Origin of the sequence: Lactiplantibacillus pingfangensis (assembly GCF_005404945.1) — a bacterium.
Lineage (GTDB): Bacteria > Bacillota > Bacilli > Lactobacillales > Lactobacillaceae > Lactiplantibacillus > Lactiplantibacillus pingfangensis.
The window spans coordinates 1-56,071 of sequence record NZ_BJDG01000024.1; the positions used below are offsets into that span (position 1 = coordinate 1).

50 protein-coding genes and 1 tRNA gene are annotated in these 56,071 nt (G+C 44.2%); 7 read left to right on the forward strand and 44 right to left on the reverse strand.

Going from position 1 to position 56,071, the window contains the following annotated elements:
* Positions 1-109 precede the first annotated feature (109 nt).
* The 29 genes from lepA to rpsB form a co-directional block, all read right to left on the reverse strand.
* Entirely contained in the window at positions 110-1,948 is a 1,839-nt protein-coding gene (gene lepA, locus FFM74_RS10715) for a translation elongation factor 4 (protein WP_137626626.1), read from the reverse strand.
* A 152-nt stretch (positions 1,949-2,100) separates the two neighbouring features.
* Entirely contained in the window at positions 2,101-3,387 is a 1,287-nt protein-coding gene (dltD, locus tag FFM74_RS10720) for a D-alanyl-lipoteichoic acid biosynthesis protein DltD (protein ID WP_137626627.1), read from the reverse strand.
* Complete coding sequence (dltC, locus tag FFM74_RS10725; protein WP_137626628.1) at positions 3,384-3,626, reverse strand: D-alanine--poly(phosphoribitol) ligase subunit DltC; 243 nt, start codon at positions 3,624-3,626, stop codon at positions 3,384-3,386. The genes dltD and dltC overlap by 4 nt, the downstream gene beginning before the upstream one ends.
* 23 nt (positions 3,627-3,649) lie before the next feature.
* A complete protein-coding gene (dltB, locus tag FFM74_RS10730) occupies positions 3,650-4,864 on the reverse strand; it encodes a D-alanyl-lipoteichoic acid biosynthesis protein DltB (RefSeq protein WP_137626629.1) in 1,215 nt (404 codons plus the stop codon).
* Positions 4,861-6,396: a D-alanine--poly(phosphoribitol) ligase subunit DltA gene (gene dltA / locus FFM74_RS10735; RefSeq protein WP_137626630.1), complete on the reverse strand. Its 1,536-nt coding sequence runs from the start codon at positions 6,394-6,396 to the stop codon at positions 4,861-4,863. Before dltA ends, dltB begins: the two co-directional genes overlap by 4 nt.
* Positions 6,397-6,434: 38 nt before the next feature.
* Positions 6,435-6,584: a teichoic acid D-Ala incorporation-associated protein DltX gene (locus tag FFM74_RS10740; RefSeq protein ID WP_137626631.1), complete on the reverse strand. Its 150-nt coding sequence runs from the start codon at positions 6,582-6,584 to the stop codon at positions 6,435-6,437.
* A 34-nt stretch (positions 6,585-6,618) separates the two neighbouring features.
* Entirely contained in the window at positions 6,619-7,815 is a 1,197-nt protein-coding gene (locus FFM74_RS10745) for a serine hydrolase domain-containing protein (protein WP_223877220.1), read from the reverse strand.
* 411 nt (positions 7,816-8,226) lie between these two features.
* Positions 8,227-9,372 (reverse strand): molecular chaperone DnaJ, encoded by a 1,146-nt coding sequence (gene dnaJ / locus FFM74_RS10750; RefSeq protein ID WP_137626633.1) that lies wholly within the window; start codon positions 9,370-9,372, stop codon positions 8,227-8,229.
* 104 nt (positions 9,373-9,476) lie between these two features.
* Positions 9,477-11,345, reverse strand: a complete 1,869-nt coding sequence (gene dnaK / locus FFM74_RS10755; protein ID WP_137626634.1) for a molecular chaperone DnaK — start codon at positions 11,343-11,345, stop codon at positions 9,477-9,479.
* A 37-nt stretch (positions 11,346-11,382) separates the two neighbouring features.
* Positions 11,383-11,979, reverse strand: coding sequence for a nucleotide exchange factor GrpE (grpE, locus tag FFM74_RS10760; protein WP_137626672.1), 597 nt, complete (start codon positions 11,977-11,979; stop codon positions 11,383-11,385).
* A gap of 11 nt (positions 11,980-11,990) precedes the next feature.
* Positions 11,991-13,034, reverse strand: a complete 1,044-nt coding sequence (gene hrcA / locus FFM74_RS10765; RefSeq protein ID WP_137626635.1) for a heat-inducible transcriptional repressor HrcA — start codon at positions 13,032-13,034, stop codon at positions 11,991-11,993.
* A gap of 168 nt (positions 13,035-13,202) precedes the next feature.
* A complete protein-coding gene (gene budA, locus FFM74_RS10770) occupies positions 13,203-13,913 on the reverse strand; it encodes an acetolactate decarboxylase (protein ID WP_137626636.1) in 711 nt (236 codons plus the stop codon).
* 5 nt (positions 13,914-13,918) lie between these two features.
* Positions 13,919-14,914: a riboflavin biosynthesis protein RibF gene (ribF, locus tag FFM74_RS10775; RefSeq protein ID WP_137626637.1), complete on the reverse strand. Its 996-nt coding sequence runs from the start codon at positions 14,912-14,914 to the stop codon at positions 13,919-13,921.
* A gap of 14 nt (positions 14,915-14,928) precedes the next feature.
* Positions 14,929-15,852, reverse strand: a complete 924-nt coding sequence (gene truB, locus FFM74_RS10780) for a tRNA pseudouridine(55) synthase TruB (protein ID WP_137626638.1) — start codon at positions 15,850-15,852, stop codon at positions 14,929-14,931.
* A 1,131-nt stretch (positions 15,853-16,983) separates the two neighbouring features.
* Positions 16,984-17,337, reverse strand: a complete 354-nt coding sequence (gene rbfA, locus FFM74_RS10785; protein ID WP_137607206.1) for a 30S ribosome-binding factor RbfA — start codon at positions 17,335-17,337, stop codon at positions 16,984-16,986.
* Between the two features lie 25 nt (positions 17,338-17,362).
* Positions 17,363-20,023, reverse strand: a complete 2,661-nt coding sequence (gene infB / locus FFM74_RS10790) for a translation initiation factor IF-2 (RefSeq protein WP_137626639.1) — start codon at positions 20,021-20,023, stop codon at positions 17,363-17,365.
* Positions 20,024-20,036: 13 nt separating this feature from the next.
* A complete protein-coding gene (locus FFM74_RS10795) occupies positions 20,037-20,342 on the reverse strand; it encodes a L7Ae/L30e/S12e/Gadd45 family ribosomal protein (RefSeq protein ID WP_137626640.1) in 306 nt (101 codons plus the stop codon).
* Positions 20,332-20,631 (reverse strand): RNase P modulator RnpM, encoded by a 300-nt coding sequence (gene rnpM / locus FFM74_RS10800; protein WP_137626641.1) that lies wholly within the window; start codon positions 20,629-20,631, stop codon positions 20,332-20,334. The genes FFM74_RS10795 and rnpM overlap by 11 nt, the downstream gene beginning before the upstream one ends.
* A gap of 18 nt (positions 20,632-20,649) precedes the next feature.
* Positions 20,650-21,882 carry a transcription termination factor NusA gene (gene nusA / locus FFM74_RS10805; RefSeq protein ID WP_137626642.1) on the reverse strand — a complete coding sequence of 411 codons (1,233 nt, stop codon included), beginning with the start codon at positions 21,880-21,882 and terminating at the stop codon, positions 20,650-20,652.
* 19 nt (positions 21,883-21,901) lie between these two features.
* Positions 21,902-22,423, reverse strand: coding sequence for a ribosome maturation factor RimP (gene rimP, locus FFM74_RS10810; protein ID WP_171000722.1), 522 nt, complete (start codon positions 22,421-22,423; stop codon positions 21,902-21,904).
* Between the two features lie 91 nt (positions 22,424-22,514).
* Positions 22,515-26,825, reverse strand: a complete 4,311-nt coding sequence (locus FFM74_RS10815; protein WP_137626644.1) for a PolC-type DNA polymerase III — start codon at positions 26,823-26,825, stop codon at positions 22,515-22,517.
* A 170-nt stretch (positions 26,826-26,995) separates the two neighbouring features.
* Entirely contained in the window at positions 26,996-28,705 is a 1,710-nt protein-coding gene (locus FFM74_RS10820; protein ID WP_137626645.1) for a proline--tRNA ligase, read from the reverse strand.
* A gap of 41 nt (positions 28,706-28,746) precedes the next feature.
* Positions 28,747-30,024, reverse strand: a complete 1,278-nt coding sequence (gene rseP / locus FFM74_RS10825) for an RIP metalloprotease RseP (RefSeq protein ID WP_137626646.1) — start codon at positions 30,022-30,024, stop codon at positions 28,747-28,749.
* 39 nt (positions 30,025-30,063) lie between these two features.
* Positions 30,064-30,849, reverse strand: coding sequence for a phosphatidate cytidylyltransferase (locus FFM74_RS10830; RefSeq protein WP_137626647.1), 786 nt, complete (start codon positions 30,847-30,849; stop codon positions 30,064-30,066).
* 17 nt (positions 30,850-30,866) lie between these two features.
* Positions 30,867-31,646, reverse strand: a complete 780-nt coding sequence (locus tag FFM74_RS10835) for an isoprenyl transferase (protein WP_137626648.1) — start codon at positions 31,644-31,646, stop codon at positions 30,867-30,869.
* A 119-nt stretch (positions 31,647-31,765) separates the two neighbouring features.
* Positions 31,766-32,329: a ribosome recycling factor gene (gene frr, locus FFM74_RS10840; protein ID WP_137626649.1), complete on the reverse strand. Its 564-nt coding sequence runs from the start codon at positions 32,327-32,329 to the stop codon at positions 31,766-31,768.
* A gap of 1 nt (position 32,330) precedes the next feature.
* Positions 32,331-33,053, reverse strand: coding sequence for a UMP kinase (gene pyrH / locus FFM74_RS10845; RefSeq protein ID WP_137626650.1), 723 nt, complete (start codon positions 33,051-33,053; stop codon positions 32,331-32,333).
* A 1,083-nt stretch (positions 33,054-34,136) separates the two neighbouring features.
* Positions 34,137-35,015 carry a translation elongation factor Ts gene (gene tsf / locus FFM74_RS10850; protein ID WP_137626651.1) on the reverse strand — a complete coding sequence of 293 codons (879 nt, stop codon included), beginning with the start codon at positions 35,013-35,015 and terminating at the stop codon, positions 34,137-34,139.
* A gap of 103 nt (positions 35,016-35,118) precedes the next feature.
* Positions 35,119-35,925 (reverse strand): 30S ribosomal protein S2, encoded by an 807-nt coding sequence (gene rpsB / locus FFM74_RS10855; RefSeq protein ID WP_137607220.1) that lies wholly within the window; start codon positions 35,923-35,925, stop codon positions 35,119-35,121.
* 223 nt (positions 35,926-36,148) lie between these two features.
* Between rpsB and FFM74_RS10860 the strand changes: the two genes are divergently transcribed.
* Positions 36,149-36,871 carry an HAD family hydrolase gene (locus tag FFM74_RS10860; protein WP_137626652.1) on the forward strand — a complete coding sequence of 241 codons (723 nt, stop codon included), beginning with the start codon at positions 36,149-36,151 and terminating at the stop codon, positions 36,869-36,871.
* A gap of 472 nt (positions 36,872-37,343) precedes the next feature.
* On the opposite strand, the gene FFM74_RS10865 is transcribed toward FFM74_RS10860, so the two are convergent.
* The 5 genes from FFM74_RS10865 to FFM74_RS10885 form a co-directional block, all read right to left on the reverse strand.
* The gene (locus tag FFM74_RS10865; protein WP_137626653.1) at positions 37,344-39,125 is read right to left on the reverse strand and encodes an ABC transporter ATP-binding protein; all 1,782 of its coding nucleotides are present in this window, start codon (positions 39,123-39,125) and stop codon (positions 37,344-37,346) included.
* Complete coding sequence (locus tag FFM74_RS10870) at positions 39,118-40,845, reverse strand: ABC transporter ATP-binding protein (RefSeq protein ID WP_137626654.1); 1,728 nt, start codon at positions 40,843-40,845, stop codon at positions 39,118-39,120. The genes FFM74_RS10865 and FFM74_RS10870 overlap by 8 nt, the downstream gene beginning before the upstream one ends.
* Positions 40,846-41,064: 219 nt before the next feature.
* Complete coding sequence (locus FFM74_RS10875; protein WP_137626655.1) at positions 41,065-42,063, reverse strand: D-2-hydroxyacid dehydrogenase; 999 nt, start codon at positions 42,061-42,063, stop codon at positions 41,065-41,067.
* A gap of 66 nt (positions 42,064-42,129) precedes the next feature.
* Positions 42,130-42,420 (reverse strand): GIY-YIG nuclease family protein, encoded by a 291-nt coding sequence (locus FFM74_RS10880; protein WP_171000723.1) that lies wholly within the window; start codon positions 42,418-42,420, stop codon positions 42,130-42,132.
* Positions 42,410-43,162, reverse strand: coding sequence for a tRNA1(Val) (adenine(37)-N6)-methyltransferase (locus tag FFM74_RS10885; protein WP_137626657.1), 753 nt, complete (start codon positions 43,160-43,162; stop codon positions 42,410-42,412). Before FFM74_RS10885 ends, FFM74_RS10880 begins: the two co-directional genes overlap by 11 nt.
* Positions 43,163-43,272: 110 nt before the next feature.
* Here FFM74_RS10885 and FFM74_RS10890 point away from each other — a divergent pair, with 110 nt between their 5' ends.
* The gene (locus FFM74_RS10890) at positions 43,273-43,908 is read left to right on the forward strand and encodes a lysophospholipid acyltransferase family protein (RefSeq protein WP_137626658.1); all 636 of its coding nucleotides are present in this window, start codon (positions 43,273-43,275) and stop codon (positions 43,906-43,908) included.
* Between the two features lie 20 nt (positions 43,909-43,928).
* On the opposite strand, the gene FFM74_RS10895 is transcribed toward FFM74_RS10890, so the two are convergent.
* Together FFM74_RS10895 and FFM74_RS10900 are read right to left on the reverse strand one after the other, a co-directional pair.
* Positions 43,929-44,165: a YneF family protein gene (locus FFM74_RS10895; RefSeq protein WP_080235722.1), complete on the reverse strand. Its 237-nt coding sequence runs from the start codon at positions 44,163-44,165 to the stop codon at positions 43,929-43,931.
* Between the two features lie 97 nt (positions 44,166-44,262).
* The gene (locus FFM74_RS10900) at positions 44,263-44,526 is read right to left on the reverse strand and encodes a DUF896 domain-containing protein (protein WP_171000724.1); all 264 of its coding nucleotides are present in this window, start codon (positions 44,524-44,526) and stop codon (positions 44,263-44,265) included.
* A gap of 130 nt (positions 44,527-44,656) precedes the next feature.
* On the opposite strand from FFM74_RS10900, the gene lexA reads away from it, so the two are divergent.
* Positions 44,657-45,286 (forward strand): transcriptional repressor LexA, encoded by a 630-nt coding sequence (gene lexA / locus FFM74_RS10905; protein ID WP_137626660.1) that lies wholly within the window; start codon positions 44,657-44,659, stop codon positions 45,284-45,286.
* Between the two features lie 87 nt (positions 45,287-45,373).
* Here lexA and FFM74_RS10910 read toward each other — a convergent pair whose 3' ends face one another.
* Positions 45,374-46,018 carry a DNA alkylation repair protein gene (locus tag FFM74_RS10910; protein ID WP_137626661.1) on the reverse strand — a complete coding sequence of 215 codons (645 nt, stop codon included), beginning with the start codon at positions 46,016-46,018 and terminating at the stop codon, positions 45,374-45,376.
* A gap of 98 nt (positions 46,019-46,116) precedes the next feature.
* On the opposite strand from FFM74_RS10910, the gene FFM74_RS10915 reads away from it, so the two are divergent.
* Positions 46,117-46,734, forward strand: coding sequence for a hypothetical protein (locus FFM74_RS10915; protein WP_137626662.1), 618 nt, complete (start codon positions 46,117-46,119; stop codon positions 46,732-46,734).
* A 46-nt stretch (positions 46,735-46,780) separates the two neighbouring features.
* Here FFM74_RS10915 and FFM74_RS10920 read toward each other — a convergent pair whose 3' ends face one another.
* The 3 genes from FFM74_RS10920 to FFM74_RS10930 all read right to left on the reverse strand — a co-directional run bounded on the left by FFM74_RS10920 (position 46,781) and on the right by FFM74_RS10930 (position 49,284).
* Positions 46,781-47,950, reverse strand: coding sequence for a hydroxymethylglutaryl-CoA synthase (locus tag FFM74_RS10920; RefSeq protein WP_137626663.1), 1,170 nt, complete (start codon positions 47,948-47,950; stop codon positions 46,781-46,783).
* A 37-nt stretch (positions 47,951-47,987) separates the two neighbouring features.
* On the reverse strand, positions 47,988-48,371 hold the full coding sequence (locus tag FFM74_RS10925) for a hypothetical protein (RefSeq protein ID WP_137626664.1): 384 nt from the start codon (positions 48,369-48,371) through the stop codon (positions 47,988-47,990).
* Positions 48,372-48,486: 115 nt separating this feature from the next.
* Positions 48,487-49,284, reverse strand: coding sequence for a hypothetical protein (locus FFM74_RS10930; protein ID WP_137626665.1), 798 nt, complete (start codon positions 49,282-49,284; stop codon positions 48,487-48,489).
* 199 nt (positions 49,285-49,483) lie between these two features.
* On the opposite strand from FFM74_RS10930, the gene FFM74_RS10935 reads away from it, so the two are divergent.
* Both FFM74_RS10935 and FFM74_RS10940 read left to right on the forward strand, forming a co-directional pair.
* On the forward strand, positions 49,484-49,909 hold the full coding sequence (locus FFM74_RS10935; RefSeq protein ID WP_137626666.1) for a PTS glucose transporter subunit IIA: 426 nt from the start codon (positions 49,484-49,486) through the stop codon (positions 49,907-49,909).
* A gap of 164 nt (positions 49,910-50,073) precedes the next feature.
* Positions 50,074-50,161: transfer RNA gene (locus FFM74_RS10940), tRNA-Ser, on the forward strand.
* 928 nt (positions 50,162-51,089) lie between these two features.
* Here the strand turns inward: FFM74_RS10940 and FFM74_RS10945 are convergent.
* The 4 genes from FFM74_RS10945 to FFM74_RS10960 form a co-directional block, all read right to left on the reverse strand.
* Entirely contained in the window at positions 51,090-51,551 is a 462-nt protein-coding gene (locus FFM74_RS10945; protein WP_137626667.1) for a phage tail protein, read from the reverse strand.
* A gap of 110 nt (positions 51,552-51,661) precedes the next feature.
* Positions 51,662-53,416, reverse strand: coding sequence for a thiamine pyrophosphate-dependent enzyme (locus FFM74_RS10950; protein ID WP_137626668.1), 1,755 nt, complete (start codon positions 53,414-53,416; stop codon positions 51,662-51,664).
* 99 nt (positions 53,417-53,515) lie between these two features.
* Complete coding sequence (locus tag FFM74_RS10955; protein WP_137626669.1) at positions 53,516-53,938, reverse strand: Rrf2 family transcriptional regulator; 423 nt, start codon at positions 53,936-53,938, stop codon at positions 53,516-53,518.
* A gap of 98 nt (positions 53,939-54,036) precedes the next feature.
* Positions 54,037-55,263 carry an MFS transporter gene (locus tag FFM74_RS10960; protein WP_137626670.1) on the reverse strand — a complete coding sequence of 409 codons (1,227 nt, stop codon included), beginning with the start codon at positions 55,261-55,263 and terminating at the stop codon, positions 54,037-54,039.
* 115 nt (positions 55,264-55,378) lie between these two features.
* Between FFM74_RS10960 and FFM74_RS10965 the strand changes: the two genes are divergently transcribed.
* Positions 55,379-55,960 (forward strand): winged helix-turn-helix domain-containing protein, encoded by a 582-nt coding sequence (locus FFM74_RS10965; protein WP_137626671.1) that lies wholly within the window; start codon positions 55,379-55,381, stop codon positions 55,958-55,960.
* Positions 55,961-56,071 lie beyond the last annotated feature (111 nt).

Sequence of the window (56,071 nt, forward strand, 5' to 3'; positions counted from 1 at the left end):
TGTACAGAAAGCGCCCAGCCACGGGGCGGCTGGGCGCTAATGATAGCTGATTACCAACAACAGTTGACAAAGAGCCCAAAACAAAAGAGCTCCGCTTACGCGGAACCCCTTATTTAGTCGGCTTTTCTTCCTCGTCGGTTTTCAAAACTGCCATGAAGGCTTCTTGCGGGATTTCAACCCGTCCAACTGCCTTCATACGTTTCTTCCCAACCTTTTGCTTTTCAAGTAACTTCATCCGGCGAGTTCGGTCACCACCATAGAGATGGGCCGTAACATCTTTCCGATAAGCCTTGATGTTCGTCCGTGCAATCACTTTGGCCCCGATTGTCGCTTGAACCGGAATTTCAAAGTTTTGCCGCGGAATGATTGTTTTCAATTTTGACGCAATCTCACGACCACGTGCCGCCGCAAAATCACGATGCGCGATAAAACTCAACGCATCGACCTTGTCACCGTTCAACAAGATGTCAATTTTGACCAAATCACTGGCACGATAGCCATCTAGCTCATAATCCAATGACGCATAACCACGCGTATTCGACTTCAACTTATCAAAGAAATCAAAAATGATTTCTGACAACGGAATATGATAGATGACATTGACACGGTTATTGTCTAAATAAGCCATCGTATCAAATTCGCCCCGCTTACGTTGTGCCAACTCCATCACCGCACCGACATACTCATTTGGCACCATGATTTGCGCTTTAACATATGGTTCACGAATTTCTTTTAGTGAGGATGCTTCTGGCATTTCAGCCGGATTTTCAACATCTTTTTCGGTGCCATCTGTCATCAACACATGATAAGTGACGGACGGTGCCGTGGTAATCAAATCCAAATTGAATTCTCGTTCAAGCCGTTCTTGGATGACATCCATATGCAATAGTCCCAAGAAACCACAACGGAACCCGAAACCTAAAGCTTGTGATGATTCTGCTTCAAACTCCAAAGCGGCATCATTCAGCTTCAGTTTTTCTAACGCCTCACGTAAATCAGTAAACTTGGCATTATCGGTTGGGTAAATCCCGGCATAAACCATTGGATTCATTTCACGATAACCTGCCAAGGCCTTGTCAGCGGGATTAGCGGCATTCGTGACCGTATCACCAACTCGGGTATCTTGAATATCCTTGATACTGGCCGTAATATAGCCAACATCCCCTGCCATCAAATAGTCTCTGGCAATCGGCTTAGGCGAGTTAACACCCACTTCGGTGACGTCATAAGTACTGCCGCTGTTCATCAGCTTGATTTTATCACCAGGGCGCACGATGCCTTCGTGAACCCGCACACTCAAAACCACGCCACGATAATCATCATAGATTGAATCAAAAACTAAGGCTTTTAAGGGTGCGTCCAAATCACCGGTTGGTGCGGGAATTTTATGCACGACTTGTTCCAATAAAGCTTCAATCCCGATCCCAGCCTTGGCAGAGGCTAACACCGCATCAGAAGCGTCAATGCCAATATCGTCTTCAATTTCTTGTCGGACCTTTTCTGGTTCAGCGGACGGCAGATCGATCTTATTAATGACTGGCACAATCTCTAAGTCATCATCAATCGCTAGGTACACGTTAGCCAACGTCTGCGCTTCAACGCCTTGTGCCGCATCAACGACCAGGATGGCCCCTTCACAGGCAGCCAGGCTACGTGAGACCTCATAGGTGAAGTCCACGTGTCCTGGGGTATCAATCAGATGAAAAATATACGTCTCGCCATCTTTGGCCGTATAGTGTAGTTCCACGGCATTTAATTTAATCGTGATCCCGCGTTCGCGTTCCAAATCCATTGAATCCAGCACTTGGTCTTGCATCTCACGTTTCGAAATCGTATCCGTCAATTCAAGAATCCGATCCGCCAACGTTGATTTACCGTGATCAATGTGGGCGACGATTGAAAAATTCCGGATATGTTTTTGCCGATCTTGCATTGTCGCTTTATCCATTTATTTTCCTACTTTCTTACTAATTCCTAGTCCAGACAATTATACCAACTAAGCCGCACAATCACAATTTTTCTGGCAATTGAAAGCCCAAACTGAAACTTTTAGGCAAAAAAATAATCCCAACCAAGAACGGTTAGGATTATTGAAACGGCTTATTGTTGTTCAAAAGCTTTAAGATTTTTTGGATTCAATTGTTGCCAACGCTTCGTATAGAATTCATCATTCATATGATATTGTGGTTTCGTCAATGATTTTTTGCTCAAAAATGGATTGAGTTGTTGATCAACGGCTAACCAACCACGCCAGCCTAAATGAATCGTATCGGTCATAAAGTAATCTTGACCACCATCTTGTGACAAATCAATCACATTATTGAAACCTTGACTCGCTAACTGATAATGAATCTTTTTATCAAATTGCGCAATCATCTTCATTGAGAGGCCGGTATAGTTCGACCATCTTTGATTAATCGGTGGGATGACAAACATCACATCGGTATGATTTTTAGCAAATTGATTTAAGACCAATTGGAAGTCAGAAAATTCAGGTGACTTAGTGTAATCCAGATGCGTTTGCGAGTCTTTCAAATGCTTGTAGTTTCGTCGCAATTGCGTCTTCCAAAAAGTATTACTGATTTCCAAGCTATTAGACGTCGTCTGTTGCTTCCCAATTTGACCAGCCAATTTATCTAAATTAGCGTAGTTATAATTGGCAGGCAATTGTGATTCAGCCTTGTCGACTTTGCCAAGGTTCTTGCCAGAGATCCCAAATTTTGAAAAGAACTCGTCTTCACTGCCAAGCACTCGTGCCTTATAGTTGATATAAGCCCGTTGAGCACTCGTCGGCTTCAAGCCGGCAGCAACTCGCGTTAAGGCATTTGCCAGAACCTTATCAGAAGAACCAGATGGCATTTGTAGCAAGCGCTTAGCGGCGTAACGATCCATTTCGGTGTTTTGTTCGGTTTGCAACCAATCAGTCGTTTGCAAAGGTGAATAGTAGTACGTAAACGCATCTTTACGCGTCCCATTCGGCACAAACCATTGAGGTGAAATTACAAAGACAGCCTTCTTATTAGTTAACTGCTTTTTTACCGACTGCATCACGAAGTATTGGGTCAAAGATTGGGTACCACGCGCCCCCAACAAAAATGGCCGGTAATTACGTTGATACTTATCTGCCAATACCGACGGATGCATTGGATCAAATCGTGACCACTCCGATGAGCCAAAGAACGGCACGTAACCGTCTTCCAAAGCCTGACGTTTAATTAGCCGTCCTTTGAGGACATTCGGTGACAATGATACTGCCGCCTTTTGCTCAGTCGTTTTGGAAACATGATTTAATCCGAAAGAGAATGGTGAGAGCAGTACGGCCAATAATAAGATAGCTGCCAAAATAATTGGCCCGAAAATCTTAAAAAGGCGTTTTGGAACACTCATTGCATGTTCTCGACCTTAGCAACGATTTTAGCTGGTGTGTCCCATTCTGACCGTTCGAATTCTGAGACAGGCACTTCGATCCCTAATTGGTTTTGTAATTCCAATAAAAGTTGAACTGAACCCATTGAATCTAAGATACCTTCATCAAATAAGTTAGTGTCCATGTTACTAGAAACGTCTTCCCCTGTTAAATCTTGTAAAATTGATAATACTGTTGATTGTGTTTCATCCATGATAATAACTTCCCTTTTAAATTATTTTTTTAATGCCGTGGAACAAACCACAGCGTGTTCAAGAATCCTGAGAAAATTAAGAAACTGAAACAAACCACGTTAAACGTTAAGAAGATTGCAAAGTATTCCGTGAACTTGTTGTGCGGAATCTGTGCTTGATGCTTCTTCTTGTAACGTAACCACCAGTCATTGATGACCATCGCGAACCCATGGAATAATCCATAAACGATATAGTACCAAGTTTCGCCATGCCAGAACCCCATGATTAACATGTTAATCACATAAGCCACGTTGGCCGTCGTAATCCGGCTCTTAAACAGCTTGTGTTTCATCATGAAGAAAACTAACCGCATGTAGATGAAATCTCGGAACCAGAACGACAACGTCATATGCCAACGATTCCAGAAGTCTTTGATATTCTTTGACTTGAATGGTTGATTAAAGTTCATTGGTGTTTCGACACCCATCAAGTAACTGACCCCGACGGCAAACAAACTGTAACCTGCGAAGTCAAAGAACAGATCCATACTGTAGGTATACATGACACCCAAGAGTGCCCAGGAAATTCCGTGGGCCTGCATAGCCGCATGTTCAACGGTTGGTAACATCACTGTCCCAAAGATATAAGCCAATAAGAACTTATACAAGAAACCGAGGAAAATGTAGCGTACCCCTTTTTCCATTAAATCCAAATATTTCGCGCGGGTTGGCACACTATCGTAGTCCTTAACGAAACGACGATAACGGTCAATTGGCCCGGAAGAAATCGTTGGAAAGAACAGCAGGAACTGTCCGAATAAGATCGGGTGAAATTCTTTAATCACGCCATCACGGGTTTCCATGATGGTTTGAACCACTTTAAAGGTTAAATAGGAAATCCCCAAGAAACCAATAATGGAACTTGCCCCGTGCGCAACAGCGGGCGTAATTTTAACAACCGCTAATGGAATGATTGCTAAAATGACACTCACCACGAAAACCCAGCCCTTGTTAGCTGAATCCGCGCGCTGACGGTACTTCGAGTACAACCAAACTAAACAAATTTGGTAAATCAAGTAAATAATTAACGCAATCCCAGTCTTCCACTTAGGCCCCCCGAAGGTCAGCAACAGGAAGACAAATGAGATGATTGATTCGTAAATGTGTGAACGGTGGCCGTAAAGTAATCCAATCATTAACGGTAACAGAGCAATGAAAAGTAAGATGAAGTACGTTGGGTTACCGTATGGATCAAATGACATCATTCCGGATTAACCTCTTTCATAATCGACTTGACATCAATTTTGCCGTTCGGCGTTAATGGCAAGCTTTCTTGATAGACGAAACGCTGAGGAATCATATATTCCATCATCATTCCTTGTAAATCTTTTTTGATTGCGGTGGTCAAGGCAAAATCAGTTTCAAACTCATTTGGCTTTGGCACCACGTAGGCAATCATTTGGGTTACTTTATGCTCTTTATTGTACTTCGGTACGGCTACCGCTTGTTTAATATGTTGCTGTTGGCCTAAGAAATGGTCAACTTCTTCTAATTCGATTCGATACCCATGCATTTTGATCTGGAAATCAACCCGACCGCGATAACGGAACAAGCCGTCAGCGTCCATCGTACCAATATCTCCAGAATGATAAGCGCGTTGCCCATCTAGTTCAAAGAATGCTTTGGCTGTTTTTTCAGGATTATTTAAATACCCCTTTGAAACGCTGGGTCCAGCAATAATCAATTCGCCTTCAGTGCCAGTTGGAACGGGTTCACCGGGTTCACCGGTTTCATCAACGACAATCATCTGCGTATCGGCTTTCGCATAACCAATTGGCAAACGATCAAATTTTGCTAAGGCCTCATCGGTGATTTCGATTTGTGTCACTGCCACACACGTTTCCGTTGGCCCATAAGTATTAAAAATACGGGCCGCTGGGAATCGTTGTTTCAAGGTTGCTGCTGTTTTATGCGTCAACTCTTCCCCACAGAATAAGAAGTGGGTCAAGCTTGGCAAGTTTTCAGCATTAAATTTTGGTTCCAGCAAACAAATATCCATGAATGATGGCGTTGACACCCAGACATTGATTGGCAAGGTTGGTAACGCAGCAAATAACTGCTTGAAATCATCCGTAACTGCCTTTGGTAACGCGTAAAGCGTCCCACCAGCCGCAAGGGTTGGATACACATCCATCACTGAAAGGTCAAAGGAATACGGTGGCTGTGAAAGCGCATTAGGCTGCTCTGGCAAGCCGAAGTCATCACTGAGCATCCAGTTGACGTAGCTAAGCAAGTTATCATGACTAATTTGAACACCCTTAGGCTTACCAGTCGTCCCGGAAGTAAAGATAATATAATAATTATCGTCACCACTAACGGCATGATCAACTTGATAGTCCACCGGCGTGGCAAAAATTTCTGCCAATTGATCCGGTGTGATAACTGGTGTCGTCCCAACACCCGTTGGTAATTCTGCCACAGCAATTACGGCAGCTGGTTGGGCGATTTCATTAATCATCGTCAACCGTTCATTCGGTGAATGCGTATCAATCGGAATATAAGCCCGACCAGATTTAACAATCCCTAAGAACGTCGCAATCATTTCAAAAGTTTGGCCACCAAACACAATAATGGGTGCATCTGCCGCCAAATCTAGCGTATCTAAATGTGCTGCTAAGGCATCTGAATACCGTTTTAAGTCAGCATAAGTGTGTGTAACGCCTTGTACATCATAGACGACCTTTTCAGGTTGCGTCCGTGCAAAGTCATCTATTGTTGCAATCATATTTTTGATCATCAGTTATTCCCCCAAAAAGATCGTTATTGCCTTCCCAGCTAGAATTCATTGTAAATAAACTTCGCTTGGTTAATCCCACTGTAGCCATAAAGGTAAACCAGCGCTAGCATGACAGCAAAATAGAACACTGTCAATGAGATAAACTGAACGACTGGACGTCGAAACCAAAGTTTTAATTTTGCAAACATACAGTCACCTCCTAAAAATCAAGTCAAGTTAGGTTTAGTTTAAATTACCCAACATCATTTCTTCATAAATTTTGGCCATTGGTGTTTGAATATTTACAGCTGGCCGCCAATAATTTGACAGCAAGATGACACCACTTTGACCATCATTAGACAGCATCATCGCTGATTCTTGACCATAACCCATACCATGTGAACGTAGCGTTCCGGCATCAACACGGTAAAGACCGCCCGCGTACGGGCTCGTTGCAGTGCGTGTATGCAAAATCTCAACGTTTGACGCACTCATCAGGCGGCCTTCTAGGATCGCCGACTCAGCCTTGAACAAGTCACCAGCACTCATATAAACTTGGCCAGTACCGAGCTCATACGTCATTTGTGACTCAGGTTCACTGGCAACTGGTGTGTAATCGGCATTGACTTGTGTCTTAGTTGCCTGATAACCGATCGTTCCATTTTTGCCATAGCCATCAATCACAAAACCGGTATCATGAAGATCTAACTTCTTAATAATATTCTTTTCAAAGTAGTTTTGATAAGAAATACCACTCTGTTGTCGGATAATTCCAGCTAATAACAAGAAATTGATCGATGAATAGTTAAAGACACCATGTTTCTTAGCGTCATAAGTGGCGTTTGTGACCGCAAAATTAACGACTTGATTCTCAGGTAGCGCCTCTTCTGGTGCCTTCTTCAATTGTAAGCCACTGGACATATCCAGCATCATGCGAATCGTAATATCATCACCATGCGTAATACTTGGATAATATTTCGAAAGCTTGTCAGACAGCTTAACTTTTCCAGCCTGAACGAGTTGCATAATGCCAGCGGCGGTTAACGACTTTTGAATCGACAAGATTTGATACTTTGACCGCGGTCCATTTTTAAGCTTTTTGTCATAGTTCGCGTAGCCAAAGCCCTTTTGATAAATGACTTTTTTGTCTTTAACAACTAACGCCGTCCCAACAAAATTGTCCGCCTCAAGCATCGACGTGATCTGTTCATTGGTTGATTCTGTCTTACTAAATGGATCAGCCTTGATTTTTTCAGCAAGTTGCTTCTTTTTATCAGCCAGACGTTTTGCCTTTTCAGCTGCTTTCAGTTGTTTCACTTGCTTGACCGCTGCTTGTTCTTTTTGTTGGGCAACGGCCACTTGATGTTGCTCGTATTGGCGATAACCGACTCCCGCGCCGATTAGGCCAATTCCTACCAACAACACTAATCCTAGTTTCATTTGTTTCACAATTATCAACTTCCCCGTCAGTCAATTTACCACACAACATCACCGACTAGCGGTACGTTAAGTTCAAGGAATAGTTTACCAAGCGATGCCGTTTATTCGTGGTTTGCACTTGAAAACCATAAAAGTCTGCACGTTCGCACTGCCAAATGACCTATCTGTAACGGTTTTGTAACATTACCGTTGAATTGCCCCCACTGATCTGTTTTGAGCCCATTGGTTCACCTCCTTAATTAAGTCTAGCACCCACAATATTATAGTTATACTATATCGAAACCGAATTTCGAAAAAACGGCTGCCAGGCAGTTCAGTTAATAAACCAAGTCGGTTGCCTTTACGCTGTTAGCCCTGCATTGTCACACAAAAAAAGCACATCCAGTTTCCCGGACATGCTCAAAAATCAAGTTAAACGCCACGAAGTTTATCGAACAAAGAACTCTTACCATTGCCGGCAACGGATTTACCGCTTGCCTTGGCAAAAGTCTTCAACGCTTCTTTTTGGCCCTTATTTAATTTCGTTGGGGTTTGAATTGACACGGTAACCCGCTCGTCACCATTGCCATTGCCACGTAAACGTGGCGCCCCTTTTCCACGTAAGCGGAAAGTTGTTCCCGTCTGAGTACCAGCCGGGATCTTTAATTTCACATCACCATGGACCGTTTTAACGGCAACTTCATCACCCAAGGCCGCTTGAACAAAGTCAATCGGCAACTTGAAGTAAATCGTCGCGCCATCCCGTTCAAACTCATCACTGGGTTCAACCCGGAAAATGATAAACAGATCCCCGTAAGGCCCACCATTAGCACCGGCCTCACCTTGGTTTTGAAGACGCATTTGTTGGCCTTCTTCAACCCCAGCAGGAACCGTGACTTTAATTGAGTGGCTTTGTTCCGTATGACCAGAACCACCACAAGTGGCACACTTCTCTTTGATCTCTTTACCCGTCCCATGACAAACATCACAAACTTGTTGGCTCATCATGCGGCCAAGTGGGGTGTTCGTTTGAACTTGAATATAGCCACTACCATGACATTTTGAACAAGTGACCGGTGATGTTCCAGGTTTAGCCCCGGAACCACCACATGTTTCACAATGTTCCTCACGATTGTAGGTTATATTCGTTTTCTTACCAAAAATGGCATCTTCAAACTTGAGTGTCATTTCATATTGTAAGTCGCGACCTTGTTGCGGTGCGGTTGGATTTGGTCGCCGACCGCCACCACCAGCGCCACCGAAAAATGAACTGAAGATATCTTCAAAGCCACCGCCGCCAAAACCACCAAAGTCTTGACCACCAAAGCCACCGGCACCACCGCCGAAACCTTGTTGTTGGCCACCAGTTGAACCGAATTGATCATATTGCGCCCGTTTTTGCGGATCGCCTAATGTTTCGTAGGCTTCGTTGACCGCCTTAAACTTGTCTTCGGCACCAGGTTCATGGTTCAAATCGGGATGGTACTTTTTTGAGAGCTTACGATAAGCTTTTTTTATGTCATCCTGACTGGCATCTTTTGCAACACCCAGAACCTCATATAAATCTTGTTCTGCCATTGTAACCTCCTAATGATCCTTGATAAAGTCTCATTAATACTAGCATAGTTGACACAAAAAGCCAAAGCCGCGCGGCCTTGGCTTTTTGATCTAACCGATAATTTTTACTTCTTATCCTTATCTTTATCTAAGTCTTCGAAGTCGCCATCAACGGTGTTGTCATCGCCTTTAGCGTCACCCTTATCGGCACCTGCAGCAGCACCATCCGCGCCCTTAGCAGCATCTTGTGCTTCTTGCGTTTGTTGATAGAGTTTAACTGACAAGTCTTGGACGATCTTGTTCAAGTCATCCTTCTTGGCTTTCATTTCTTCAACGTTGTTGTCATCTTGTGCTTTCTTCAAAGCATCGCGGGCATCTTGGGCCTTCTTGACTTCTTCGTCAGAAACTTTACCTTTAAGTTCCTTGAGCGTCTTGTCCGTCGTAAAGATCAATTGGTCGACTTCATTCTTCAAATCAACTTCTTCTTTACGCTTCTTATCAGCATCTTCGTTTTCTTTGGCTTCCTTGACCATTTGATCAATTTCTTCGTCAGAAAGACCCGATGAACTCTTGATGGTAATTTTTTGTTCTTTGTTCGTGCCCATATCCTTCGCAGAAACGTTCACGATCCCATTTTTATCAATATCAAATTTAACTTCGATTTGAGGAACCCCACGTGGGGCAGCTGGAATATCATTCAGTTGGAAACGACCCAACGTCTTATTATCAGCGGCCATTGGACGTTCACCTTGCAAGACATGAATGTCAACGGCTGGTTGATTATCAGCAGCAGTTGAGAAGACTTGTGACTTGCTAGTTGGGATCGTGGTATTACGATCGATCAACTTAGTGAAGACACCACCCATGGTTTCAATCCCAAGTGATAATGGCGTGACATCCAAGAGGACAACGTCTTTAACATCACCAGTGATGACCCCACCTTGAACAGCGGCACCTAAAGCAACGGCTTCATCTGGGTTGATTGAATGGTTAGATTCCTTGCCAGTCCACTTTTCAACTGATTCTTGAACGGCTGGAATCCGAGTTGAGCCACCATTTAAGATGACAACATCCAAGTCAGAAGCTTGTAAGTTAGCATCCTTCAAGGCATTTTCAACTGGAATCCGAGTCTTTTCAACTAAGTCAGCCGTTAATTCGTTAAACTTGGCACGTGTCAAGCTTTGTTCCAAATGTAATGGGCCACTTGCGCCAGCAGAAATAAATGGCAAACTGATATTGGCTTCAGAAACACCTGAAAGGTCCTTCTTAGCCTTTTCAGCAGCATCCTTTAACCGTTGTAATGCCATCTTGTCTTGTGACAAGTCGACACCATTGTCAGCCTTGAAGCCGGCAACCAACCAGTCAATGATCTTTTGATCAAAGTCATCACCACCAAGGTGCGTATCACCATTAGTTGATAAGACTTCAAACACACCATCGCCTAATTCCAAGATGGAAACATCAAAAGTCCCACCACCAAGGTCATAAACTAAGATTTTTTCATCTTTGTCAGTTTTATCAAGACCATAAGCTAAGGCAGCGGCAGTTGGTTCGTTGATAATCCGTTCGATGTCCAAACCAGCAATCTTACCAGCGTCTTTAGTCGCTTGACGTTGCGCGTCATTAAAGTAAGCAGGCACGGTAACAACTGCTTTTTCAACCTTATCACCCAAGTAGTCTTCAGCAAAACCCTTGATATATTGTAAAATCATCGCTGAAATTTGTTGTGGGGTGTAGTCTTTGCCTTCAATGTTTACCTTATAGCCAGCTTCACCCATGTGACGCTTGATTGAAGCAACCGTGTTAGGGTTGGTGATTGCTTGCCGCTTGGCAACTTCACCAACTTGGGTTTCGCCATCTTTAAAAGCCACAACTGAAGGAACCGTCCGGCCACCTTCTGGAGTGGTAATAATCTTTGGTTCGCTACCTTCGAGTACGGCAACTGCAGAGTTAGTCGTCCCGAGGTCAATTCCGATAATTTTATTACTTGCCATAAATTAACAAACCTCTTTTAAATTTATTTTTAATTAATTATTGAGCCACAACGACCATTGCTGGACGTAGGGTTCGATCTTTAAATAGATACCCTTTTTGCAAGACTTGCACCACAGTTTCGGCTGGATGATCCTTGTCAGCAGGAACCGTTTGAACGGCCTGGTGAATATTTGGATCAAACCGTTCACCGTCAGCTGGCACCTCGACCACATGATGCTTTTTCAAGGCTTCTTGCAAATGACCATGAACCATTTCGACACCCTTCTTCAACTGACCAGCAGTTTCATCGGTGGCGTCTGCAGCTAGAGCGCGTTCCAAGTTATCTAACACTGGCAACACGTCTTTAGCCAACGCCTGACCATCATACTTGATGATTGACGCTTGTTCCTTCTTGAAGCGATTTTGCATGTTGACTAATTCGGCTTGCGCCCGCAACAATTGGTCATCTTTATCAGCCAATTGTTTAGTCAAATCAGCAAGTTGGGCCTCACGAGGATCAACTTTTGGTTGTGCCGATTGTGCTTTTTCGGTTGTCTCAGTTGCTACTGAATCAGCGGCGCCTGCTTCAACTTGACTCGTGGCACTTTCGGCTGAGTCGGTCGCACTAGTTGGTTTTTTTGCCAATGATTTCATCTCCCTGTCCGTCACTCGTCAAAGTACCGGTAATAATCTAACAATTTGCGGGCCAGTTCACGTTGAAACGCACCCATGAGCCCAATCATCCGCGAATACGGCATCGCCGTTGGCCCGAGCAACGCGATAATGCCTTGCCCGTGCTGATCGACGTCATACGTCGCAGTGATCAAACTGTAGTCTTTCAATAAATCGTTGGTGATTTCATTACCAATCCGCACTTGAATATGCTGACCGGGAGTACCAATCACATTTGCCAAGTTATCCGTTTGATCAAGTAATGAATACAATGATCGCATTTCTTTCGGATCTTGTAGGCTAGTATAATTGAATAAATTCAACTTACCACCGACGTAGAACCGTTCAGAAGCTGCCTTGGACAATACACTGCCAAAAATTGCTAAGAAGCCATCTGGATTTTGCAAATAATGCGCCAACTTCAATGGAATTTCTTTTTGCAATTTTGCCAGCACGTCTTGTAACGGCAGACCGATCAATTGATCATCAATGAAACGGACGACCGGTTCTAGTTCGTCACCAGAAAGATCGTTTGGAATTGTAAAGGTTTGATTCTCAACATCACCGTTATTCGTCACCAGAATTGCCATCACTTGATGATTGCCAAGTGGCACTAGACGAAAACCGCTGAGCCGACTATCTTTCAATTCCGGCCGCAACGTAAACGTGGTATAACTTGTCAATTGAGATAAGATATCCGCTGATTGCGCCACGATCTCATCGATTTTATGAAACTCACCACCCAACGAATGTTGAATGACCTTCAAGTCCCGATTATCCACCTTTTCAGGGGTTAAAATATGATCAACATAATAACGATAACCCTTAATTGATGGAATCCGACCCGAAGATAAATGCGTTTTGACGATTAATCCCAAATCCTCAAGTCGCGCCATTTCATTACGAATGGTTGCGGAGCTGACCTTCATCGGTAACTCCTGCACTAACGATTTGGACCCAACTGGGGTACCGCCTTCGGTATAGTCACGGACAATGGCCTTCAAAATTAGGCTTTGTCGTTCAGTTAACGTGATCATCACCTCTTTTTAGCACTTAACTTAATGGAGTGCTAACACAAGTACTAATATAACAACCCCCAACCTTAAAGTCAAGGAAAGACAAAGTATTTTAGCAAAATAATTGGTCGAGTGCTAAAAAGGAGCTATGACATCAGTCATGGCTCCTTTAGTCACACGCTTATCGTGCTAGCGTTCGGCCTTATTAATGGCCGAATCAATCGTGTCATTATCAAATTTTTCTGCTAAGTAATCCCCATTTTCAATTGGGAGATGCACTTGGAAATCGGCAAACTTTTGAAGACTTAATTTGGCTTGATCAATTTCAAAACCCAATAGATGTCCTCCCAATTGATGATCTGCGCTCAAAAAGTGCAGATGGAACCCACCAACCGTCGCGCCTTGGAACAAATGTGGTGCAAAGTACCCAATAATAGTTCCTTTAACATTAGTCCCCTCAAACTCTGGCTGAGTCGCCGTGGCATCAACGAGGGTTTTATATGGCTTCGTCTGATGTGGTGCGACGCGGGTTTTGACCTGTTTAAACATGCCATCCACCCGAACGGCTGCAAACACGTTTGCCAGTTGATACTCGTCAGCCACCTGAGTTTGAAAATCAGTCATTTTTAACTGATGGACCTCAGCGGTTTGCTGTGGCGCTTCAAAGTGCACGGACGCGAAGGGTAACGTTTCAGTTGGGGCAATTTCACGAATCTGACCATCTTCACGGGCCTGATAAGCATGCCCTTCTAAAATAATCACTTCGCCATTGAGCCCATCTAAGGTACCGATACCAGTATCACCGTGTTTTAATAAGTCACCGGCCGTAATCGTCCCATCATATAACCCAGGAACTAGCAGGCCTAAGGTGCCGTGTTGAAAAATCTGATTTGTTGCCATTACAGTTAATCCTCCTTATCGGCCAGCCAAGCTGACCACAACCGAGGTCGTGCCCGAAACGCATGGCGCTCATAATAATCGCGTGTCACCTGTTCATCTTGTTGCAACTGGGCCACAAGTTCGTCAGCACCGGCGAACTTAATTTCGCCACGCATGCGATGTCCCCAACGAATCGTTAAATTTTGACCATAAATATCGCCAGTAAAATCTAACAAATAGATTTCAACCGTAATCGGCCGATCATCCCCAAAAGTGATGTTACGGCCAACTGAGGCCATGCCAAGCACCCACTGATCTCGGACGTGCACCATGACCGCATAAGTCCCAATTCCAGGGACCCGCTCATTGTTGTCATGTGCGACGTTAGCCGTTGGAAAGCCGAGCGTTCGCCCACGTGCTTCACCATGAACCACCGTTCCGGCGGTTTCATACTGATAGCCAAGCAACTCATTAGCTTCGTCAATCAGACCTGCATCCAAAGCGGTCCGAATTCGCGTTGAGCTAATCTTTTCAGTGCCATCAATGGCTTTTGGCACTTCAATAATGTCAAATCGCTGCTGCGCGTAGTCGCTGAGCCGTTGCATGTTGGCGGTGGTTGCTGGGCCATAAGTATAATCAAATCCAGCGACAACGGTCGTCGCATGTAGCCCAACAACCAATTGATCCACGAACAGTTGTGGTGGCATGGCCCCCACAGCCGCATCAAAATGTAAAATGTACAAAATATCGACACCCAGTTCCGCCATCAACGTTTCTTTCTGCGCCACGGTCGTCAAGTAACGGACATGATCGGGAGCCGCATGTTGAAAAACAACGGAAGGATGTTGGTCAAACGTCATTGCTGCTAACTTGGTGCCATTCGCCTGGGCGTTTTCACGCGCAGCTGCAATAACACGTTGATGTCCGCGATGAACGCCGTCAAAAAATCCCAGTGCCAATGTAATCGCACCTGCGGGAATTTGACGCGCAAAATCGGGATAAGTTAAATTAATCACCTGCATGTTACAAAAACTCCTTAATCAACTGAAAACATTTTTAACGGCTTGTACCGTTGCGAGTCAGTCCGATAACTATATAAACATTTTATGCGGTCTTGATAGGTGAATGCAACTATCGTGTTCGCATCCGGATTAGGTTGTTGGCCTTCTTCCGGCAATAACCAGGCCCCATTTTTCACATGCGACCATAGCTCATCGGTTAAGGCCACTTGTGGATAGGCGGTCAGCGCCATTTCAATGGGTGCCAGTAGCTCTGCTTCGGTCCCCGCCGTCACTGCCGCTTCAATCTGTTCGAAGGTCACCGTTTCATCGAGCGTAAAGCCCCCACTCTTTAACCGGGTCAGATCACTCATTACGGCAGGTACCCCGAGCTGCTTACCCACATCGACGGCCAGTGTTCTGACGTAAGTGCCCTTACTGCAAGCCACCGTAAAGTAAATCGTCTGGGTTTGTTGTTCGGCATTGTACGTGGTAACCTGTCGCTGTTCAAAGCGCTCAATCGTAATCTGGCGCTTAGGCCGTTCAACTGTCTCACCATGCCGCGCATAGTCGTATAGCCGCCGACCATTAACCTTAACCGCGGAAAACATCGGCGGAATTTGCGTAATTTCACCAGTCATCGCGGCTAGCGCCTGATCAATCTCACTCGAACTAAATGGTTTGGTAATTGGCTCGCGTGCAATTTCATCGCCATCCAGATCTTCCGTTGTGGTGGCAAATCCCAGTGTAATACTGCCTTGATACTGCTTGCCAGAAGCAACCAAAAATTGCACGACTTTGGTTGCATCGCCAAGACAGATTGGTAACACGCCATCAACACTTGGGTCAAGTGTCCCTGAATGTCCCACTTTGCGGGTATGATATAATTTTCTAATTTTTGCCACACAGTCAAAACTCGTCAGTCCGCGTGGCTTATATAATGGTAAAATTCCGTTTGGCATAAATCTTACTCCTTAAAATTAACTTTTTTCAGTATACCACAACCGACTAAAACGATTACAGTGTCTCTTAGGTATCAAGATTTTCTCTAAATTCATTCCAGATAGGTCATTCATTCTAATTTTCCGCTTACTAATTGATTAGTGACTAGCGGTTAATTCCCGCCTACCGGGGGCTTCGTTTGGGGCTGGAACGCCATGAACCATTTTTGAGCCAAAAAGCGGTCTCAAAAGCTGGTTTTTGACTAACCGCGGACACCCTCCCCGCGCTAAGTCAAGCGCCACGGCTGAGCCCCAAACAAAGCCCCCTCACGGCTAGAGATGTGTATTATTTTAAAGTTACCAGTTGCCTAAAGAAACTATTCAGATGGCCACCTGTCGAACTAGTGGCCGCATCAACGTAGATCCGTCCAGAAGTAGTACTTGAGTGGTTACTTTTAACTTCTTTTAGAACAACTCAAATTTCTGGCGGTAAAGATTTGATTAGCATCAGAGGTGAAGGTTGAAAGAACAAATGAGCTCGTAACCACTCTCATACAAGCAACAGGCACTCTCAAATTAGTGAAGGCCCGCTCCGGCAGGCAGAAATCGCTGTGCTATGGTGGGACAATCGCAGCCATAGTGCGGGGCTGCAACTTCGACACAGCACAACGATTATCTCCGCTAAATCCTAACCTAAAAACAGTCAAATTAGCTGGAAGTCGCCGCTGATCCCATCGGTCGTGACTGTGGCGTTAGGTCGGCATATTTCTTGCCGGCGTTACGCTACGGACGGTCCGGGACACTTGCGATTTATGCAAGGGTTCCGGGCGAGGGCCAAGACGTTCCTCAGGCTTGAACCGGTCCCACGACCGCATGTTATCAGTGGCGACTGGAAGCGGAACTATCAACTAATTTCCATGCCCTAATCATTCACATGGCAATAGTTATTAGCAAGTTTGATTTTTCAACCGTTAGATCAGAGTAATAAACTTTAATCAAACGCCGACAACAATTGTCATTCAAGATTCGATTACTTCATTATACGATATGACTACCGGCTAATAACTAATCACTTGAACATTATATTTTTTCGAAAAAAAAGACCGTTCCGAGAATGATTTCCTCGAAACGGTCGTTACCAAAACTAGCGAACTAGTCTTGGCGTTTTAAATTGTTGATCAACTGATCAATTCGACTGCCATATTGAACAGAAGTATCCCGTTCAAAAGTAAGTTCAGGCGTCTTATAAATACTGAGACGTGATCCTAATTCACTACGAATCAGGCCTTTGGCTTTTTCAAGCCCTTTAGCCGTCTTCTCACCATCAGAAGCCTTATCTGATAAAATGCTGTAGAAAATTGTGGCTTGTTGCAAGTCACCCGTTACCGTCACACCGGTAATAGTTAAGCCGGCAACTCGTGGATCACGAACACGTTTCAAAAGAATGTCGTCGACTTCTTTTTGAATCTCTTGTTCAAGCCGACCAACCCGATAATGTTGTGCCATCTAGTGCACCTCCTTGAGGGATTGTTTATTCAATCGGAACTTCTTTCATGATATAAGCTTCAATGACATCATTAACCCGAATATCATTGTAGTCTTCAATCCGAAGTCCTAATTCAAAGCCTTGCTTGACTTCTTTGACGTCATCTTTAAAACGACGTAAACTAGCTAATTTACCGTCATAAATGACGACGCTATCACGAATGACCCGCACACCGGAATCACGATGAATGACCCCATCGGTAACCATCCCGCCACCAATCGTCCCAATCTTAGAAACCTTATAGATTTCACGGATTTCGGCTTGACCAGTGATCTTTTCCTCGTACTTAGGTTCAAGCATCCCTTTCATCGCGCTTTCGATTTCATCGATCGCGTTATAGATAACTTGATGTAAGCGAATGTCAACATCGTCAGTATCAGCTTGTGATTTTGCTTGTGGCGTTGGCCGCACATTGAATCCGATAATGATTGCGTTACTTGCTTCTGCTAAGGCGACATCACTTTCGTTAATGGCCCCAACAGCCGTATGGATAATATTAACCCGCACGCCTTCAACTTCAATCTTCTTCAAACTACCTGCCAAGGCTTCAACTGAACCTTGTACATCAGCCTTAATAATGACGTCAACTTCTTTGATTTCACCTTGCTTCATTGAATCAAACAAGTTGTCCAAAGTGACATGGTTCGTTTGTTTACGTTCGTCCATCAAGGCTTGCTTAGCACGTTCTTCGCCGGCTTCACGCGCAGTCTTCTCATCATCAAAGACCACGAAACGATCCCCAGCTTCAGGCACATCACTCAAACCAGTAATTTCGATTGGTGTTGACGGAATAGCTTCTTTAATCCGGCGACCATTATCATTCGTCATGGTCCGTACACGACCATAGGTATTCCCAACGACGATTGGGTCCCCAATATGCATCGTCCCTTGTTGAACTAATAACGTTGCCGTCGAACCCTTACCACGATCCAAACTAGCTTCCAAAACGGAGCCAGCTGCATTTTGGTCAGGATTAGCTTTCAATTCAAGCACTTCGGCCTGTAACAAGATCATGTCCAATAATTCATCCAAATTCTTACCGAATTTCGCTGAAATTTGAACAAAAATCGTGTCGCCACCCCAGTCTTCGGAAATCAACCCATATTCGGTTAATTGTTCCATGACGTGGTTCGGGTTAGCACCTGGCTTATCAATCTTGTTAACAGCAACGATAATTGGCACTTTCGCCGCTTTGGCATGGTTAATTGCTTCAATGGTTTGTGGCATGACCCCATCGTCAGCAGCGACCACTAAAACGGTAATATCGGTAATATCAGCACCACGAGCCCGCATTTCGGTAAAGGCCGCATGTCCTGGCGTATCCAAGAACGTAATTGACTTACCATTATGTTGCACTTGATAGGCCCCGATTGCTTGGGTGATCCCACCAGCTTCGCCGGCCGTCACGTGGGTATGCCGTAACTTATCCAAAAGCGTGGTCTTACCATGATCGACGTGTCCCATAACCGTCACGACTGGGGCACGAGTCACTGCATTTTCCATGTTTTGGTTCTCTTCGTCAAAGAACTTGTCCAAGTCAGTCACATCGACTTCAACCTTTTCTTCGGCGTTAATTCCGTAGTCAGCAGCTAAAACTTCAATCGTGTCTTTATCCAAGGATTGGTTTTGGTTAACCGCCACACCAAGCATAAACAACTTCTTGATGATTTCAGCTGGTTCACGATGCAAGATTTTACCCAAATCTTGCGCATTCATACCAACCGTATAGACTAAGGTTTCTGGTAACGGCCGATCTTTCCGAACGGAAACTGGCTTGTTCGTCACTTGCCGAATTCGTTGGTTCTTACGATTTTGCTTCTTGTTATTGCGACGACGGTTATTGTTGTTACCACCACGATAACGACCACCACCGCCATTGTTATTCAAGCTGCCGCCAAAACGACCGCTACCGTTACGACTGCTGTTATTGCTACCAGTGCTACTATTGCTGCTCCGGTTGGTCGAGTTAGTCGACCGATTTTGTGACCCATTCGACCGGTTTTGGCCATTACCATTACTAGTCCGGCTTTGGCTGTTGTTCGACCGGTTTTGTGAACCAGTTGACCGATTAGCGCCGCCAGTCGTCCGTGATCCGTTGCTATTGTTTGAACGGGTCGTATTATTGCTACGGTTAGCCGTCGAATTAGTCGACCGATTTTGGCTACTATTCCGATTTTGACCGTTAGCTGACCGATTGGCACTGTTAGTGCGGCTGCCGTTGCTACTATTTGAACGCGTGCCATTGTTTGATGATGGCCGTGAACTCGTTGACCGCGCGCTACTGTTGTTCGAACGCGTCCCGTTACTGCTGTTACTGTTGTTCCGACTTTGGCTATGATTGTTATTATTATTTCGATTATTATTCAAAGAATCACCACTCTGTAAATGACGCGAGTTGGATTGCTGCTGATTCGCAGTTCGTGTCACCTTTTTAGCTTCTGGTTTCGAAGCCTGACCGGTAGCCCCGGTCGTTTGAGATTTAGGATTGGTCACAACGGCGCCGCCAGTTAATTGACGGGCTTCGTTGTCACCGAGTGTCGACATATGATTTTTGACGGAGAATCCCAATTGTTGTGCTTTTGCAATCAACTGTTTACTTGGAATATTTAGCTCCTTCGCTAATTCATAAATTCGCTTTTTCCCCATATCTTCACCCTCCTTACTTTGTCATGATTGAAACCATTTTCTTGGCAAAACCAGCATCAGTTATGGCAATCACCGTACGTGGATTACCATTAGCTGCGGTCAGTTCTGCGCGCGTTAAGGTATCAATCACTGGTACATCATAAGATTGGGCCTTATCATGAAATTTTTTGGCTGTCGTGGGACCAGCGTCACTTGCAATAAAAACAAGTTTGGCTGATTGGTTACGAATTGCCGTTAACGTTAAGTTCTCACCAGCAATTTGTTGTTTGGCACGCCGTGAAAGGCCCAGTAAGTTTAAACAAGCTTGTTTAGGCGTCATCACCGAATAATTCCTTTCGGGCTTGTTGGTGATCAACGTAAGCCACTAGCTCGTCGTAGAAAGCCGCATCCACTTTAACCCCAAAAGCTTTATCAAAAGTTTTTTTGGCTTTAGCTTGTTCGGCAACTGCAACGTCTAAGGCAATGTAAGCCCCGCGACCCGGCTTTTTACCGGTTGGGTCAACGGAAACTTCATCTTGCTTGTTTTTAACGACACGTACGAGTTCTTTCTTGGGATGCATTTCACCCGTTACAATATCTTTGCGTAACGGCACTTTTCTTTTTTTCAAGGCCCAGACCTCCTCTAATTATTCAGCATCACTCGCGGATGGGTCACTATCATCAGCCGAAGCCAAGGTCGCTTCAGTTGATTCTTCATCACTAGTTGATGCTGGTTCAGCTGCAACGGCACTATCCGCAGTCAGATCGTCCGCTGCATCCTCAGTTTCAGTCTCCGGAGCAGTTTCAGCGGCGGCGACATCCGTGGGGTTCTCATCCATTATATCAGATGCTTCGGTTTCAGATTTAATATCAATCTTAAATCCAGTTAATTTTGCAGCTAAACGGGCGTTTTGGCCACGCTTACCGATGGCTAATGATAATTGGTAATCAGGCACAACGACCGTACAGCCACGTTCATTTTCAGGATCAAAAATGACATCCAAAACTTCGGCAGGATTTAAGGCATTCGCGATAAATACCGCGGTATCATCCGTCCATTCCACAATATCCATGTTTTCGCCGTGTAATTCATTGACGATCGTTTGCACCCGTTGTCCTTTAGGCCCAACACAGGTCCCGACTGGATCAACGTTCGGATTGTTTGAACGGACCGCAACTTTCGCCCGGTCGCCCGCTTCACGTGCGATTGACACAATTTCAACAATGCCATCGAAGATTTCAGGCACTTCTTGTTCAAACAAGCGCTTCAATAAGTCTGGCGCTGTCCGTGAAACAAAGACTTGTGGGCCCTTTGTGGCATTTTCAACTTTTGACACATAAACTTTAATTTTGTCATGAATGCGATAAGTTTCACCAGGTAATTGATCAGAACGACCCATCACGGCTTCGACTTTACCTAAACTGACGTAAACAAAGCGATTATCTTGGCGTTCAACTTCACCAGTCACGATTTCATTCTCGTATTGGCTATATTCGTCAAAGATGATCCCACGTTCAGCTTCACGTACCCGTTGCATGATGACTTGCTTAGCAGTCTGAGCAGCAATCCGGCCAAAGTTTTTTGGCGTGACTTCAAAACGAATATCGTCACCAATTTCGTAAGCGCGGTTGATTTCGAGTGCATCTTGTAAACTAACTTCCAAGCGTGAGTCAAAGACATCTTCAACGACTTCCTTAACGGCATAAACGTGAATATTGCCCTTAACTTGATCAAAGTCAACTTCAACATTTTGTGCTTGGCCGTAATTACGCTTATAAGCAGAAACCAAAGCTGCTTCTAAGGCATCAATCACAACTTCTTTTTTGATTCCTTTTTCTGATTCTAGGGTGTCTAACGCCCCTAATAATTCCTTACTCATGTGTACACTCCTTTACTAACTAAAACTTCACTGCCAACCGTGCTTGAGAAATCATTTCACGATCAATTGTCACAGTTTTGTGTCGCGTTTTATCTAAGTAATTAATAGTCAATGTCTCGGGGGTCACAGCGGCTAAATCGCCATCAAACGCCTTTTTACCATCAACTTTTTGATACAAGCCGACATGGATGTACTTCCCAATGGCATTTTGATAATCGGCTTCTTTTTTAAGTGGCCGTTCCGCACCAGGCGAAGACACCTCCAAAAAATAGGCTTGTGGAATTGGATCAGGATCCATACTATCCAATTTTTCACTTAATTCATCACTGACCATGGCACATTCTTCAATATTAATGCCCCCTGGCTTGTCGATATAGAGTCGTAAATACCAACTCTGACCCTCACGGACAAATTCAAGATCAACTAATTCAAACTGGTGGGTCGCCACAATGGCTTGTGCCAACGGCTGAATGGTCTCAACAACATTATTGCTCACGTTTGCGCCTCCTATCCAGATTAGTCCAATAAAAAGAGTGAGCATCGCTGCTCACTCGTTAACGAGTTTTAAATTACACTCATATATTATCATAATAATGCGTAATCCGCAACACTAAGCGACTTTCACGCGGTTTTTAGAATAAAGAAAGTTGATTCTCATCAGGTAAGCCCTTCAAAATTCCATATTGGCTCATAAAATCAATTAATTTTTGTGAAACCTTACCGCGTTTTGACAAATCTTCCTTCGATAAGAATTTTTTGTCAGCACGAGCCGCCACAATCTGTTTGGCCACACCTAAGCCCAAACTCGGAATCGACCGGAATGGCGCAATTAAGGTATCCCCCTCAATCAACCAGTCCGACGCATCTGATTTATACAAGTCGACCATTTGAAATTTAAAGCCACGTTCCAACATCTCATTCGCCAATTCCAAGACCGTTAGCAAGTTCTTCTCACCAACTTTAGCATCATTGCCTAAATCCTGAATTTTTTTCATGGATGCCTTAACCGATTCTTTGCCTTGTGACATGGCCACGAGGTCAAAATCATCAGCACGGACTGAAAAATAGGCGGCGTAATAAATCAATGGGAAATAGACTTTGAAATAAGCCACGCGCAGTGCCATTAAGATATACGCTGCCGCATGGGCCCGCGGGAACATATACTTAATTTTCAAGCAAGACTCAATGTACCAATCCGGCACGTCAGCATCTTTCATCGCCTGTTGCCAGTCGTCTGGAATTCCACGGCCTTTACGAACGTGTTCCATAATCTGAAACGACATATCCGATTCCATGCCATAGTGAATCAAGTCGGTCATGATGTTATCACGACAACCAATAACTTCCGCCAGCGTGACCGTCCCATCTTTGATCAACTCTTCGGCATTGCCTAACCACACATCCGTCCCGTGAGACAAGCCAGAAATTTGCAGTAATTCGTTAAACGTCGACGGATGGGTTTCTTCCAACATACCACGGACAAATCGCGTCCCAAATTCGGGAATCCCGAGGGTTCCAGTTTTTGAAAAGATTTGATCTTCAGTCACACCTAGGACTTCTGGGCTCGAAAAGATTTTCATGACGTTCGGATCAACCGGTGGAATACTTTCCGGTTTAATTCCCGAGAGATCTTGTAGCATCCGGATCATGGTCGGATCATCATGTCCCAGAATATCAATTTTCAAAATATTATCATGGATCGAATGGAAATCAAAATGGGTCGTTTGCCAAGCCGCCGTCTGATCATCCGCTGGATATTGCACCGGCGTAAAGTCATAGATGTCCATGTAATCTGGCACAACAATGATCCCAGCCGGATGTTGTCCCGTCGATCGTTTGACCCCGGTAATGCCTTTCGCTAACCGGTCAATCTCGGCAGTTCGCAAATTTTGCTCGGTGGTGCGTTCATAACCTTTGGCATAACCATAACCCGTTTTATCGGCAACGGTCCCAATCGTTCCGGCACGATAAACGTTCTTTTCACCGAACAACACTTTGGTGTAATTATGGGCAATTGGTTGATAGTCTCCCGAAAAGTTCAAATCAATATCGGGAACTTTATTCCCATAAAATCCAAGGAAAGTTTCGAAAGGAATATTCTGACCATCACGTACCATGTTCGTCCCACATTCAGGACAATCTTTGGGTGGCAAATCATAGCCTGAACCGTATTCATTGTTCGTGTAAAAGTGCGAATATTGGCAATTTGGACAACGATAATGGGCCGGCATCGGGTTAACTTCGGTAATCCCAGAAAGGGTCGCCACGAGACTAGACCCAACCGAACCACGTGACCCAACCAAATAACCATCCTTATTACTCTTGAAAACTAATCGTTGGGCAATCAGATAAATAACCGAGAACCCATTGCCGATAATACTCTTCAATTCCTTATCGACACGCTTCTGCACGATTTCTGGCAACGGGTCGCCATACCAAGCATGTGCCCGGTCCATCGTTAGTTTCTTAATTTCGGCCTCGGCGCCTTTCATTCGCGGCGTGTATAGCTTGTCCTTAACCGGTCGAACCACTTCAAATTGATTGGCAATTTGTTGAGAAGCCGTCACCACGACGCGCTGCGCCAACTCGTCACCTAAGAAATGAAACGCCGCCAACATTTCATCGGTCGTCCGAAAATGAACATCTGGAAACTCGGTACGATTAGCGGTTCTTGGCTGCGAGCGAACTAAGACGGTTCGATAGATTTTATCTTCTGGATTCAAGTAGTGGACATCACCAGTGGCGACGACTGGAATATTTAAGTCATCACCTAAAGTAACCATATTTTTGAGAATATCTTCAAGGCGGGCGTTATCGGCAATTAATCCTGATGCAACCAGTGGTGAATACGCCGGTTTGGGCTGAATTTCAAGAAAATCATAGTAACTGGCCTTTTTTCGGGCCTCCACTTGGCCTTTTTGCATCATCGCCGTAAAGACTTCACCATTTGCACAAGCCGAGCCAACGAGAATGCCATCACGATATTTATTCAATAAACTACGCGGAACGCGCGGCTTTTCATAAAAGTAATCGACATTTGAAGCTGAAATAATCCGGAAGAGATTCTTCAGGCCAGCCTGAGTTTGCGCATAAAGCGTCGCATGGAACGGTCGACTATGGCGGTAGGCATTATTCTCATTCATATGATTATTTAGTTGATCATGGAACTGAACCCCGTAGCGTTCTTCGGCGTCTTTTAAGAAAATATGATTCAGGTGACCGGTTGATTCCGCATCATAGATGGCTCGATGATGATGTTCCAAGGACACGTTGAACCGTTTTGCCAACGTATTTAACGTAAAACGTTTCAGGTCAGGATATAACCAATGTGCCAAAGTTAAGGTATCAATAATGGGATTTTCAATCGGTGGCATCCCATGACGAGCATAGCCAGTATTCATGAACCCAATATCGAAGGTAACATTATGCCCAACAACGATGGCATCCCCACAAAATTCACGGAAGAGCTTGAAAACTTCTTCTTCAGATTTTGAGCCGCGAACCATTTCATCCGTGATACTCGTCAAGTTAGTCGTCGTCTCTGACAAATGAAAGCCCGGGTCGATGAACTCTTCAAACTGTTCCGTCACGTTACCTTTGAACATTTTGACGGCCGACAGTTCAATGACTTTGTCATAAATGGCGGACAAACCAGTCGTTTCAGTATCAAAGATCACATAGGTTGATTCTTTCAAATCTTCGTGAGCATCATTAAACGCAATCGGCTCGCCATCGTCGACCATGTTTGCTTCGACACCATAGATCACTTTGATCTTGTTTTTTTGACCAGCGGCAAACGCTTCTGGAAAGGCTTGAGCCCCAGAATGATCCGTAATGGCAATCGCTGGTTGGCCCCACTTGGCAGCTTGGGCGACAAAATCAGAAACCGTATTCGTCGCATCCATGGCACTCATATTCGAATGCAAATGAAGTTCAACCCGCTTTTGATCTGCCGGCGCGGTATCTTGGCGCGACGCATGTGAGATCTCATTAATATCATAAGCATTAATCGTTAAATCTCGCATAAAACTGTCTTCTTGCACAGAACCGCGCGCGCGGACCCACATCCCTTGCTTCAATGCCGCAAATTGAGCCTCATCATCGCTGTTCCGTGAGAACTTTTTAATGACCATCGACGAACTGTAATCGGTGATTTTAAGAATCAATAATTGTCGTTGTGAACGCAAGGTGCGGACTTCCATATCGAAGACGTACCCTTCCACGATCACCGAGCGTTCTTCTTCGGTAATTTGAACCAGTTGCTTGGCTGGCTCTTGCGAATTAATCTGCTTACCTAATTGAACTGGCCCATCAATTGGTGCGGGTGAGTCCGACTGTTTAGCCCGTTTTTCATTCGCCTTTTTAATGGCTGCTTCTGCTTTTTTCGCCAACGCTTGATCGGATTTGGCTTTTTGCGCATGAAACGCCTTGATTTTTTCTTGCGAGGCGGTTTCATCAATCAACGTATGCACGGAAAACTTTGGAAAACCTAATTGTCGATAGGTTTCCTCAATTGGTCCTAACGCCTGATTGGTCAAAAAGTTTTGAATCACCTCATTTTCAGCCAACAAAATGACCCGATGATCTTCATAAGACGGGACATTACTATTACAGAGTGATTGGACCAGTGGCGAAGAAATCCCACTGTTTTGCACAATCCACTCCCAATAATCAGCCAGTGCGCGCGGATTGACCTCGCTGTCGTCAGTCGTAATCTGTAGGCTGATGCCAGCAATTTCATGAAAAGCAAGTTGTAGCTTATTATTGAAAGTCATGAATTGTGAAAATGGTAAAACGTGTTGAAAATGTAAATGGAACTCCCAAACTTTCGAGGCTTGATGAACGGTCAGCTTTTCGATGGTCGCCGCTTGAAAGGGCTCATCCATCGGCATCTCAATTTGCTCAAGCAGTTTCTCAAACATTTCCTGCTGATTTAAGCTCACGCGTGTTCCTCCTTTTGTTCTTTAAAACCAAACTAAAATCACCTAGTTTCTTGGTTGCCGAAACTAGGTGATTTTCTGCATACACAATGAGTTAAGTGTACGCATTTTTAGATTAACTTGCAACGTTCAAGTCGCTCAGTTGAGTTTTGATAAAATTAGCTTAACGGTGACTAGTCGATATTTTTCAACAAGACAGCCAAGTTATTGGCCACTTCTTCTTGCTTCACTTCGAGCGTTTCGCCCGTTTTCCGCAACTTAATTTCGACGATGCCGTCACTGGCTTTCTTACCAATGGTAATCCGTGCTGGAATTCCCATCAAATCAGAATCAGCAAATTTAACCCCAGGACGTTCCTTACGATCGTCATAGAGAACTTTATAGCCAGCTGCTTCCAACGTGGCTTCAATTTGATCCGCAACCGCAACTTGTTCGGCTTTCTTAGGATTAACCGGAATGACATGGACATCAAATGGGGCGATATCCTTAGGCCAAACGAGGCCATCATCATCGGCGCGCTGTTCAGCAATCGCTGATAACAACCGTGAAACCCCAATCCCATAGCAACCCATAATGACCGGAATATTACGCCCATTTTGGTCCAAGACTTCGGCATGTAAGTCTTTCGAGTAACGAGTCCCTAATTTGAAGATGTGGCCAATTTCGATCCCCTTGGTGAATTTCAAGACGCCAGCACCATCTGGTGATAATTCACCTTCTTGCGCAAATCGAATATCCACATAGTCAGCGGCGTGGAAGTCACGTTCAGGATTAACGTTAGTAAAGTGATGGCCATCTTCATTGGCACCAACGGTAATGTTTGCCATGTCTTTAACGTAAACATCGGCGACGATTTTAACGTCATCACTGACATTCACGGGACCGAGTGACCCAAAATGTGCGCCCAAATAGTGTTGTGCTTGTTCAGGTGTCGCCATTTCCAAGAAGTCGGCGCCTAAGTAATTCTTCAACTTAATATCGTTGACTTCATGATCACCGCGAACTAGCGCCATCACGGGTTCATCATCCGCCATAAATAAAATACTCTTGACGAGTTGATCGGGACCAACTTTTAAGAATTCAGCTAACTCATCAATGGTCCCAACACCTGGCGTGGCAATCTTTTCAAGGTCTTTAAGCGAAGCATGTGATTTCTTTGGCACGTACAAACTCCGGGCCATTTCAAGGTTAGCCGCATAGTCGCTAGCATCGGAATACACGATTGTATCTTCACCAACTGGTGCAATCGCAGAGTATTCACGGGAATCTTTACCACCCATGGCACCACCATCACCGATGATTGAGCGGAATTTCAGCCCACAACGATCGAAGATATTTTGATAAGCTTGCGCCATATCTTGGAACGTCTCATCCAACGAGCCTTCGTCGGCATGGAAAGAGTAAGCATCCTTCATGATGAATTCACGACCACGTAATAACCCATAACGGGGGCGATCTTCATCGCGATACTTCGCTTGGATTTGATACAACGTTAATGGCAATTTTTTGTATGATTTAACTTCGTCACGAATAATTGACGTAAACGTTTCTTCATGGGTCGGGCCTAAAATGAATTCGCGTTCATGCCGATTCTTCAGCTTGAACAATTCTGGGCCGTAAGTATCATAACGTCCGGTCGCTTTCCAAAGTTCAGCTGGAATTACTGCTGGCACCAGCATTTCGGCGGCATCAATTTTGGCCATTTCATCACGGATGATGGCTTCAATGTTTTGTAATACCCGATATGCGAGTGGCAAGTAGGCGTACATCCCCGCAGAAATCTGCCGAATATAGCCAGCCCGTAACATCATTTGATGGCTAAGCGCTTCAGCATCATTTGGGACTTCTTTCAATGTTGGAATTAACAATTTTGATTGTTTCATCTAAAAATCTTCTCCTTAATTGTTCCAGTTTAAACTCGCCCTTAAAAGAAATATCGTTGAATATCATTCCAAGTGACTAATACCATCAACAGCATCAACAGGCCAAAACCAATTAAGGTGATGACACTTTCAGTTTCGACGCGGAGTGGCTTACCCCGAATACCTTCAACAACATTTAATAACAGCTTACCCCCATCCAAGGCTGGAATGGGTAATAAGTTAACAATTCCTAAGTTAATTGACAAGACTGCCAATAAATAAATCACTTGCCGTAGTCCTGATTTAGCTGCCTGTGAGGTGGTTGCAAAAATTGCGACCGGTCCGCCCAGATCATTCAAACTAAATCCGTGGGTCACCATTCGGCCTAACACTTGGAATATTTGTTTGGTGATATTCCAAGATCCGGTAAAGCCATAGGTGAGTTTCGCGCCCAGGCTAGTATCCGTAGTCGTGGCCCAGCGAACCCCAATCTGACCAATTTTATTACCTGAGACCGTTTTAGCTGCCGGCTTGACCGTCAGCTTGCGTGTCTGCGTGCCCTGTTTGACGGTTAAATTAACCCGCTTATTCGGGCTATCTTGTATCAATAACGAGATCGACTGCGCACTCGTATTTTTTTTGCCATTAACGGCAATGATTTCATCGCCAGCCTTGATGCCAGCTTGACGAGCCACAGAATTAGCAGTCGTCGACTGCACCTTAGTTGTTACCGAGGTGACCCCGCCTTGCATGAACGCTAAAATGGCAAAGGTAATAATTGCCAAAATGAAGTTATTCATTGGACCCGCAAAGTTAGTCAACATGCGTTGCCAGAGCTTGGCCGATTGAAATTGAACATCAACCGGCGCAATTTGGACTTCGGTCCCATCACTTTCAATAATGGTGGCGTCGTGCTGAACTTGATAATGCTTTAAGACAGTTTCGTCGCCATTTTCATAACCCTCAATCCAAAGTTCCTTTTCCAAGTCAGTCCCAGTAACTGATAACGGAATTCCATTAAAAAGGGTCGTTTTCTTGCTGGCATTAATTGACTGGACTAATCCATCCGCACCAATTTGCAAACTGACCGGGGTCCCAGGCTTGAGTTCTTCATCCTCATCATCGGCGACACCCGCCATCCGCACATAGCCACCAATGGGTAAGAATCGTAAGGTATAGGTGGTCGCGTTGCGGCGAAATGCCACCGCTTTTGGGCCCATCCCGACGGAAAATTCCCGGACGAGGATTCCGGACCGTTTCGCAAAATAAAAATGCCCGAATTCGTGAACGATGACTAAAATACCAAAAACGATAATGAACGTAATTATAGTAACTATCAAATCAACGTTCCTTTCTCCCAGGTTTGAAGGTTATCGTGCTTAAAATAACCCAAATAAGTGTGCAATTGGGAACACGAGCAACATACTGTCAAAGCGGTCCAAAATCCCGCCATGACCCGGTAAAATCTTGCCAGAATCTTTCACACCATAATACCGCTTTAAGGCCGATTCAACTAAATCACCAAATTGACCCACAACCGATAAAATGATCGTAATTAACAACATACTGAACCAATTTTGATAGCCAACTTGGAACCAAAGGGCAAAGGCGGTCGCAATAATTACTCCGATCAAGCTACCACCAATGCAGCCTTCCCAAGTCTTATTTGGACTAATAGGTGTCACTTTATGACGGCCTAGTTTACGGCCAACCATATAAGCGCCACTGTCCGTTGCCCAAACAATGAACATTAAGTACAACAACATTTCAACGTTGATGCCCCGGGCAGCCGTAAAGTAATTAAAGCCCATCCCAATGTAGAAGATCCCCAGTGTTAAAACCCCAGCATCATCAAAAGAAAACCGATTCCGTGACCACACCGTGTGTAATAACATCAGAATGATCAAGAAGTACACGACATAACCTTTGTTTAACTGATCGGGCAAGCCGTTAAACCACTTGTTAGGTGCAATTTGGACCATGACTGCTAACATGCTGACAATCGCTTCAAACGAAATGAGCAATTTTTTCCGCATGATCAGCAGTTCGCTCATGGCAATGGCCCCTAGTAACATGGCCACAATGTCCAGCGTTACCCCACCAATGAATATCACTGGGATAAATAAAATCAGCGCCACAACCGCTGTGATGACCCGTTGTCTCATAGTAAAAACTCCTCTTATTATTTTTTAGCCGATAGGCCGCCAAAACGGCGATCTCGACTCTGAAAGGCTGCAATACAAGCTTGTAACGTCGTCGCTGTAAAATCAGGCCATTTAACATCCGTAAATTCTAACTCACTATACGCGATTTGCCAAAGCAAAAAATTCGACAGCCGTTCCTCGCCACTAGTCCGAATCAGGAGATCCGGGTCATGGTAAGGGGCTAAGGGCGCCGTCATCAGGGCTTCATCAACCGTCTGATCGTCGATCTCATCAACTGCTAATTCGCCAGCAGCCACTTGTCGCGCGATTTTCTGAATCCCGGTCACCATTTCTGCTCGTGACCCATAATTTAAGGCAAAATTTAACACCATGCCATCACAATCTTTAGTATCGGCAATCGCGTCTTTAACCGCCTTCTGGGTACTTGCAGGCAATTTATCGGTATAACCCATCACTGAGACCCGAACATTGTTTTTGATGAGATCTGGCACAAACGTTTCAAAAAAGTTCACCGGAAGCTGCATTAAGTAATTGACCTCGTCAGTTGGTCGCTTCCAGTTTTCCGTTGAAAACGCGTAGAGTGTCAAGACTTTAACGCCCAGATTACTCGCGGCAATGGTCACTTTCTTAACCGTGTTCATGCCTTCTTTATGACCCGCAACTCGTGGTAAATGGCGTGCCTTGGCCCAGCGCCCATTGCCATCCATGATAATGGCAACATGCGCAGGAATCCGTTTTGGATCTAATTTTAATTCAGTTGTTTCAACTGGATCTTTCTTATTTAAAAAAGCGAACAAGTTGCACCTCCAAAAATAGCTTAACCAAGCCCTATTTTACCAAAAAAACCAACATTAAACTATTCGTCAACAAAAAAAGGCTTGAATTTCTTCAAGCCTTAACAAATCTTGGTGCCAGCTTAGCCTTCAAGAATTTCTTTTTCTTTATCAGCAACGATGGCATCGACTGATTTACCTGCTTCGTTAGTAATCTTTTGTGCCTGATCTTCTAAATCGTGCAATTGATCGTCGGTAAAACTACCGGACTTGTTGCCCTTCTTTAACTCGTCCATCGCATCACGCCGGGCATTCCGAACGGCAACTTTAGCCCGTTCACCCTCGGCCTTGACATCTTTGGCGAGTTCCTTACGCCGTTCTTCGGTTAATTGTGGAATCACTAACCGAATTGCTGAGCCGTCATTTGCAGGACTGATACCCAAATCAGACGCCAAGATTGCTTTTTCGATTTCTTTTAAAGCACTCTTATCAAATGGTGTCACCATCAAGACCCGTGGTTCCGGAATCGTAATTGACGCCATCTGGTTCAATGGCGTTTGGGTGCCATAATAGTCCGCTGAAATCCGATTCAATAATGACGCGTTTGCTCGACCAGCACGAATATTACCTAATTCGCGTTGTAACGCGCTTTCTGCCTTTTTCATTTTTGCTTGTGCATCTTTTAAAATTGGTTCTGTAACAGCCATGTTATTTCCCCCTGACTGTTGTCCCGATGTGTTCACCGGCGACAACTTTGCGAATATTACCTGGTTCATTCAAGTTAAAGACAACCACTGGAATATCATTATCCATTGATAATGAGCTCGCAGTCGTATCCATCACTTGTAGGCCTTTATTGATAATATCAAGATGAGTCAATGTATCGAATTTAACCGCGGTCGCATCCTTGTTAGGATCGGCTGAGTAGACACCATCAACACCGTTTTTAGCCATCAGAATGGCATCAGCGTTAATTTCAGCAGCCCGTAAGGCCGCCGTCGTATCGGTTGAAAAGTATGGACTACCCGTCCCACCAGCAAAGATCACAATCCGACGTTTTTCCAGATGGCGCATGGCCTTCCGACGAATGTAAGGTTCAGCAATTTGGCGCATTTCAATCGACGTCTGAACGCGAGTTGGCACACCAATTGATTCCAAATTATCTTGGAGTGCCAAGGCGTTCATAATGGTCGCTAACATGCCGATATAATCGGCTTGCGCACGTTCCATACCCATTTGGGCACCGGCTTCACCACGCCACATATTACCGCCACCAACGACAATTGCAATTTGGACACCCATCTCATAAACATCCTTGAGTTCCTCTGCGACCGTTTTAATTACGGGCGGGTTAATCCCAAAACCTTTTTTCCCAGCTAGGGCTTCGCCACTCAACTTTAGGATCACACGCTTATATTTTACTTCCGACATCGTTTCGTCCTCCTCGAGATTATCTGTAACCATTCTACCATATTATCAATAACCATTATACAAAAGCCTTAATTCCGCAAGTATCAAGTTTTTCTCGGCTTTCTTTGAAATCATTGTTGGGTGGCTCGATTCCCGCCTACCGGGGGCTTCGTTTGGGGCTGGAACGCCATGAACCATTTTTGAGCCAAAAGGCGGTCTCAAAAGCTGGTTTTTGACTAAGCGCGGATAAATCACCGCGCTAAGTCAAACGCCACGGCTGAGCCCCAAACGAAGCCCCCTCACGGCTAGAGACGTGGAATATTTTAGTACCAACCAAAAATCTTGATCAACTGCCGACTGAACTAATCAGCAGTTAAAAGTAATCATCCTCAATAGACCAGTCACCATTCGCAACGCTAGAGCACCTATCAGTTATTGATACAACCGCAAATCTTGATGGGCTAGTGATATTGTAATAGCCAGATTGCTTAACTCCTCAAAGTTTAGCGTACAAAATGAGTCATGAACAAGATCATATCAGCAATTGTCGCTCCCAAACTAAATTCGTTGTGCACTGCAAGACAGCTCCAGCCATAGGGCGTTCTAGGGCTTCGATTAAAAGGCGATTGAATCGTCCTGTAAGATGATTAGGCAGCTATAGTCTACTAACTTTCTAACTGTCTCCACTAAGCTTAATAACTGAAGGTTGGGACTGATAACATCGGTCGTGTCGGTGGCGTTACATCGGCTGTTTTTGCCGACGTTACACCACGGACGGTTCGGGACACTTGCGCATTTGGCAAGGGTTCCGGGCGAGGCCCAAGACGTGCTTGGCTTGGGCCGGTCCCACGACCGCATGTTATCAGTCCCAACCGGAAGTGAAAGCTGTAATAAAGTTGTTTGATCCTTTAGCTTTTCACGCCATTTTATATGTGCTAACTCAATTAGAAACGAAGGGACTTCAATCTCAACCAATCTCCCTACCGAGAAAAATTTCACACTAACCTTAATTCCGACGACAAATCACATTTTTTCGCAAAAAAAGGGATCACCACAAAACGATGTTTGTCGCAATCCCCCTGATTAACTTTCAAAAAAATGTGTCTATTTTTTGATTTGGCTCATGATTTCGTCAACAAAATTACCAGTTTGCTTTTCGATACCTTCGCCGACTTCGAAACGAACAAAGGTATTAACCTTGCCGCCCTTTGATTCAACGTAATGTGAAACCGTTTGGTCAGAATCCTTAACGAATTCTTGATCGTCTAAACTGATTTCAGCTAACCATTTGTTTAAACGGCCTTCAACCATCTTTTCAACGATTTTTTCAGGCTTGCCTTCGTTTAAGGCTTCCTTAACTAAAACATCTTTTTCATGTGCTAATGTTTCAGCAGGCACTTGGTCGCGTGAGACATATTCTGGATTGATCGCAGCCACGTGCATGGCAACATCTTTAGCAGTTGCTTCATCAGCACCGTCTAAGACAACCAAGGCACCGATTTGGCCACCATTATGGATGTAGGCACCAAAGTTTTGATCAGCTTGCTTTTCGATGACCTTAAAACGACGTAAGCCAACTTTTTCACCAGTAACTTGAGTCGTTTCAATAATATCATCATTGATAGTACCCTTTTCAGTCTTCAAAGCTAAGGCAGCTTCAAGGTCTTTAGGTGCTTCCAATGCGATTTGATCAGAGATCTTTGCAATCAAATCTTTGAATGGGTCACTTGACGCAACGAAGTCAGTTTCAGAGTTAACTTCAACGATTGCAGCGTGATCACCATGAATCGCAACGGCAGCCATTCCTTCAGCAGCTACACGGCCACTCTTCTTTTCGGCTTTAGCAACGCCCTTTTCACGCAAAACGTCAACAGCCTTGGCCATATCGCCTTCTGCTTCAACTAATGCCTTTTTAGCATCCATCATGCCAACGCCAGTTTTGTCACGTAATTCTTTAACTTGTGCTGCAGAAATCTTTGCCATAGTGTGTCTCTCCTTTGAATCCAGTTGATTTTTTTTATAAAAGGCTGCCCACAAAATCAGGCCGATGAGGTCCGCGATTTTTTAGACAGCCTAATTATTTCAATTATTTATTGTCAGACTTCTTGTCATTGTCGCCTTCAACGGCTTCAACGATATCTTCTAAAGAGTCAGCAGACTTCTTAGCGTCTTTGTTACCCTTGAATGAGTCTTCTGTAACGTCTTCATCTTCACCTTGACGGCCTTCAATGACAGCGTCAGCCATCTTAGAAGTAATCAAACGAACGGCACGAATAGCGTCATCGTTTGAAGGGATGATAACATCAATGTCATCAGGATCAGTGTTAGTATCAACCATTGCGACGATCGGAATGTTCAACTTTTGAGCTTCCTTAACCGCGATTTGTTCCTTACGAGGGTCAACAATGAACACAACGTCTGGAATCCGAGGCATGTCTTCGATACCGCCCAAGAACTTTTCAAGCTTTGCCCGTTGTTTCATTAACAATGAAACTTCCTTCTTAGGCAAACGGTCGAAAGTACCGTCTTCTTCCATCTTCTTCAAATCTTTAAGACGTTTGATCCGAGTTTGGATGGTGTTCCAGTTAGTCAAAGTCCCACCTAACCAACGATGGTTAACGTAGTATTGACCAGCACGTGTTGCTTCTTCTTCGATTGAGTCTTGAGCTTGTTTCTTAGTCCCAACGAACAAGATAACACCATCATCAGCCGCAGCGTCCTTAACGAAGTTGTAAGCTGAATCGATCATCTTAACCGTCTTTTGTAAGTCAATGATGTAGATTCCGTTACGTTCCGTAAAGATGTATGGTTTCATCTTTGGATTCCAACGACGAGTTTGGTGACCGAAATGGACACCGGCTTCAAGCAATTGTTTCATAGAAATAACAGCCATAATAAATGTGCCTCCAAAAAATTTGTTTTATTCCTCCTTGTTGCTCAACTGTCACTGGAACTCTCCCGAGCACAACCAGCGACATCCCAACAAGTGTGAATTGGTTTTAACACCGAAAATTAGTATACCGAAGATTGGCTTCGCTTGCAAGAATTTTCATCAGGAATTTGTGAATTTCATAAAGTATGTTACGATACTATCCTGCATAGGAGGCTCAATAAAAATGATTAAAGCCATTATTTTTGATCTAGACGATACGCTCTATGATCAAAAATCACCGTTCAGTGCGGCCTTAACGCAAAAAACACAGTTGCGTTTTTCCCCGGCTGAATTGGCTGAACTTTTTAACCGTTTCCGTGATTTTACTGATCGGACTTTTCATCAAGTTACGGCTAAAGAATTAACTTTGGAAGGGTGGCAAACTGCCCGACTGCGGTATACTTTGACAGATTTAGTGCCGGAAACCATTACCACGGATTGGGCCATTCAATTTGAAATTGCCTACCAAAAAGCCTTGTCAAAAATTGACTTATTTGCGGGTCTTGCACCGGCACTTGAGCAACTGAGCCACTGTTTCCAAATTGGCATTATCACTAACGGCCCGGCTAAAATTCAGCGACAAAAATTACATCAGCTTCAAATTGAACGTTACGTTCATCCCGACAATATTTTTATTTCGGATGAGTTGGATCTCGCCAAGCCCGATCCTTCAATTTTCACGACTTGGGCGCACCAAGTTGGCATTCGCGCTAATCAGGCTGCCTACGTAGGTGACAACGCTCTCTTAGACATGACCAGCGCAAAACATGCCGGTTGGCAAACGTTTTGGTTTAACCATCGGCGGCAATCACAAGTGCAACCCGCCGTCATTCCAGACCAAATTATCGAAACACCAGCGGAACTGAGTGACTTGTTAATGGCCCTAGTTCAAGCTGCGGCGGTTTGATTTCGATCACCAACAGTGACTTCAGAGTCGCGCGACAAAGCTTTATCTCATATAATTAGTCAGATAAAGGTTGAAAGGCAGTAATTGCTAGCAATTACTGCCATGTCAACGATTAGGGTATAAAGATTAGTTGACATGGCAGCTTCCAGCTAATTTAATTGTTTTTTAGGTTTAGCGTAGGCAGACAGAATCGTTGTGCTGTGTCGGTAAGATTGGTCGGCGTTTTTGGCCGCCTAATCTTGCAGGGCGATTTAAAGACGTGGGTTATCGGCTTTGAATCGAAGTTCCAGACCGCTTTTTGGCTGGGACTGTCCCACCATAGCACAACGATTCTGACTGACGGAGCGCTTACCACGATAGTGATTTTCGTCCTTCAATCTTTAGCTAGTCAGAACAAAATAGACGTTGACAACTCGGATTTACCGTTGTCAGCGTCTATTTTGTTGCACAAACTTTAGGGACTTAGCACGCCCTATTCAAAGACCATTTGATTCCGATAAAGTTCCGCATAAAAACCATTTTCGGCCAGTAATGCCTCGTGGTTACCCTGTTCAATGATGGCCCCATCTTTCAAGACCACGATTTTATCCGCATTCAAAATTGTTTTCAACCGATGCGCGATAACGAAACTCGTTCGGCCTTGAATCACATTGTCCATGGCCGCCTGGATTTTCGCTTCAGTCACTGTATCGACATTCGAGGTTGCTTCGTCCAAAATCAACAATCGTGGATTGGTTAAGATTGTCCGCGCAATCGACATCAACTGTTTTTGACCGGCGGAAAAGACGCTCTGTTCATCCGAAACGCGTGTCGCATACTGGTCTGGTAAACTTTCAATAAAGTCATGAATATTGGCTTGCTTTGCCGCGTCAATGACCCGTGCCATGCTGGCAGTTGGTTCACCATAGCGAATATTATCTGCAATCGTCCCAGTAAACAATTGCGGCTCTTGCAACACAATCCCGACGTTTTGCCGGAGTGCCTTCAAGTCAAACGTCCGGATATCCGTCCCATCAAAAGTAATCTGACCACTATCGACATCATAAAACCGGTTTAACAAATTCATCACCGTGGTTTTTCCAGAACCGGTTGGCCCCACCAACGCAACCATTTCACCACGTTGTACTTTGATTGTCACCCCATGCAAGATTTCCTTACCTGGGGCATAGCTAAACCGAACATTATCAATCATCAACTCATGATGAATCCCATCGGGCTGACCGCCCTCGGTTGGGTTAATTTCATCTGGCTGATCACGAACCTCATCAATCCGACGCGCGCCCGTAATCGCTAATTGAATCATACTGTATAAACTCGTTAACGACATAATTGGTTGATAGTATTGCTGGGCGTAATTGACGAACACGACGACTAGTGCCAGCGCAGCCCCTTTTGATAGACTGCCATTTAAAGCCAGCCAGGACCCAAAGAAAATTACGATTGCCGTATTGAGTAACGACATACCTTGCATTAGCGGATTCAAAATACCTGACCAAATTTGACCAGTCAAGGCAGATTTGCGGACTTGATTATTATAATTCCTAAAACCACGTAGCGAATCGTGCTGTAGGCCGTTGGTAATCAACACTTTTTGTCCGGTAATCTGTTCATTAATGTAGCCATTTAGCTGCCCGATATCATCTTGTTGCTGATTGACAGCAGTCCCAGCCTTACGCATGACTAATGCCGCGATAATTAAGGCAATTGGCGTTGACGCCATCGTGACCCAAGCCATCGTCGCATTTTGATTAAACATCACAATCAGTAAGCCGATAAATTGTGCAACTGCTAATAAAACCTCTAATAACGCCTGATTCATCGCATTAAAAATATTATCTAAGTCAGACGTAAAACGTGCTAAAATGTCGCCATCGCTATGCGTGTCAAAATATTTCACTTGCATCCGTTGCATCTTCCGAAACAAACCCACGCGCATCGTCCCGGTGGAATACGCAGTCACACGTGCCAAAATCAAACTGGCACCAAAAATCGTTACCGCATCACCAACATACAACAAGATATAAACGATCAGCGTCTGATTAAAACTGCCTAAACTAGCCTGAGCACGAGTCGCCGGATTCGTCCACTGACCTAGATAAGTGGTCAATTCTTCAACCGCTCGACCTAAATATGTCGGCGCAATAACGATACACCAAGTTGAGAAGGCAATTAGCAGACTGCTTAGTATAAAGCCACGCCAATATTTCTTTAAATAGTGCCAATAATACTTGCCAGCGTTACGTAAATCAGTCATTTTCCCCCTCCTCACGTGCTTTTTGCGTTTGATAAATTGCTTGATAAATCGCATTAGTTTGTAACAACTCACGATGCGTCCCCGTGCCACTAAGACGACCATCGTCCAATACTAAAATTTGATCCGCACGAATAATTGACGCAATTTTTTCAGCAATCACAACGGTCGTCGTTGACGTCAAATCACGATCCATCGCCTCTTGGACTAATTTTTCGGAACGCGCATCTAGCGCCGAAGTGGCATCATCCAAGATCAAAATTTCAGGATTGGCAATCACCCCACGTGTAATGGCTAGCCGTTGTTTTTGTCCACCCGAGAAGTTTTGCGAGCGTTCCTCAACAGGTGCATCATAAGTTTGCGGTAAGCGTTCAATAAATTCTGACGCTTGGGCCACGTTAGCTGCCCACTGCATATGATTAAGCTGTGCATCTGGACGGACTTGTTTTAAATTCGCTGAGATGGTTCCCGAAAACAACGTCGATCGTTGTAAAACATAAGCCACAGTTGATCGCAAGGCCTTTTCCGGAATTTCACGGACATCAACGCCACCAATTTTAATTTGGCCACTATCTGGGTCATATAATCGGGCAATCAGCTGAGCTAATGTCGTCTTGCCAGAGCCAGTGGCCCCAACAATCCCGAGCATCGACCCGGCAGCAATCTGAAAACTGACATCTTTCAAAGTTGGTTGCGAATCACCCGGATAGGTGAAACTCACGTGCTCGAAGCTGATGTCACCAGTTAGTGGTTTGTCATCGTCGCTCGTCACATAAGTCATGCTTGGCTTAGTTGCAAGTACTTCGTCAATCCGACCAATCGAAATAAAGGCCCGTGAAGCGAATGTCATTAAAAAGCCACCATTAATCACGGCATATAAAATTTGCATTAAATATGAAATAAAACTCGTAATCGCGGCCAAGTAACTCGGATGAGTCGTAATATTTTGACCGACTAAATAAACGGCCACCCCGACGGCCAGATTCGCCGTTAAGAAAAAGATTGGCATCAAAATTGAAAACCAATAGCCGATTTTGGCCGTAACCGTGGTCAATTGATCGGAAGCCGCTGAGAATTTGTTAATTTCGTTTGTTTCTTGAACGAACGATTTTACCACGCGAATTCCCATTAAGTTTTCCCGCGTGACGGTATTGACGTTTTCAATATCTTGCTGGGTTTCAGCAAAATAAGTTGTCATGTGACGTACAGCGATCCAAGTCGCCAATAAGATAATCGCCATCATGACAATAATGACCCACCATTGCTCTGGCATCGTCACAATCGCCAACACAAAGGCGCCAATAAATAGTAACGGAATTCGCGTAATTTGCTGGAATCCGGCCATCACAATTTGTTGCACTTGATTGATATCATTGGTCATTCGCACAACCAAGTTCGAAGCCGAAAACTTTTCGACATCCGCGTAGGCAAACGACTGAATTTTAGCGTACAAGTCCAACCGCAAATCGGTGGCCACCCCTAAAGCGACTCGCGCGGAATAAACCGTATTAATAATGCCGCCGGCGATACCTAACGCTGCTAATCCTAGCAGTAATAAGCCTTCCCGAAAAACCGTCTGCTGGTCGTTTTTGATAATGGCAGTCATCACAACTTGTAGTAGCCGCGGTTGCCATAGCGTGGCAAACACCAATACAATGACTGACAACATCGCCACCGTAACATCTACGTGATACCGTTTAAAATATGGCATCAACACTTTCATTCTACATTCCTCCCCGAACTCAACTGATCTAAGCGTACCTGAAATTAAGCCGTTCTACAAATAATAACTAATTTTTTAGAATAAATAATATTATAATAAATCACAATCATTGGTGCTCTCAGTCTGAACGCGCGTAAACTTGTTCATTTGCCCCATTTTTGGACAAAAAAAAAGCACGTAAATCCGAAGATTTGCGTGCTTTTAACTCGGTCAAAGAAATTAGTCAAACTTAACTTGCGTATCAGCTTTACCAGTTTCGATGAATTGTTTGTTGTTGTCCATTGAGATGTGCACCATGTTGTGAACGGCTGGTTCAGTGTAGAAAGCCGTATGTGGTGTAATCAAAACATTGTCGCGGTTGAACAAGTTCATGAAGACCTTGTCATCAATCGTTTGACCTTCAAGATCCTTGTTAAAGATCTTAGTTTCGTATTCATAAGTGTCAAGAGCAGCACCGGCAACTTTGCCGCTGTCTAAAGCCTTGATCAAGTCTTCTGAATCAATGAGTGTCCCACGGGCAAAGTTCAAGATGTAAGCGCCATCCTTCATCTTGCTGAAGGCATCAGCATTTAACATGTGATAGTTGTCCTTCAATGCAGGAACATGCAAGGTAATAACGTCTGATTGGGCGAATAATTCGTCCAATGTATCAACGTACATGCCTTCTTTTTCAAGTTCTGCGTTACGGTAAACATCGTAACCAATAACTTTGGCACCGAAACCTTTGAAGATATCGATAGCAGCACGACCAATACGGCCAGTACCAACAACACCAACAGTCATCGTGTTTAATTCTTTAGCGATGTTTGGTGCCCAACGGAAGTCTTGTTTAGCCAACTTCTTGTTGAACATTGGGGTTTGACGTAACAATTGCATCAATTGGGTTACTGATAATTCAGCAATCGCATTTGGTGAGTATGCAGGTACGTTAGAAATCTTTAAATCGCGTTCCTTAACAGTTGGGACGTCAACATTGTCGACACCAACGTTACGAAGTGAGATATTCTTGACACCTTCATCAGCCAACTTGTTCAAAACAGCAGCGGTGTAATCCTTTTGTTGGTATACATCGGCACCGTCAAAACCTTTAGCCAATTCGGCAGTTTTTTCGTCAAGTAGTTCTGAAACTAACTTAACTTCAACATCGGGATGTTCTTCCATCCATGTCTTAAAGAATGGACGTTCGTCATCACGTACAGCATAAGCAATAATTTTCATTACAAAAATTCCTCCTATATATTGATACATTAAATATTATAACAGTAAATGTCAGAAAAAGAATGACTATTTATGAAAACTTTGCGAAACTTTCACACCGTGAGCAGCTAAATACTGTAATTTCGCACTTCTAGGTTGATGTTTAAACGCATATTCTGCTTTCAGTGCGGCAGATTTAGTCGTAAATGTTTCATGGTAAATCATTTTTAACGGGCGGCGCTTTGGTGGCCGCGTGTATTTAGCCCCCTTGCCGGCATTATGAGTGGCCAACCGTCGGGCCAAATCATCCGTAAAACCACCATACAACGTTTGATCTGCGCACAGGAGCACATAAAAATAATAGGGTTTAGTTGCCATAAAGTAGTTGGTGCACCTCTTCCCCATAGTCGCCATCCGCTTGATACACGATGACTGGCGGTAAAATCCGCACACCATTGGGACGGCCAGATTTAATCATCTCAATTAAGACCATATTGGCCTCGCGGTCAGCTTTTGGATGGACAAAGCGCAGTCGTTTAGGCGCCAACTGATGGTCACGCATCGTCGCAAATAGATCATCTAACCGTTCTGGTCGATGCACGAAATACGCTTTCCCAGTCGTTTTCAGCAAATTGCTCGTGACGGTCATAATTTGGTCTAGATTGGCAGAAATTTCATGGCGCGCAATGGCTAAATGCGGGTTGGGGTTCTTTTTACTCGTCGGTTGATCTTTGAAATACGGCGGATTGCAAAGCACCGTATCAATTGAATCCTTCTGAATCGTTTTGGTTACCATTAACAAGTCTTCATTTAAGACAGTCATGCGATCCGTCAAGTCGTTTAACAAAACACTTCTTGCCGCCATATCTGCCAGACGGGGTTGCAGCTCGACTTCAGTAATCTGACCACGCGTTTTCGAACTGACAAGCAGTCCGACCGCGCCGGTGCCCGCACACAAGTCCACAATTTTCGTTTTCGCAGCAACTGGGACTTGGGCAAAATCGCCCAGCAGCACAGCATCTAAGGAAAACGAAAAGACTGTTGGGCTTTGAATAATTTGGATCGTTTGACTATATAATTGGTCGATACGTTCATCGCCCTTCAACAGTACGGTTGTCATCTGCTCCCTACTTTCATTAAACCTCATTGTCAGCTTAACATAATTTACTTGCAGAAATCGCAAAATTTCGTCATACTATTGGCAATCAGTATTTCGAAAGGAAGTTTGCGATGTTTTATTCTTTTATGCGCGGACTCGTCAGGGTTATCGTCGCGATTATTAACGGCAATACCCACTATCAAGGCCGTGAAAAATTACCAGAGGGCGGCTATGTGCTAGTCGGCCCTCATCGCACTTGGTTTGACCCCTTGCTGTATGCTTTAGCGGGCAGCCCAATGCAGTTTAGCTTTATGGCCAAAGAAGAATTATTTAAAAATCCAATTTTGCGCTATATCCTAGTTCATGCCAACGCCTTTCCAGTGGATCGGAAACATCCGGGACCATCTGCCATTAAGACGCCCGTTAAATTTTTGCGTAAGGGCAACCTTTCGCTCATCATGTTCCCTTCTGGCACACGGCATTCGCAAGAATTAAAAGGTGGTGCCACCGTCATTGCTAAAATGGCTGGTGTGCCACTCGTTCCGACCGTCTATCAAGGTCCGTTAACCTTTAAGCGGCTCTTTAGTCGCAAACGGGTCACGGTACGGTTTGGCGAGCCAATCTATATCGACCGCAAACTAAAGCTTGATGAAGCTGGACAAAAAAAGATTGAAACCCAAATGCTGACCGCATTTGATGAACTTGATCAACAAATTGATCCTAACTTTCATTATATTGACCCAGCCGAAAAAAAACACGCCAACTAAGGCGTGTTTTTTTGTTATCATTACTTGCTGTCGTTTTTAGATGCAGCTTTCATTGAATTTAACATTTGATGCAATTTCTTTTCGGATGGGCGTTGACCCATTTGCATCATCATGCTGCGCAACATTTCTTCACTAATTGGTGGATTTTGTTTCAAGTAGTTTTGCATGTAGTGCCGAGCACCAAAGAAACCACCGGTCAGCCCGACTAAAACGCCGATAACGACAATTAAGATCCAAATACCAGTAGACACAGTCATTCCCCTCCCTTTTTATAGACTTCATTAAACTAGTCTACACAAATTAACCCTAAAAGAAAAGGAAAATTTGTCATTTGACAAATCTTCCTTGTAAGCGCTAATCATCACGCAGCCCACGGTCACGCTGAACTTGCCGAACCTTCTCAGGCGTAACTTCCTTACCATCTTTATCATATACTTGTAACATTTCGACTTGTTGCCGGAAACCGGCCCGAAATTCTTTTAAGTATTTTTGACGCAATTCTTTGCGTTCGAGTTCTTCTAACTCGGTGAGTCCTTCTTCTTTGGCTTTGTGCGCCAATTCATTAATTCGACTCAATAATTCTTTTGAAATCAAACTAGTCACTCCTTTCAAAAGCATAACTAGAATACTCGATTTTTGACCTTAAATCAATTAAAAGTATTTGTCAACCGAACATTTGTTTGAAAGCGTGAAAAAGCTATGCTACAATGATTTTAACAACTAAAGAAAATTAAAATGAGGTGCCAAGATGAGTAAAACATCTGAAAGTAAACAAATGGCCGTTCTACGTTTCATTTATGAACGTGTCAATGAAAAAGGTTACCCGCCAACCGTCCGTGAGATTGGTGAGGCCGTTGACTTATCTTCGACCTCAACCGTCCACGGTCACATTGCCCGGCTCGAGAAAAAAGGGCTCATTCAAAAAGACCCGACTAAGCCACGGGCAATCGAAGTGACGGCGGCTGGCTACGAGGTCTTGGGCGTCGAAACGACGCCACATCAAATCCCAATTCTTGGGACCGTTGCGGCCGGCCAACCAATTCTTGCCGTCCAAGAAGCCACCGACTATTTCCCAATTCCAAAAGACTTAGAAACTTTTGGCGGTGACTTATTCATGCTAACCATTCGTGGCGAGAGTATGATTAACATTGGCATTTTAAACGGCGATCAAGTGATTGTTCGGCGTCAAAGTGCCGCCGACAATGGTGACATTATCATTGCCATGACCGACGAGAACGAAGCAACTTGCAAACGATTCTTCAAGGAAGCAGACCATTATCGTCTACAACCTGAAAATGACACGATGGCACCCATTATCTTGACTAGCGTTTCTGTCCTAGGTAAAGTTGTTGGGCTCTATCGCGACATGTTATATTAACCAAAAATTCAAACCGGGTAATTCTCGGCCTGGCGACTTCCACATGATTGGTACAGCCAATTTTGTTTTGGGGTCGTTTTTTTCAGACTAATTTTCTTTTAGCGCTTTGCGGCCTTCACGTTCAGCAAGTGTCGATAATTGATGACTCGACATGAATGCCTGTACCCACAAGGGATTAGTTTTACTATAATCTCGTAAGGCCCAATTAATCGCCTTTTGAATAAAGAATTCTGAATCCGTCTGTGAGTTTTCAATGGCCTCCGTTAAAAAGGCTTGGTTTGTCACACCTTTTAAACCTAGTTGTAAGGTGATGCCGACGCGTCGCGACCACATCTCGTCGGTCTGAATAAAGTCCCTGCCGCGGGTGTTTACTGCCGCATTGGCAACCAGATAGGTGCTCATGACTTTGCGCCAAGCGTCAACACTATCCCACCAAGCCTTAACTGGAATCTGGCGCTCACACCAGTCAAATAATTCCGGCGTAAAACGTTTCACATTCACCAAGGCCAAGTCAATGGCCACATACTGATATTCACGCGCCGGTTGCTCATAATAAAAACTCAACCAATCTTGCAACACTGGTAAAGTCAGTGTTCGACTCGTCTTAATCACTGGTTTGGTGCGTTCACGCCGTTCTGTCGCCCTGACGCCTAAAAAACTAAATTGATTGCGCATATATGCCGCCATCGCCGCTTGATTCTCCGGATGGCTCGGTAAAAATAATTCTGCCAAATTGCTAAACTCCTTTCGGTCCACTGAATTTAACTCTCATCAGGCAGGCTGTCAATGGTATAATAGTGACACTAATTTAAATTCCGGGGGTTGGTTACATGTTATTCTTAGCCATCATTGGCTTACTTGTTTTTTTATTGGCCTTTTTCTCAGTCCTGTCCGCGCGTCAAAGTGGTGGCGGTTGGAAGTTTTTAGCCACGGTCGCGGTCTTGAGCGCGGCCTTGACGATTTTTGCCATTATTAAACTACCGTACTGGCCATACAATCAGAGCCACACTGCCAAAACAACGGCGACATCAAGCTCTGCTACCAGTAGCTCGAACACCACTGCCAAAATTGGGTCATCTGAAGTGGTCTTTAATGAAGCTAACCAGAAGAAGGCTGCGGCAACGACTCAGCTCAAAGAAGATAGTATTTTGAAGCAATTAAAGGCTAACTACAAGTCGATGGGATCCGTTACTTTGGATCGCAAGACCAAAACCTTTACAGTAACGCCCACGAATGCCAAATATATCAAATCTTTAAAAACAGTGAAACAATATCCAAGCAAGAACCAAAAAGCCATCACCACGATTACACAAAATTATGAATCATTATCAACTTCAATCAAAAAACATCTTGGAAAAAATTATACGGTTCAGTTATTACAACCGGACACCAATAATCCCCTACTAAGTGTTAAAGATGGCGAAGTTGTTACTAACAACTTCAAATAAAAAATGCGTTGTCAACCCACTTTAAGCGTGGCTGACAACGCATTTTTTAGTGTTGCCGATCCAGATATTGACGTTGTTCTTGCTGTTGTCCAGTCAAGACAAAACGATGGGGATCATCACCGAGCGCAATCGTCTGATCTGAGGCGGTCAAAGCCAGTTGGGCGTTAAACAGTGCCTCATATTCTGAGACACTCACCCGACGTCGACGTGCAAGGCGTTGTGGCAAGGCTGAATCCAAACCACGCTGGTAATTTTCCTGCAGACGACCGGTATAAAATTCTCCCTCTGCACCGGAACCATAACTGAAAAGACCAATGAGATCATCAGCTGCTAAAGTCGGATCAGTGAGCAATAATGACAATAGACTGAGATACAACGAGCCAGTGTACAAGTTGCCGACTTCGCGATTCAAGTGCCGCGCCGCCTCAAAGTGAGCTAACAACGCTCGCTGTTGTGCTTCTGTCGCCAATGGTAAGACGCTCCGCAATGCCTTTAAGCCCATTTTTGTATAGGGCAAATGGAACGTCAACGCCTTAAAATCAGCAAGCGTTTTTTGCTGTTCAGCCAAGTAAGTTTTGAAGACATCCTGAAAATAATCAATATAAATATTGGACGAGTATTTGCCGTCAACTAATGCGGTTGTGTGATAAAGTGGCCGCCAAAAATCCATCACATCTTGACTCAGTAAAACGGAATCATCCGCTAATGCCAAGACTTGTGGTGCAGCACTAATTAACATCGCGACCGCTCCACCACCTTGTGTCGGCTCACCTGGCGTGTGCAACCCATAACGTGCGATATCAGTGCCAATCACTAAGGCTTTTTTATCGGGATGGCCGCTGACGTGATCTTGCGCCAACTTGACGCCGGCTGTCGCCGCATAACAAGCTTCCTTCATTTCAATGGTGCGGACACGGCGCTGCAAACCAAGCAATTTTGCCACATAAATTGCCGCGGCCTTAGAATTATCAACACCTGATTCCGTGGCCACGATGAGCAAATCAATGGCTTCAATATCAGCGGCGGTTAGCATTGGTGCAGCGGCATTTGCCGCTAGCGTGACGGCATCTTGACTCGGTGGAATCACGGCCATTTTTGACTGACCGATTCCAATCAAGTATTTGTCTGGTGCTTCGTTGCGTGCCAGCGCTAAATCTGCCATGTCTACATATAAGTGTGAACTCGCAAAATGTAGCTTATCTATTCCAACTTTCAACTTATTTCCTCCAATTTGAGTCAACCAATGATTTTTATTAATGCACCCGACCTAAGTAGTGAAAATCCGGGTCAGTACCGATTTTGTAGCAGGCAAATGACTTCGCAAGTTCATTGTGAAACGTGACTAAAATCGCCGGCGTCGCCCAAGTGGAAGCTGCCCAAAACACTGTATCGTCAAATTCTCGATAATCATTGGGATAACGGTAATAGCCCCACTTGTCATCCCAGATGGTGCCATGGGTATTGAGCCAATCTTCAGCCAAGCCCGCCTGGACGACCGCAATCACGTCTTGGTTATCCCGAATCAATTGTGCCATTTTATCCCAATCCAGCTGCCACTCGTGCCGGTTGGGGCGCTTAATATGGGTTCCCATCGGCGTGTGCTGCAAATCAATTGGTTTCAGATCAATGAAATCCACCTGAATCACCTCTTACACTTCTATGTCTAAGTTTACTTAACTCCGAGACATTCAGCAAGTTACTGACCCAAAATAAAAAGTAATCAGGATGGGCTGATTACTTGCTATTTTGGATCTAAAGTTTAATTACTGAAGCTGTCTGCTGATCAATGGGTGCTGGCGTTACGACTTGCCAAGCTTCATTATCAGCAGTACTATCGTCGTCAGTTGACTGATCGTCATCTTGAGTATCGGTATCTTGATCATCTTGACTGTCGGTATCTTGGTCATCGGTTGTATCTTCGTTACTATCAGTGTCTTCATCATCTGTATCTTCATCGTCACTATTAGTGTCTTCGTCGTTAGTATCATCATCATTCGAATAGGAGTCAGGTTTCGCCAAGGCTTTAGCTGTCAACGCAGCTACTAAACTAACGTCATCTTGGCTATGAACAAATTGATCAATTAAATCCGACTTATTCAAGGTCACATTGTGAAAAGTACTCCATGCGCCCTCTCCAGATGATGGCGCAACGGTCACTGTCGTAGCAGTAGTTGAAATCAATTTACACTCAGAATCAGCCGTACCCTGCTCAATTTCTCCGTTTGTTAATTCAAAATATGGTGACGCATTTGCATCTGAAATGGCGTAATGCCATTCCTTCAAATAAGCTAATACATACCAATCGTTATCCGTAAGCTGACTCGCAAATGAACTACCACCATTGGACGACGCAGCTGTCGCATGACTTGCACTAGTCCGACTAGTGCTGGTCGCCTTTTTTGAAGCCAAGCGCTTATGTTTCTTCGGACTCACCTTAGTCGCTTGCGACTGATGACTACTAGATGTATTTGAAGACTGTCTCCCACTTCCACAGCCAACTAACATCACTGCCAATGAGGATAAGACGATCCCAATCAAAAATTTTTTCAACTAAATCCCTCCAAAAATAATAACTTCTTTCTTATATTACAATATTAATTATATTAATAAAATAGGTTTATGTAACCATGGTCATGATTGACTATTGTGACACAATCAATCGACTACAAAAAATGAGCGCGGAGGCTTGACCTGAGACGCGTTTCATAAGTTATAGTTACCGTGAAAGTTAATTAAGGAGGTTTTTCAAATGAGTTTATTCAACCATTTTTCAGCCATCAATCGCTTATCTTCACCTGTTCAAGGACAATCAGTTAGTCTCGACACAGTTGGCGATGCCAGAAATATTCCGGGTCAAATTAGATTAGCCGTTCAACCAAATAACACTGCCATCTACGCACCATTGAACGGTGAAGTGACCGCTATGACAAATCACCACATTGTAATGACCGCGATTTCCGGTAAACGTTATTGGTTGACACTTCAAACCGCAACCGCTGAAATGCCCGGCACCTTTGACTGGCAAATTCGCGTTGGTGACACAATTTCACCTTTAACCCTTTTGGGAACACTGAATTCGCTCAGTCAAACCTCATTGGTTATTTGCAGCCAACTTGGCGTCACGACATCAGAAAGTACGTCTAAACGCCGTCGTTTGAGTGCCATTTTTAGCTAACAGAGACTGCTTGCCTGTTGCACGAACGACTTAATATCCAGGTCGTGTTTATGTTGACAGCTATTTGACTCCAGCTACCAGCTTTTCACCAGTAGTCGTCTGACCATTTTTGAATAATTATTTGTTCTTGTGAGAAATTATGCTATACTATTCAGGTACCATTTGGAGAGTTGGCAGAGTGGTAATGCACCGGACTCGAAATCCGGCGAACCGGCTAATACCGGCGCGCAGGTTCAAATCCTGTACTCTCCTTAAATTCATGTTAATTATCTTTTCAGAACGTCGCTAATCGTTGATTTAACGGCGTTTTTATTTATTTTAAAACGCTCTTGAACGCTCTAAAACGATTTATTGGTGCACTCAGGATAAAAATTCATTCACTTTGACCAATTTTTAAACACAATCACCTAGGCGGGCAAGTACATATATTATAGTTTTAAGAACATATATCATAAATACGAATTTTTTTAATTTTATACCCGGCTGTGCACACGCTTTACGGTATTATAATAAATGAGAGAAACTGAGGTAGTGGAGTACGAGGCACTGGCCCTAGACATAAACAAAAAAGTCCTCAAGATTTAGGCCTAACTAGCTTAAACTTCATCATTACACTGATAAGCATAGCTTGGTCAAACTGGGCCTATCAAGAACACTAGTTAAGGACAAGACTGAATTACTTCACGTACTGCCGTAATATCAAGTCACCTATTCAAATACAATTGGAGGTAATCTGATGAGTACTAAAAAAGCATTAAATATCGCCGCTACCACCATGTATCTTATCGCAGCAATCTTATTATTAAAACATTTCTTAACGAAGTAACTAGCATCGCTAAATGCATTAACTTAAATGATCCAGACATTATGAGATCGAAGGTTACTGCATATTGCTGGAGTAAAAACACCTGGCTGCGTACGGTCAACTCTCCATAGCAACCCAGATAAATTTCTAGGTCTGTCCATTCAACCACCAGTTGCTGCTAACCTGTGGCGGCGTGGAAACTGTAACTGAACATGCACAAATTAGCGTATTACCGACTGAATAGCAAAAAAAATTTCCAGACATGACTATCAAGCCATTTTGGAAATTTTTTTAATCCATAAAACATTCTTTTCAGATAGCACCAAACTAAGTCACATTTTGACAGCTATTTTATCGTCAGCACAACCCGCTTACCTAATACGTCCCCTTGATCACAAAAAACGACCCACGAATCGTCCCCGCGAGCTTCGATCGTTGATGAGCAAATTTAAACTTACCTTCAAATTCAGCGGGAATTGCCATCCCATCACTCAATTTAAAACCAACGGCTCGCTTGCCGCCATCTTCCAGGCTATATAGCACATTAACGGCCAGACCATTTTCATAAAAGACATAGGCCCACTTAGTACCTTCAACAACAAATTCGGTTACTTCTAACGGTTTGTAGCCGAAATGCATGTCACGTTCTGCCAAAATCGTTTCAATCCACTGCAACGTTTCAGGCGCTTCACTGGCGGGAACTGTGACAAATTCATGTTTGAATTTATTCCAAAAATACCGCGCTTCATTTGCACGTAACCCTGCCAATGCGGGTGCGACTGGTGAACTTTCAAGTCCAACTGTTGAGACAGTTTTAAAATCTACTTTATAAGCCAAAATTAACATCATCCTTCACTATTAATAATCAGAATTATACGCCCAATTTGTTAATTAAGTTATTGATTGCAACTAAAAAGGCCCTCACAAGTGAAGGCCCCTTGGACAACTTAATCTTTAACTTGCTTCAATAACGTTGAAAAAGCTGGTTGGGTCGCTTCATCAACCGCGTATTGTTGACGATACCCAGCAATCATTTTGGCGTCAAAACTATCAGGATCAACCGGCACAAAACTCGTGTCAATTGGATCAACATTTTTGATTTTAGCATCTAAGATGATTGGCTTGGTATTACCATTTGCTTGCAACGTCGCAATCTTGTCCATAGCAACTTTTAATTCTACTAAGTTAGTTACCTTGAAGCCAATAGCACCCATATTTTCGGCCATTCCAGCCCAGTCAGCACCTACGAGATCAATCCCATAGGGTGCCTGACCCGCAACAATTTTTTCATGCCCGATGTATCCTAGCGCCTTATTTTCTAAGACAACATTCACTACCGGCAACTGATACTTCACTTCGGTCAAAATATCTGGCATGACCATCCCAAAGCCACCATCACCAGAAATGCTCCAGACTTGCTTGTCAGGATAGCTCAATTTGGCCGCCAACCCGGCTGGCATCCCGAAGCCCATCGTGCCATACCAAGCAGACATTGCAAAGCGTTGGGCGTGATTGAACGGTAATTGCCGAATCGCCCATTCAGTATTGTTACCGACATCAAGGCCAAAGACTGCATCGTCCGTTGCAGCAGCCTTAATGGCCGCCATCACACCTTCAGCAGCTAAACCATCGTGATCATCGGCGGCGAGCTTTGCCAACCACGTATCCCAGTTCGCCTTGTCCTGTTTAGCCGCTTTGACAAAGGCTGTCTCTTGACGAGTGACCCCGGTGTCGGCTAAGCGCGTCAAAAATTCGTTTGCATCCGCCAACACTGTTGTATCAGCATCGCGTTGCTTACCTAAATCTGCCAAATTGTTATTAACTTGAATAAACTTGATATTGCCCGGTAAGTAACGTGCAAATGGATAGTTGGTTCCAACAAAAAGCACTAAATCAGCCGCTTGTGACACTTCAAATGCTGCCTTAGTCCCAAGCCGACCACGTGACCCCATAAACAAAGGGTGATCCGTTGGCATCGTGCCAGTCGCTGGCGCCGTACTCAAAGTTGGTAAATTAAATTGTTCCGCAACTTTGATTACCGCGGCCTTAGCCCGTCTTGCCCCTTGACCAACCCACAAAATTGGGTGCTTAGCCGCTTTTAATTGCTGCGCGACGTCTGTGACTGCAGCGTCATCCAAGCGTGGCTTTTGTGAGACGGCAGCCAAGGCACGCGTCTTAAAACCTTCAAACTCAATTTCTTGCCCAGAAAGATCATCTGGCAAAATAACGACCGAGACTGACCGACTCGCATAGGCAGAACGAATCGCTTCATCAACGACATATGGAATTTGGGCCGCATTAGTCACCTGCTTATGAAATTCAGCCACATCCGCAAAAACGGGATCTTGGTTCATTTCTTGGAAAAAGTTTGTATTCATAATTTCCGTTGCCGATTGACCGACTAACGCCAAAACTGGGACGTGATCCATTTTTGCATCATACAAACCATTCAATAAATGGACCGCACCAGGACCAGCAGAACCAAAACTAACCCCAATTTTACCAGTTAACTTGGCATCCGCTGCGGCTGCCAAAGCGCCCACCTCTTCGTGACGCACTTGAATGTATTTAAGGTTAGCACGTTCTTGGTATAACCCATCGACCGTATTATTAATGGAATCGGCAGTAATGCCGTAAAGGTGATCAATGTCCCAATCTTCTAAAACCTTGGCCAACGCATGGCCTGCTGTCATTTTTGTCATATGTAGCGCTCCTCACATTTACTAGTTGTGCTTGTTTTAAGCACAGCCAAAGCATAAAACAATCACTGATAGCTGTCAACAAATCAGTATCAGTGATTATTAATTTTGTTGCTGGGTGATGACATCATTCATCACATCTTGCAGCGTAATCCGCGCCATTCGACCTTCTGCACTGCTTTGAATTTCACGATAGTAATTGGCCATGACCTTGGGCATCACACTGCCAACAGGACACTCGGTTGAAGTATCATGATCTACCGTCAATAATGCACGCCGCGTACTGACCGCTAGAAAAATGTCTCTTAAGCTAATATCCATCGGCTTGCAAGCAAGTTGTGGCCGCGCAATGCCGCGTGTCGACTGTAACAATCCTGCTTGCCGTAATTTTCCCATTAACCGTCGTACCGTCGTCGGATCAGTTTTCAAGCTGCTGGCGATTCGGTCACTTTTAAGATTTTCTGCTGGATGCAATGCGATATAAGCCATAATGTGGGTCGCATCGCTTAACTGCGTATTTGCCATCTACACTCACGCCTCCTTTAGCCTTGCTGTTGTGTTTTATAATATCACAACTATGCAGAAACCCACAGTAACTCGCTCGGCAGACACCGGTCATTAAATTACGCACTTAACTTCGTCCTAGCCGGTAAAAACAAGCAGGCAGCAGCTAAAGCTAGCAGTCCTAGCGATAAACCATAGGCCACTGGACCAGAGACGACATTATAAACCAATACGATACCCATGCTGCCAGCCGGAATGGAAATGGTCGTTAATGAACTAAGCACGCCCGTAACACTGCCAAGTTGTTGCGGGTCTGCCACCTGCATCAGATTAGCATAAAGCTTAGGATTCATCTGGCCCATGCCAAAACCGGCAATCGCCATGCCACCAATAATGACCCAATAGTTTTGCCAAGTCAGCAAATTGACATAAATACCACTCAACACTCCCAACGTGAGCAATTCCACCGTCCGAAAGGTTAACCGTTTAAACCAGCCCGTATGTAATAGATTGCCAAGAATCGTCCCTGTCACAAATACGGTATTTAGAACCAGCACACTCAGGCTAAATGATAAGGGCAACCGATGACCCATATGGAGCAAAAACAAGTTTAAGATCGCATCGATACTTGCACCCACCGCATTCATCAATAAAATACTCATGAGTAATCCAACCACATTGACCCCCGCACTTAATTCAAAAACCTGTTTGGCTTGCGCAACTAGCCTTTTAAACGATTGGTGACCAGCGGGTTGAATTGTGACTGCCAATGACCGATAACCACTCAGTAAAACTAATCCCGCTAATAAGAAAGTCAGCGCATTAACCAACCCTGTAAGCTGATAATCATGGGTCATCGTTAGTAAAGTCACACCAAATGCCTGACCAACCATTTGCATCAACGTCGTGACTCCTTGATTAAAGCCCGTGGCTTGTTCCCGCAAATTGCTTGTCACTTTTGCTTGGATCATCGGCATTCGCAAACTATTGCTAAAAAGGCCCAACACGTCCGAACTAATATTAAGCAAAATAATCATCGTAAAAACCATCAAATTATGCTGATTGATCAACTGTGCTAGGCCTAAATATAACCCAGCTTGAATAAACTTAGTGCTAATCAGCCATTCGCGCCTATGCCCCGTCAAATCGGCCAACCGCCCCATAACGATTCCTAATGGTCCTGGCAGGACGGTAGCAACTGAAACTACTGAAACAAGCAAAGTCGCTTGCTCAAAAGTTTTTGCATAGAGTAATAGCCCAATATTAAAGAGACTAATACCAATAGTTTCAAAAAAGTCGGCGCCGGTCAATGTCATAAAAGCACGATTTTTGATTAACTGATTCATGGACTCATCCTCGTTTTATTTTTATTTATCGTTTAAATATTTTCAAATGATAAATAAAATATAACCGATTGATTTAATTTTGTCAATCGGTTAAGCTGAACACGAGGTGAAAACAATGCCAAAATCAACCGTTTCAAAGCTCGCACAATTAATGGCGGACGAGAAAGTTAGCGCCATCCTAAACGTCACCAAAGCCCCCACTGGCCTGACGCCTAAACAAATTTCACAGGCCACACAATTACCGATCAACCAATTGTACTATACAATCAAAAAAATGTTAGCGGCCGATTTACTGACGGTCGTCAAGCAAACTAAAGTTAAGAACCTGGATGAATACTATTACTCCAGTTATTTGTTAACGCAGCAACCAGCCAGTGAACATACCCTCATGGCTGATTATCCAGACTTTAAAAATATTTCACCACAATGGACGACACAACACTTTGACGACATTGCGCGTTGGTTGCTCTATCTTGATCAACAATTTTTAGCTAGTCTGACCCATGACTTCAAAACCGAACCAGTCACTGACCCGGAAGATAGTCCAGTGGTGCTCGCAACTGGTGATTATCACTTGTCGCCTGCCGCCCGTTTAAAACTCCGTCAGACGATCATGACAATGATGGCTGACGCCGAAAAAAACGATCCCGATCCCGACCAACAAGTGCCAGTACATTTATTGATCAAGTCTTGGTAATGGTTTCTCAATGCTGAATAAAAAAAACTGTGCAAATAAAGTGAACCCCCAAGGTTGGACAGAAAAATCCAATTTTGGGGGTTTCATTTATGAGTAAATTTAATTTCGATT

What these genes read in the sequence shown, in the direction of transcription:
- lepA (WP_137626626.1), bottom strand. Translation starts at nt 1,948, where the DNA reads ATGGATAAAGCGACAATGCAAGATCGGCAAAAACATATCCGGAATTTT.
- dltD (WP_137626627.1), bottom strand. Translation starts at nt 3,387, where the DNA reads ATGAGTGTTCCAAAACGCCTTTTTAAGATTTTCGGGCCAATTATTTTG.
- dltB (WP_137626629.1), bottom strand. Translation starts at nt 4,864, where the DNA reads ATGATGTCATTTGATCCATACGGTAACCCAACGTACTTCATCTTACTT.
- dltA (WP_137626630.1), bottom strand. Translation starts at nt 6,396, where the DNA reads ATGATCAAAAATATGATTGCAACAATAGATGACTTTGCACGGACGCAA.
- FFM74_RS10740 (WP_137626631.1), bottom strand. Translation starts at nt 6,584, where the DNA reads ATGTTTGCAAAATTAAAACTTTGGTTTCGACGTCCAGTCGTTCAGTTT.
- FFM74_RS10745 (WP_223877220.1), bottom strand. Translation starts at nt 7,815, where the DNA reads ATGAAACTAGGATTAGTGTTGTTGGTAGGAATTGGCCTAATCGGCGCG.
- dnaJ (WP_137626633.1), bottom strand. Translation starts at nt 9,372, where the DNA reads ATGGCAGAACAAGATTTATATGAGGTTCTGGGTGTTGCAAAAGATGCC.
- dnaK (WP_137626634.1), bottom strand. Translation starts at nt 11,345, where the DNA reads ATGGCAAGTAATAAAATTATCGGAATTGACCTCGGGACGACTAACTCT.
- grpE (WP_137626672.1), bottom strand. Translation starts at nt 11,979, where the DNA reads ATGAAATCATTGGCAAAAAAACCAACTAGTGCGACCGACTCAGCCGAA.
- hrcA (WP_137626635.1), bottom strand. Translation starts at nt 13,034, where the DNA reads ATGATCACGTTAACTGAACGACAAAGCCTAATTTTGAAGGCCATTGTC.
- budA (WP_137626636.1), bottom strand. Translation starts at nt 13,913, where the DNA reads ATGGCAACAAATCAGATTTTTCAACACGGCACCTTAGGCCTGCTAGTT.
- ribF (WP_137626637.1), bottom strand. Translation starts at nt 14,914, where the DNA reads ATGCAGGTGATTAATTTAACTTATCCCGATTTTGCGCGTCAAATTCCC.
- truB (WP_137626638.1), bottom strand. Translation starts at nt 15,852, where the DNA reads ATGCCAAACGGAATTTTACCATTATATAAGCCACGCGGACTGACGAGT.
- rbfA (WP_137607206.1), bottom strand. Translation starts at nt 17,337, where the DNA reads ATGGCACAACATTATCGGGTTGGTCGGCTTGAACAAGAGATTCAAAAA.
- infB (WP_137626639.1), bottom strand. Translation starts at nt 20,023, where the DNA reads ATGGGGAAAAAGCGAATTTATGAATTAGCGAAGGAGCTAAATATTCCA.
- FFM74_RS10795 (WP_137626640.1), bottom strand. Translation starts at nt 20,342, where the DNA reads ATGACGCCTAAACAAGCTTGTTTAAACTTACTGGGCCTTTCACGGCGT.
- nusA (WP_137626642.1), bottom strand. Translation starts at nt 21,882, where the DNA reads ATGAGTAAGGAATTATTAGGGGCGTTAGACACCCTAGAATCAGAAAAA.
- rimP (WP_171000722.1), bottom strand. Translation starts at nt 22,423, where the DNA reads ATGCTCACTCTTTTTATTGGACTAATCTGGATAGGAGGCGCAAACGTG.
- FFM74_RS10820 (WP_137626645.1), bottom strand. Translation starts at nt 28,705, where the DNA reads ATGAAACAATCAAAATTGTTAATTCCAACATTGAAAGAAGTCCCAAAT.
- FFM74_RS10830 (WP_137626647.1), bottom strand. Translation starts at nt 30,849, where the DNA reads ATGAGACAACGGGTCATCACAGCGGTTGTGGCGCTGATTTTATTTATC.
- frr (WP_137626649.1), bottom strand. Translation starts at nt 32,329, where the DNA reads ATGGCTGTTACAGAACCAATTTTAAAAGATGCACAAGCAAAAATGAAA.
- pyrH (WP_137626650.1), bottom strand. Translation starts at nt 33,053, where the DNA reads ATGTCGGAAGTAAAATATAAGCGTGTGATCCTAAAGTTGAGTGGCGAA.
- tsf (WP_137626651.1), bottom strand. Translation starts at nt 35,015, where the DNA reads ATGGCAAAGATTTCTGCAGCACAAGTTAAAGAATTACGTGACAAAACT.
- rpsB (WP_137607220.1), bottom strand. Translation starts at nt 35,925, where the DNA reads ATGGCTGTTATTTCTATGAAACAATTGCTTGAAGCCGGTGTCCATTTC.
- FFM74_RS10860 (WP_137626652.1), top strand. Translation starts at nt 36,149, where the DNA reads ATGATTAAAGCCATTATTTTTGATCTAGACGATACGCTCTATGATCAA.
- FFM74_RS10865 (WP_137626653.1), bottom strand. Translation starts at nt 39,125, where the DNA reads ATGACTGATTTACGTAACGCTGGCAAGTATTATTGGCACTATTTAAAG.
- FFM74_RS10870 (WP_137626654.1), bottom strand. Translation starts at nt 40,845, where the DNA reads ATGAAAGTGTTGATGCCATATTTTAAACGGTATCACGTAGATGTTACG.
- FFM74_RS10875 (WP_137626655.1), bottom strand. Translation starts at nt 42,063, where the DNA reads ATGAAAATTATTGCTTATGCTGTACGTGATGACGAACGTCCATTCTTT.
- FFM74_RS10880 (WP_171000723.1), bottom strand. Translation starts at nt 42,420, where the DNA reads ATGGCAACTAAACCCTATTATTTTTATGTGCTCCTGTGCGCAGATCAA.
- FFM74_RS10885 (WP_137626657.1), bottom strand. Translation starts at nt 43,162, where the DNA reads ATGACAACCGTACTGTTGAAGGGCGATGAACGTATCGACCAATTATAT.
- FFM74_RS10890 (WP_137626658.1), top strand. Translation starts at nt 43,273, where the DNA reads ATGTTTTATTCTTTTATGCGCGGACTCGTCAGGGTTATCGTCGCGATT.
- FFM74_RS10895 (WP_080235722.1), bottom strand. Translation starts at nt 44,165, where the DNA reads ATGACTGTGTCTACTGGTATTTGGATCTTAATTGTCGTTATCGGCGTT.
- FFM74_RS10900 (WP_171000724.1), bottom strand. Translation starts at nt 44,526, where the DNA reads ATGCTTTTGAAAGGAGTGACTAGTTTGATTTCAAAAGAATTATTGAGT.
- lexA (WP_137626660.1), top strand. Translation starts at nt 44,657, where the DNA reads ATGAGTAAAACATCTGAAAGTAAACAAATGGCCGTTCTACGTTTCATT.
- FFM74_RS10915 (WP_137626662.1), top strand. Translation starts at nt 46,117, where the DNA reads ATGTTATTCTTAGCCATCATTGGCTTACTTGTTTTTTTATTGGCCTTT.
- FFM74_RS10935 (WP_137626666.1), top strand. Translation starts at nt 49,484, where the DNA reads ATGAGTTTATTCAACCATTTTTCAGCCATCAATCGCTTATCTTCACCT.
- FFM74_RS10950 (WP_137626668.1), bottom strand. Translation starts at nt 53,416, where the DNA reads ATGACAAAAATGACAGCAGGCCATGCGTTGGCCAAGGTTTTAGAAGAT.
- FFM74_RS10955 (WP_137626669.1), bottom strand. Translation starts at nt 53,938, where the DNA reads ATGGCAAATACGCAGTTAAGCGATGCGACCCACATTATGGCTTATATC.
- FFM74_RS10960 (WP_137626670.1), bottom strand. Translation starts at nt 55,263, where the DNA reads ATGAATCAGTTAATCAAAAATCGTGCTTTTATGACATTGACCGGCGCC.
- FFM74_RS10965 (WP_137626671.1), top strand. Translation starts at nt 55,379, where the DNA reads ATGCCAAAATCAACCGTTTCAAAGCTCGCACAATTAATGGCGGACGAG.